At 45.0% G+C, this 57,671-nt stretch carries 48 protein-coding genes (1 of these 48 running past the window's edge); 22 read left to right on the top strand and 26 right to left on the bottom strand.

Annotation, left to right across the window (positions count from 1 at the left end):
* Together ACE1CM_RS03430 and ACE1CM_RS03425 are read left to right on the top strand one after the other, a co-directional pair.
* Positions 1-1,034, top strand: the 3' portion of a protein-coding gene (locus ACE1CM_RS03430) for a protein kinase (RefSeq protein ID WP_374876007.1). Its footprint begins 145 nt before the window's first position; the window shows 1,034 of its 1,179 coding nt (coding positions 146-1,179); the start codon falls outside the window, past its left edge; the stop codon is at positions 1,032-1,034.
* A gap of 150 nt (positions 1,035-1,184) precedes the next feature.
* The gene (locus ACE1CM_RS03425; RefSeq protein ID WP_374876006.1) at positions 1,185-3,779 is read left to right on the top strand and encodes a protein kinase; all 2,595 of its coding nucleotides are present in this window, start codon (positions 1,185-1,187) and stop codon (positions 3,777-3,779) included.
* 101 nt (positions 3,780-3,880) lie between these two features.
* Here ACE1CM_RS03425 and ACE1CM_RS03420 read toward each other — a convergent pair whose 3' ends face one another.
* A complete protein-coding gene (locus tag ACE1CM_RS03420) occupies positions 3,881-4,546 on the bottom strand; it encodes a Coq4 family protein (protein ID WP_374876005.1) in 666 nt (221 codons plus the stop codon).
* Between the two features lie 38 nt (positions 4,547-4,584).
* Between ACE1CM_RS03420 and ACE1CM_RS03415 the strand changes: the two genes are divergently transcribed.
* Entirely contained in the window at positions 4,585-4,746 is a 162-nt protein-coding gene (locus tag ACE1CM_RS03415; RefSeq protein WP_374876004.1) for a hypothetical protein, read from the top strand.
* 168 nt (positions 4,747-4,914) lie between these two features.
* On the opposite strand, the gene ACE1CM_RS03410 is transcribed toward ACE1CM_RS03415, so the two are convergent.
* The 11 genes from ACE1CM_RS03410 to ACE1CM_RS03360 all read right to left on the bottom strand — a co-directional run bounded on the left by ACE1CM_RS03410 (position 4,915) and on the right by ACE1CM_RS03360 (position 18,069).
* Positions 4,915-7,335, bottom strand: coding sequence for a sucrose synthase (locus ACE1CM_RS03410; protein WP_374876003.1), 2,421 nt, complete (start codon positions 7,333-7,335; stop codon positions 4,915-4,917).
* Positions 7,336-8,152: 817 nt separating this feature from the next.
* Positions 8,153-8,728 carry a tetratricopeptide repeat protein gene (locus ACE1CM_RS03405; protein ID WP_374876002.1) on the bottom strand — a complete coding sequence of 192 codons (576 nt, stop codon included), beginning with the start codon at positions 8,726-8,728 and terminating at the stop codon, positions 8,153-8,155.
* Positions 8,635-8,859, bottom strand: coding sequence for a tetratricopeptide repeat protein (locus ACE1CM_RS03400; protein WP_374876012.1), 225 nt, complete (start codon positions 8,857-8,859; stop codon positions 8,635-8,637). Before ACE1CM_RS03400 ends, ACE1CM_RS03405 begins: the two co-directional genes overlap by 94 nt.
* A gap of 4 nt (positions 8,860-8,863) precedes the next feature.
* Positions 8,864-9,295, bottom strand: coding sequence for a tetratricopeptide repeat protein (locus ACE1CM_RS03395; protein ID WP_374876001.1), 432 nt, complete (start codon positions 9,293-9,295; stop codon positions 8,864-8,866).
* Between the two features lie 35 nt (positions 9,296-9,330).
* The gene (locus ACE1CM_RS03390) at positions 9,331-11,076 is read right to left on the bottom strand and encodes a tetratricopeptide repeat protein (RefSeq protein ID WP_374875999.1); all 1,746 of its coding nucleotides are present in this window, start codon (positions 11,074-11,076) and stop codon (positions 9,331-9,333) included.
* Positions 11,077-11,377: 301 nt separating this feature from the next.
* Positions 11,378-12,322, bottom strand: coding sequence for a WD40 repeat domain-containing protein (locus ACE1CM_RS03385; protein ID WP_374875998.1), 945 nt, complete (start codon positions 12,320-12,322; stop codon positions 11,378-11,380).
* Positions 12,323-12,400: 78 nt separating this feature from the next.
* Complete coding sequence (locus ACE1CM_RS03380; protein ID WP_374875997.1) at positions 12,401-13,339, bottom strand: hypothetical protein; 939 nt, start codon at positions 13,337-13,339, stop codon at positions 12,401-12,403.
* A 391-nt stretch (positions 13,340-13,730) separates the two neighbouring features.
* Entirely contained in the window at positions 13,731-14,723 is a 993-nt protein-coding gene (gene msrP, locus ACE1CM_RS03375; RefSeq protein WP_374875996.1) for a protein-methionine-sulfoxide reductase catalytic subunit MsrP, read from the bottom strand.
* A gap of 161 nt (positions 14,724-14,884) precedes the next feature.
* A complete protein-coding gene (locus ACE1CM_RS03370) occupies positions 14,885-15,721 on the bottom strand; it encodes a tetratricopeptide repeat protein (protein WP_374875995.1) in 837 nt (278 codons plus the stop codon).
* A 312-nt stretch (positions 15,722-16,033) separates the two neighbouring features.
* Complete coding sequence (locus tag ACE1CM_RS03365; RefSeq protein WP_374875994.1) at positions 16,034-16,540, bottom strand: peptidoglycan-binding protein; 507 nt, start codon at positions 16,538-16,540, stop codon at positions 16,034-16,036.
* A 485-nt stretch (positions 16,541-17,025) separates the two neighbouring features.
* Positions 17,026-18,069 carry a tetratricopeptide repeat protein gene (locus ACE1CM_RS03360; RefSeq protein ID WP_374875993.1) on the bottom strand — a complete coding sequence of 348 codons (1,044 nt, stop codon included), beginning with the start codon at positions 18,067-18,069 and terminating at the stop codon, positions 17,026-17,028.
* A gap of 330 nt (positions 18,070-18,399) precedes the next feature.
* On the opposite strand from ACE1CM_RS03360, the gene ACE1CM_RS03355 reads away from it, so the two are divergent.
* The 6 genes from ACE1CM_RS03355 (at position 18,400) to panD (ending at position 23,315) form a co-directional block, all read left to right on the top strand.
* Positions 18,400-19,815, top strand: coding sequence for an aspartate ammonia-lyase (locus tag ACE1CM_RS03355; RefSeq protein WP_374875992.1), 1,416 nt, complete (start codon positions 18,400-18,402; stop codon positions 19,813-19,815).
* A 451-nt stretch (positions 19,816-20,266) separates the two neighbouring features.
* Positions 20,267-20,575, top strand: coding sequence for a hypothetical protein (locus ACE1CM_RS03350; protein ID WP_374875991.1), 309 nt, complete (start codon positions 20,267-20,269; stop codon positions 20,573-20,575).
* A 45-nt stretch (positions 20,576-20,620) separates the two neighbouring features.
* Positions 20,621-21,583, top strand: a complete 963-nt coding sequence (locus ACE1CM_RS03345) for a DUF362 domain-containing protein (protein WP_374875990.1) — start codon at positions 20,621-20,623, stop codon at positions 21,581-21,583.
* Between the two features lie 212 nt (positions 21,584-21,795).
* Entirely contained in the window at positions 21,796-21,981 is a 186-nt protein-coding gene (locus tag ACE1CM_RS03340) for a hypothetical protein (protein WP_374875988.1), read from the top strand.
* Between the two features lie 267 nt (positions 21,982-22,248).
* Positions 22,249-22,767, top strand: coding sequence for an inorganic diphosphatase (locus ACE1CM_RS03335; protein ID WP_374875987.1), 519 nt, complete (start codon positions 22,249-22,251; stop codon positions 22,765-22,767).
* A 152-nt stretch (positions 22,768-22,919) separates the two neighbouring features.
* Positions 22,920-23,315 (top strand): aspartate 1-decarboxylase, encoded by a 396-nt coding sequence (gene panD / locus ACE1CM_RS03330; RefSeq protein ID WP_374875986.1) that lies wholly within the window; start codon positions 22,920-22,922, stop codon positions 23,313-23,315.
* 168 nt (positions 23,316-23,483) lie between these two features.
* Here the strand turns inward: panD and ACE1CM_RS03325 are convergent, their stop codons facing one another.
* Together ACE1CM_RS03325 and ACE1CM_RS03320 are read right to left on the bottom strand one after the other, a co-directional pair.
* Positions 23,484-24,986: an HlyD family efflux transporter periplasmic adaptor subunit gene (locus tag ACE1CM_RS03325; RefSeq protein ID WP_374875985.1), complete on the bottom strand. Its 1,503-nt coding sequence runs from the start codon at positions 24,984-24,986 to the stop codon at positions 23,484-23,486.
* 9 nt (positions 24,987-24,995) lie between these two features.
* On the bottom strand, positions 24,996-26,291 hold the full coding sequence (locus ACE1CM_RS03320; protein WP_374875983.1) for an Lpg1974 family pore-forming outer membrane protein: 1,296 nt from the start codon (positions 26,289-26,291) through the stop codon (positions 24,996-24,998).
* A gap of 276 nt (positions 26,292-26,567) precedes the next feature.
* On the opposite strand from ACE1CM_RS03320, the gene ACE1CM_RS03315 reads away from it, so the two are divergent.
* Positions 26,568-26,717 (top strand): hypothetical protein, encoded by a 150-nt coding sequence (locus tag ACE1CM_RS03315; protein ID WP_374875982.1) that lies wholly within the window; start codon positions 26,568-26,570, stop codon positions 26,715-26,717.
* Between the two features lie 103 nt (positions 26,718-26,820).
* Positions 26,821-29,001: a peptidase domain-containing ABC transporter gene (locus tag ACE1CM_RS03310; protein ID WP_374875981.1), complete on the top strand. Its 2,181-nt coding sequence runs from the start codon at positions 26,821-26,823 to the stop codon at positions 28,999-29,001.
* A gap of 435 nt (positions 29,002-29,436) precedes the next feature.
* Here ACE1CM_RS03310 and ACE1CM_RS03305 read toward each other — a convergent pair whose 3' ends face one another.
* Both ACE1CM_RS03305 and ACE1CM_RS03300 read right to left on the bottom strand, forming a co-directional pair.
* Positions 29,437-30,237: a carotenoid oxygenase family protein gene (locus ACE1CM_RS03305; protein ID WP_374876011.1), complete on the bottom strand. Its 801-nt coding sequence runs from the start codon at positions 30,235-30,237 to the stop codon at positions 29,437-29,439.
* Between the two features lie 128 nt (positions 30,238-30,365).
* Complete coding sequence (locus ACE1CM_RS03300) at positions 30,366-31,625, bottom strand: RNA-guided endonuclease InsQ/TnpB family protein (RefSeq protein ID WP_374875980.1); 1,260 nt, start codon at positions 31,623-31,625, stop codon at positions 30,366-30,368.
* Positions 31,626-31,712: 87 nt separating this feature from the next.
* On the opposite strand from ACE1CM_RS03300, the gene ACE1CM_RS03295 reads away from it, so the two are divergent.
* Both ACE1CM_RS03295 and tnpA read left to right on the top strand, forming a co-directional pair.
* Positions 31,713-31,838, top strand: a complete 126-nt coding sequence (locus tag ACE1CM_RS03295; protein ID WP_374875979.1) for a transposase — start codon at positions 31,713-31,715, stop codon at positions 31,836-31,838.
* Positions 31,783-32,151, top strand: a complete 369-nt coding sequence (gene tnpA / locus ACE1CM_RS03290; protein ID WP_374876010.1) for an IS200/IS605 family transposase — start codon at positions 31,783-31,785, stop codon at positions 32,149-32,151. The genes ACE1CM_RS03295 and tnpA overlap by 56 nt, the downstream gene beginning before the upstream one ends.
* 11 nt (positions 32,152-32,162) lie before the next feature.
* On the opposite strand, the gene ACE1CM_RS03285 is transcribed toward tnpA, so the two are convergent.
* Together ACE1CM_RS03285 and ACE1CM_RS03280 are read right to left on the bottom strand one after the other, a co-directional pair.
* Positions 32,163-32,864 carry a TerB family tellurite resistance protein gene (locus ACE1CM_RS03285; protein ID WP_374875978.1) on the bottom strand — a complete coding sequence of 234 codons (702 nt, stop codon included), beginning with the start codon at positions 32,862-32,864 and terminating at the stop codon, positions 32,163-32,165.
* An 89-nt stretch (positions 32,865-32,953) separates the two neighbouring features.
* A complete protein-coding gene (locus ACE1CM_RS03280) occupies positions 32,954-33,103 on the bottom strand; it encodes a hypothetical protein (protein ID WP_374875977.1) in 150 nt (49 codons plus the stop codon).
* A gap of 445 nt (positions 33,104-33,548) precedes the next feature.
* Here ACE1CM_RS03280 and ACE1CM_RS03275 point away from each other — a divergent pair, with 445 nt between their 5' ends.
* Positions 33,549-34,031, top strand: coding sequence for a transposase family protein (locus tag ACE1CM_RS03275; protein ID WP_374876009.1), 483 nt, complete (start codon positions 33,549-33,551; stop codon positions 34,029-34,031).
* A 263-nt stretch (positions 34,032-34,294) separates the two neighbouring features.
* On the opposite strand, the gene ACE1CM_RS03270 is transcribed toward ACE1CM_RS03275, so the two are convergent.
* The 4 genes from ACE1CM_RS03270 to ACE1CM_RS03255 form a co-directional block, all read right to left on the bottom strand.
* Positions 34,295-35,134, bottom strand: coding sequence for a M56 family metallopeptidase (locus tag ACE1CM_RS03270; RefSeq protein WP_374875976.1), 840 nt, complete (start codon positions 35,132-35,134; stop codon positions 34,295-34,297).
* The gene (locus ACE1CM_RS03265) at positions 35,134-35,556 is read right to left on the bottom strand and encodes a BlaI/MecI/CopY family transcriptional regulator (protein WP_374875975.1); all 423 of its coding nucleotides are present in this window, start codon (positions 35,554-35,556) and stop codon (positions 35,134-35,136) included. The genes ACE1CM_RS03270 and ACE1CM_RS03265 overlap by 1 nt, the downstream gene beginning before the upstream one ends.
* 593 nt (positions 35,557-36,149) lie before the next feature.
* Positions 36,150-37,259 carry a T3SS effector HopA1 family protein gene (locus tag ACE1CM_RS03260; RefSeq protein WP_374875974.1) on the bottom strand — a complete coding sequence of 370 codons (1,110 nt, stop codon included), beginning with the start codon at positions 37,257-37,259 and terminating at the stop codon, positions 36,150-36,152.
* A 24-nt stretch (positions 37,260-37,283) separates the two neighbouring features.
* Positions 37,284-38,447, bottom strand: a complete 1,164-nt coding sequence (locus tag ACE1CM_RS03255; protein ID WP_374875973.1) for an aminoglycoside phosphotransferase family protein — start codon at positions 38,445-38,447, stop codon at positions 37,284-37,286.
* A gap of 324 nt (positions 38,448-38,771) precedes the next feature.
* Between ACE1CM_RS03255 and ACE1CM_RS03250 the strand changes: the two genes are divergently transcribed.
* On the top strand, positions 38,772-39,029 hold the full coding sequence (locus tag ACE1CM_RS03250; RefSeq protein ID WP_374875972.1) for a hypothetical protein: 258 nt from the start codon (positions 38,772-38,774) through the stop codon (positions 39,027-39,029).
* Positions 39,030-39,227: 198 nt separating this feature from the next.
* Here the strand turns inward: ACE1CM_RS03250 and ACE1CM_RS03245 are convergent, their stop codons facing one another.
* The 4 genes from ACE1CM_RS03245 to ACE1CM_RS03230 form a co-directional block, all read right to left on the bottom strand.
* The gene (locus ACE1CM_RS03245; RefSeq protein WP_374875971.1) at positions 39,228-39,857 is read right to left on the bottom strand and encodes a molybdenum cofactor guanylyltransferase; all 630 of its coding nucleotides are present in this window, start codon (positions 39,855-39,857) and stop codon (positions 39,228-39,230) included.
* Positions 39,854-41,158, bottom strand: coding sequence for a hypothetical protein (locus ACE1CM_RS03240; protein ID WP_374875970.1), 1,305 nt, complete (start codon positions 41,156-41,158; stop codon positions 39,854-39,856). The genes ACE1CM_RS03245 and ACE1CM_RS03240 overlap by 4 nt, the downstream gene beginning before the upstream one ends.
* 527 nt (positions 41,159-41,685) lie before the next feature.
* Positions 41,686-42,756, bottom strand: a complete 1,071-nt coding sequence (locus tag ACE1CM_RS03235) for an anthranilate phosphoribosyltransferase family protein (RefSeq protein ID WP_374875969.1) — start codon at positions 42,754-42,756, stop codon at positions 41,686-41,688.
* An 86-nt stretch (positions 42,757-42,842) separates the two neighbouring features.
* Positions 42,843-43,778, bottom strand: coding sequence for a LysR family transcriptional regulator (locus ACE1CM_RS03230; RefSeq protein WP_374875968.1), 936 nt, complete (start codon positions 43,776-43,778; stop codon positions 42,843-42,845).
* Positions 43,779-44,087: 309 nt separating this feature from the next.
* Between ACE1CM_RS03230 and ACE1CM_RS03225 the strand changes: the two genes are divergently transcribed.
* The 7 genes from ACE1CM_RS03225 (at position 44,088) to ACE1CM_RS03195 (ending at position 57,534) form a co-directional block, all read left to right on the top strand.
* Positions 44,088-44,261, top strand: a complete 174-nt coding sequence (locus tag ACE1CM_RS03225; protein ID WP_374875967.1) for a hypothetical protein — start codon at positions 44,088-44,090, stop codon at positions 44,259-44,261.
* A gap of 1,485 nt (positions 44,262-45,746) precedes the next feature.
* A complete protein-coding gene (locus ACE1CM_RS03220; protein WP_374876008.1) occupies positions 45,747-45,884 on the top strand; it encodes a pentapeptide repeat-containing protein in 138 nt (45 codons plus the stop codon).
* Between the two features lie 48 nt (positions 45,885-45,932).
* On the top strand, positions 45,933-48,755 hold the full coding sequence (locus tag ACE1CM_RS03215; protein ID WP_374875966.1) for a pentapeptide repeat-containing protein: 2,823 nt from the start codon (positions 45,933-45,935) through the stop codon (positions 48,753-48,755).
* A gap of 281 nt (positions 48,756-49,036) precedes the next feature.
* Positions 49,037-50,569: a pentapeptide repeat-containing protein gene (locus tag ACE1CM_RS03210; RefSeq protein WP_374875965.1), complete on the top strand. Its 1,533-nt coding sequence runs from the start codon at positions 49,037-49,039 to the stop codon at positions 50,567-50,569.
* Positions 50,570-50,661: 92 nt separating this feature from the next.
* Positions 50,662-52,830, top strand: coding sequence for a choice-of-anchor I family protein (locus ACE1CM_RS03205; protein WP_374875964.1), 2,169 nt, complete (start codon positions 50,662-50,664; stop codon positions 52,828-52,830).
* Positions 52,831-53,306: 476 nt separating this feature from the next.
* Entirely contained in the window at positions 53,307-54,938 is a 1,632-nt protein-coding gene (locus tag ACE1CM_RS03200) for a pentapeptide repeat-containing protein (RefSeq protein ID WP_374875963.1), read from the top strand.
* 73 nt (positions 54,939-55,011) lie between these two features.
* The gene (locus tag ACE1CM_RS03195; RefSeq protein WP_374875962.1) at positions 55,012-57,534 is read left to right on the top strand and encodes a pentapeptide repeat-containing protein; all 2,523 of its coding nucleotides are present in this window, start codon (positions 55,012-55,014) and stop codon (positions 57,532-57,534) included.
* Positions 57,535-57,671: the final 137 nt, after the last annotated feature.

Raw genomic sequence — 57,671 nt, 5'->3', positions numbered from 1 at the left:
AAACCTTTGCAGCCGAAGATCGAGGAACGCCGAAAGTTTTAAAAGTTCTGTTGCAAAACGACCCGAAAGCAGTAGAGCTATTTAAACAGGAAGCACAAGTTTTAAGTCAGTTAAAGCATTCCGGTATTCCCAAAGTAGAGCCAGATGGATATTTCACCTTTTGGCCCAAAAGCAGCAAACAGCCGTTGCACTGTTTAGTAATGGAGCAAGTCGAAGGTTTGAATTTACAAGATTGGCTCGAACAATCAGACTATCAACCGATTACCCAAGAGCCAGCAATTTTTTGGTTAAAGCAACTGGCAGAAATTTTAGTTCTTGTCCACCAGCAGAACTATTTTCATCGGGATATCAAGCCGTCTAATATTATGGTGCGATCCCCCCAACCCCCCTTAATAAGGGGGGCTAGCCAACCCCCCTTATTAAGGGGGGCATGGGGGGATCAACTGGTTTTGATTGACTTTGGCACTGTTAGAGAAGTAACGGCGACGTACTTAGCAAAAGTCAGCGGGCAACAGCATATCACGGGAATTTTTTCAGCCGGTTACACGCCGCCGGAACAATTCAATGGTAGAGCTGTACCCCAATCGGATTTCTATGCTCTAGGTCGCACTTTTGTTCACTTGCTAACGGGTAAGCATCCCTCTAATTTGCCTACAGATACTCGGACTGGTAAGTTAATCTGGCGAGATAGATCCTTGCAGATTTCCGAGTCATTCGCAGATTTAATTGATAATTTAATGGCAACGTTTCCTGGCGGTCGGCCTCAAAATGCCAAAATGATTTTGCAACGTTTAGATCAAATTGAAGGCAATCTTTCCTTAACTTTAGCACCAACTGTTTTAAGTCCGGGTGTTGTACCAACTGTTTTAAGTCGATTCGCAGCAATGAATCTTCAGGTATGGCGTTTAATTTCCCAGGTGCTTGCTTCTGGTGATTCGGTAGAGGAAAACCGTTGGAGGCGCTTAGCGCTGTTAGGGGGATTAGGGGGCGCTATGGCTGTTGCGATTAAGTTATATGACTCTTTCAACAGGTAGAGTATTAATTAAGTTCTGTAAATTTTTGACCTGGCAGATAATTGCGCGAAGTTATCTTGGTGAGCAATAGGGTGGCATTGCCTACTCTACTACCAAGGGTTGCATCTGAGCTTTGAATTTACGTAAGTCCTGTAGATGAATTAATCTGCCGTGAGTTACTGTCTAAACCCCAAGTGTCCTAACCCTGCTGAACCGTTAAATGCTAACAGCAAAACTTGCTGTCACTGCGGTTCGGATTTATTGCTGCAAGGTCGCTACCGAATTGTTCGATTTTTAGGTAAAGGTGGTTTTGCTAAAACCTTTGAAGTGGATGATGGCGGTACAGCTAAAGTCTTGAAAGTTTTGAGCAACAACGATCCCAAAGCCGTTTCTCTATTCCAGCAAGAAGCTAAAGTTTTAAGTCAATTGCGCCATCCAGGAATTCCCAGAGTTGATCCGAAGGGATACTTTACTTTTGAACCTAAAGATAGCAGCGAGCCATTACACTGTTTAGTAATGGAGAAAATCGAGGGCGTGAATTTACTAGAATTGCTGAGAAAGCGGAGCTATAAACCCATTAGTCAAGCACAAGCGATCGCTTGGTTAAAACAACTAACAATAATTTTAGATCAAGTTCATCAGCAGCAGTATTTTCACCGGGATATTAAACCAACCAATATCATGCTGCGGACTCCTTCTATTTCGTCTAGCCAATTAGGAAACAAGCGAGATCAATTGGTCTTGATTGATTTTGGTACAGCGAGAGAAGTTACCAGCACCTATCTAGCTAGAATTGGTGGAGGACATCAGGTAACGGGGTTAGTTTCGGCGGGTTACACGCCTCCAGAGCAAGCGGATGGTAGAGCAGTGCCACAATCAGATTTTTATGCTTTGGGACGCAGGTTTGTTCACTTGCTGACAGGTAGACCTCCAAATAGTTTTGCTGAAGATTCCCAAGGAAATTTGCTCTGGCGCAACGGTGCTAAGCATGTCTCAAAACCCTTGGCAGATTTGATTAATTATCTAATGGCTCCCCTGCCTGGAAATCGACCTCAAGATACAAAAGAAATTTTGAATTGTATCGAAAAAGTTGAAAGCCATTTTAAATCGCCTGCTTCACAGAGTATCCGAATCCAAACTACTACGCCAACTGTTCGAGTTAACAGTCAAACTGCTCAGGACATTTCGCCGAAAAACTCTCCGCTGAGAATGAGTTGGCGAAGAATAACCGTGTTAATACTATCGGGATCGATCTTATTGAGTTTATCTGATATTATTTTTTCCTCCAGTGTTTTATTTTGGCAATTAGGAAGATGGCGATCGCAATTATCTGGCTCTATTTTAAGATTCTGGAACTGCCATTCTAAAGCCAAAGCTCCACTACTACACACCTTCTGCGGACATTCATCTTCGGTTGAATTAATTGCCTTAAGCCCGAATAGTCAGACTCTTGTGAGTGCTGACCAAGACCGCACCATCAAGCTCTGGAACTTGCAAACTGGAAAACATCTGCGAACTCTTACTGGGCATTTAAAACCAATTCGTTCCATCGTCATTAGTCGAGATGGCAAAACTATAGCTACTGCCAGCTGGGACGGCACTATCAAGCTATGGAACCTACCCACTGGTGAACTGAGAAGTACCATAGCTGCTGAATATTCAGGGGGGGTTAATTCCATCGCCATTAGCCCGGATAGTCAGACAATCGGCAGTATTAGTTTTGGCATTCCCAACAATTTTCCCGAGCAAGAGGATCTAAAGGATAAAATCAAAAGCTATCGCTCTGTCCACAGTTATTTCTACGATAGCCGTCTTGACTACAGCATCAAGCTATGGAACTTGCAAACTGGGAAACGGAAAGACATCATTTTTCCCCAAGGTCAAAGCTGGTTTAAGTCAATGATCATCAGCCCGGATAGTCAAACTCTTGCCTGTCTCGACGAGAACGGCTCCATTCAGTTGCAGAACCTGCAAACTGGAAAACTTAAAAGCATCATCCCAGAGAGTCAAACCCGTGTCCTGCCTACTTCGAGCAGCATAATCATACCTATCCAACGGAGTGCAAAATTTAGTTCTATCGCCATCAGCTCGGATAGTCAGACTCTCGCCAGTGTTCAAACCTTCGCTGGTTTTGATCCTTTGGGTTTGAATGCAAGTGACCCAGCCGACACCATCAAGCTATGGGACTTGCAAACTGGAGAACTAAAAGGTGCTCTCACCGGACATTCATTTGAGACTAAATCCCCCGTCAGCAGTCAAGAATTCACTCTCCCCCCATATCTACCTGAGACTAGATCTATCGCCATCAGTCCAGATAGCCGGACTCTCATCAGAGTTGGTAAAGACACAATCGACCTATGGAACCTGCGAACTCGGGAACTGAGAAGTAACCTTACCGGACATGGGAAAGGGGTTAGTTCTATCGCCATCAGCTCGGATAGTCAGATCCTAGTCAGTGTCAGTGGGGATGGCACTATCAAGTTGTGGAACCTGGGAACAGGAGAACTGAGAACCAGCATCACCAAATATTCAAGTCGGGTTAACTTTATTGCTATCAGCCCCGATAGTCGCACTCTTGCCAGTGTCGGTGGAGCCAGCTTCCAAGCAGCAAAAACAATTGAGCTATGGAATCTTCAAACTGGGGAATTAAGAAGAACCCTCTCTGGGCATGTAAGTGCAGTTACTTCCATAGCTTTCAGCCCAGATAGCAAAACTCTCGTCAGTTCTAGTTTTGACGGCACTATGAAAGTTTGGCGAGTGCCATAGGTTTGTTGGTTTCTGAACTAAATGGAAAAAGCGCTCAAAACCCCAGTTTCTTCGAGAAACCAGGGTTCTAAAACAACCAGCCCGCCCTACTAAATCTACAATCAACTAACAGCTTCAACGCCCAATTCTGCGCGCCATTCTGCTAAAGGTTTTTCCCAGTTTTCTTCCCACTTTTGCGCCAGGAAAGGTTTAGCTTTTATCCCAATGTTATAACCTTTAACAAAGATATTTATAACGTGAGTCAAATGCTCAGATGATGTCAGCAGCGTATTCAAAAGACCGCCAGCCATAATCGCCACTGATAAAGGGCCATGAGTTTGAGCTAAAGCGAATCCTTGCAAACCTAATTCTCCGAGTGAGTCGGTGCCAAAACCCGTTACTGTATGCCAAATATCGTGAGTTTGCCGCTGACGTAATATCAGGTAAGTCATATCATCGGCAATCTGCACTTTCCGATAAAATTCTGGGTCAAAATTCGCTTTTTTCATGTTGTAAGCATAAATATAACCCAGGGAATCTTTAGGTAATTTCAGCAAATTTTCCAAATCTGGAGTCGGGGCAAGGTAACGTTCCTCGACGAGTTGCCCTACCCCTGGCTGAGATTTTATATACTCAATCGCTAATTTATTAGTTTCGGTATGGCGAAAGGCTTCTGATATATCGAAAATACAGTCGGTTTTAGTGACATCTCTAGCAAAATCAATAAACCCGATCAACCCATTAATATATTCCGGGCGTACTTCTCGTTGTAGTTCTGGAATGTACATATCAAACTCTTGAGGGACATCTGTTCTCTCAGTCTAAAATGAGAGCTTGGGGTTTTGTTGCGATCGCTACCACTTTTTCAAGTGACATCGCATCGGTCATCGGTCACAGCTCATCAGTTATGGTAGAAGCGATCGCCCACTATTCAATCCCAGCGGACGGTTCATCCTCAAACGATGAGGACGCCACCGTCCGCTTATAATCGGTGCCAGTTGCTCAACTGTCACAAGAAGCAGAGAGAAGATACTTAATGAACGAACCACAGAGGCACAGAGAACACAGAGGTAAGAGAAAAGAAGAGGCAGGTAATTTTAGACTAAACCCACCTCGTTTGGTAGGCAATTAGCAATTAGCAATTAGCAATTAGCAATTACCGATGCATGTGCTGTTCTAACAACTGTTGCGCCCTGGGTTTATAAAGTAAATAAAACAGCGATTCAACGTAACGCAACAAATCTTCGCGGTTTTCTTGGGAGGTAAAATTCCAGAAACCGTAAATTTTGGCTAGAGATAGCAGTTTGGTGCTGTGAATTTTCCAGGTATAGGTGCTGTAAACTCGTTCTATGCCTCGCTGGGAAATTTCTTGCCAGTATTTGGGATTGCGATCGCACTCAGTCACAAACGCCAATATTTTGTCTGCGGTTTCCTCCAAAAGCGTCGGATTGATGTAAAATCCATTGAATTTATCTTGAATAATCTCCAGCGGGCCGCCAAACTGAGTTGCGAAGGTAGGTAAACCGGAAATCATCGCTTCTAAAATTGTCAAACCAAACGCTTCAAATAACGCCGGTTGCACGAAAATTCCCTGACGATCTGCTATGACGCGATAAATTTCCCCCGATTCGCCTTTGGGTAAGCGCACGCCCAACCAGCGGATTTTACCGTGGAGGTTGTATTCTTCAATTATCCGGTAAAGTTTGATAATTTCATCGCGTTCTTCGTTATCGCCCGATTCCTCGACGCGCAATTTTCCGGCAACTAAAATTAAGTTGCAGCGCTCTTGCAATTCCTGGCTTTTACCAAAGCATTCTGCTAATCCGGTGAGGTTTTTAATCCGGTCTAAACGTGCCATTGAAAAGATGGGTCGCTTGTTTGGATCTTCGAGTTTTCCGAAAATATGTGCCGGATCTTCTTGGGTGAAAAGCATTGCTTCTAGACGCGCGCGATCGCTTTCATTTCGCTCTTCTATTCGAGTGTAGGGAAAATACACGCTTTCGTTCACTCCAGGCGGCACGACGTTGAATTTAGGACTGAATAATTCAACCCCATTCACGACGTGATATAACTCGGGCATTGTGAAACACTTATAAGACTCGTACTGTCCGACGCTATCCGGGGTGCCGACAATTTCTTGATAAGTACTGCTGATGACGAAATTCGCCGCATTCATTGCCAACAAATCGGCGGTAAATTGCAGGGAAAAATGATATTTATCTTCCAAATCTTGCCAATAGAGGTTGCTAAACAGATATTTAGATTTCTCTAAAGCGTGGGCAATGATGCACTGGGTTACCTTGAGGCGGCGTGCCAGCAGAAACGCTACCAAATTTCCATCGGAATAATTGCCAACAATTAAGTCAGGGCGTCCCTCAAATTCTGCCAGCAATTCTTTTTCTGCATCGATGGCGTAGGTTTCTAAATAAGGCCAAATCTCAAATCGCGAGATCCAGTTATGAGCGATTTTGGGATTAAATTCCCGGAAAGGAACGCGCAAAATCCAGGCATTTGCTGTATCGTAAACTTTTTCTAACCGTTGGTTGCTGCGAGTGCCGTCATTGTTGGGAATTAAACGAGTGAGAATAATCACCTTGGGACCCACGCCCAAAACATCTAAACCAGCCAATTTAATATCTTCTTCCATTTGCTGTTCCAGACTTCTGGCTTGGTCGAGAACGTAGACGACTTGACCGCCTGTATCTGGACGCCCCAACACTTCTTCTTGCCCAAACCAACCGTGGGGAGATACCAAAACGATGCGAAAAATCATCGGAATTCGGGTTAAAAATGCTTCCAGGGTTTGGTGATCCGGGGAGTCGATCAATTCGTCTAAAAGTCCCAGGGTTTCCCGCACTCGTCCGGCAGTGTTTCCCCACCCCGGTTCAAACCCCATTGCTTGCAAATCAAACCGTAATTTTTCGTAATGTTCGTTATCGGGACGCGAATTTAAAAAGGTCAAAGCTTGCTTAACTTGGTCAGAAAGATGCTGACACGATTGAATTTTATCGTTAATCAACAGTTGTTGGTTGTTGTAAGAGTGGAGGCTCAAAAATTTATACAAAGCTTGCAACCACTGCCGCGAGTCTTCAAACAATTTGCTCGATAGGAAACGGTTGAGGAATTGTACCCCTTTGCCGATGTTTTTGGGGTCGCGAATCGTTGGAGAATAGTCGTAAAACGGGCCAAAATCTAGTTCTAGGAGGTCGCCTTCTTCCGGATGAAAACGGTTAACCAGCAAGTCGCGTTCGTCAAGCAATTGCTTCACTGTCATCGGTTCGCATTTCAAGTCATCTGTCAGGCGATAGATTTCTTGCAAGGCAATTTTAGGCCGGACGATCAGGCAGAGACTGCCTTTTTCTAAAATAATTTCCTGGGTATAATAAATTAACCGGCCTAAATGGGAAGCATTGTAAAAATGTTCCGGTTTATTGTGATTTTTGCAGTAGGTAGAAAAAGCCGTCAGAATGTCGTTTCGCAGTAAGTATCGCTTTTCTTGATGGCGCAAATCGGCGATCAACTGTTGCAGGTGTTTCTTTTCATCGCTGTTGAGAACGTTTTGAAGCAATTCGGTCATAACAGTTTTCTAAGTTGGTTTTGGATTTAACTTCAATACAATGCTGGTGAATTGATCGGGGATGGGATACCGAGTCGGCAACAAAAAACAAAAACCCTCTGCCTCAGAGGCTCTAAAAGCCTCTGTCAAAACCAATTTTCACGCAATATCCCCTTTAACCACAGAGCAAGGAGCAGTGCTTCTGCGGCTAATTCTAGACACGATATTTTTCCCTCACCTGTTGGAGCGATCGCCCAAATTTGGGCAACTTTTGGTGAGGGTGAAACCCGTTATGAATTGACCAACAATCGTCCAAAATGCCGTTCAGCGATCGCTCTGCGCCTCTACCTAAAGGCAGAGATTGCTTATTCTTTTGTTACATATAAAAATTTCATCTCTCTTAAGTAATAATGCTCATTTTTTATATGAGATGAAAAACTATCATGCTGATGGCAAGGGATTCCTGTAGAATAAGATGGAAAACCGGCTATTTTTTCAGACACAAAACTTAATAAAACCAGCTTTTTTCTTGAAGTGAAATGAATATTTGAAAACTATTTTAATCGATCGACCCAAGCCTGGAAACGGCCTTTTATAATTAAATCCAAGCTTTTTGAAATTTGTGTGGAGATTCTTATGACAGACAAAACACATGAAACGATGACCCATGACCACAGTATGGCGAACATCCTGATTTCAATCTTCTTGGTGTTGTGCGCCTTTACTTTCCTCATCCTGCTGGGTCTTTTTTAAGGATTTGAGTTGAACTTTAAGGTGAAATTAAAAGCAATTGAAGATTCGTTGCGAGAGCAGCTTGGCTGAATGGCTAAGCTGCTCTTTAGTTTTGCAGCAACGCCTGAAATCGCTCATCTTTGCGAATCCCGCCAAAATATGAGTCGGTTTTTGCAGCTTCAATACATTTTTCTGAATTTAATGCAATAGCTTGTTGCAAACTTTTAATAGCTAATTCTACATTGCCTTGCAACGCATAACAGCAAGCTTTGCTGTACCAAGCTGGGTAATAATTGGGTTGAAGTGCTATGGCTTTGTCGTAACTAGCGCTCGCTTCATCAAATCGCGCTAAATACATCAGCGCAATGCCCCGATTGTTCCAGACAATATGGTAATTTGGATGCACTTGCAAGACTTTATCGTAGCAAGCAATTTCTTCTTTATGCCGTCCCAAACTTCCCAGGACGTATCCGCGACTTTCCCAAGCTTGGTAGTAGTCGAATTTTAATTCAATCGCTTTATCGTAACTCGCAAGGGATGCTTCTAAACGGCCTAAATTTTCCAGCGTTCTTCCCCGGTTATACCAAGCTAGTCTGGTTGAATGCTCAATGCGGTATCTAAGCTGGCGAGTTCTTCTGACTCTCGACCTAAATGTCCTAAAGTCACACCGCGATTGTACCAAGCTTTATGATCTCCAAGATTAAATTCAATCGCTTTATCAAAGCAAGTCAGTGCTTCTTCAAACCGTTTCCATTCGCTGAGAATCAAGCCTCGATTATTCCAAGCTTGGTGATATTTGGAGTTCGATTCAATCGCTTTATCGAAGCTCTTGGAGGCGTCCCAAACTTTTCAGCGCCACTCCTCGATTATTCCAAGCTTGGTAATAGTTTGCTTTCAAGACAATCGCATTATCAAACGAAGCAATCGCATCATTCAACCGTCCCAAATTCTTCAGCGCCACCCCTCGATAGTACCAAGCTTCCCGATTCCCCGGTTGGAATTTCAACGCCATATCGTAAGAAGCAATTGCCTCTTCAAATCGTCCCAAATCGCTGAGTGCGATTCCCCGGTTTTGCCAAGCTTGGTCGTAGTCTGTTTTGGATGCGATCGCTTTATCGAACGCTGCGTTCGATAAAGCGTGTGCGTCAGCACGTATTGCCTCTGCCCACTTTCCCGTATTTTTCAGTGCTATACCTTTATTGTACCAGTTTTTGTAATCCCCTGGTTTAAACTTAATCGGTTTCTTCATAGCGCTTTGTTTTCTGTTTCTTGTGCCTCACTTGACTATTTTTGCATCAATGTTTGAAACCGTACCTCTGAGCGAATGCTGTCAAAATCCGCATCATTTTTTGCCATTTCTCGGTATTGTTGGTGGTTTAAATTGATTGCTTGTTCTAAGTTTTCAATTGCCCGATCGGTGTGACCCAGTACTGCATGACAGCGAGCTTTTAGATAATAAGCTGAATGCAAGTCCGATTTTAATTCCAGCGCTTTATTGTAGGAATCTATCGCCTCTTCAAACCGGCCTAAATTTCCTAGCGTAATGCCCCGATCGTACCAGGCTTCGTGGTATTCTGGCTTGGATTCAACGGCTTTATCGAAAGAAGCAATTGCTTCATCAAACCGCGATAGATTTCCCAGAGCCATGCCTCGGTAGTACCAAGCTTCGTATTTATCTGGCTTAAATTCTAGGGTTTTGTCGAAAGCTGCGAGCGCTTCTTTAAACCGTCCCAAATTTCCCAAGGCAATCCCCAGGTTGTAGAATGCTTCGTCATGGTCTGGTTTGATTTCAACGACTTTATTAAACGAAGCGATCGCTTCGTTAAACCGTCCCAAATTTCCCAGTACCACGCCCCGATAATACCAAACTTCGTATTTTTCTGGTTTTAATTCAACGGCTTTATCGAAAGACGCTACTGCTGAGTCAAACCGCGACAAATTTCCCAGAATCACGCCCCGATTGTACCAGGCTGGATAATAATCTGGTTTGAATTCGATTGCTTTATTGTAAGCCGCTACTGCCTCTTCAAACCGTGACAAATTTCCTAGAATCACGCCTCGATTGTACCAGGCGGCGTAGGATTCCGGTTTGAATTCTATCGCTTTATCAAACGCCGCGATCGCTTCTTCTAGGCGTCCCATATTTCTCAGGATGTTGCCTCGATTATTCCACGCTTGGTAATAGTCTGGTTTATATTCTATTGCTCGATCAAACGCCGCGAGCGCATCACTCATGCGTCCCAAATTCCACAGCGCCATCCCCCGGTTATTCCAAGCTTGGTAATAATCGGGTTTGCTGGCGATCGCTTTATCGTAGGAAGCGACCTCTTCTGTAAATTTTCCCAACTGCCTCTGTGCCACTCCCCGATTATACCAAGCTTCGTAATAGTCTGGTTTTAGTTCTACGGCTTTATGGTAAGACTCAAGTGCCTCGTCGAACTTTCCTAAACTAAACAGAATCAGACCCCGGTTATTCCAAGCTTTATAATAGTCTTCTTTGAATTCTAGGGCTTTATCGTAGGAAGCGAGTGCCTCTCTTAGGCGTCCTAAATTTCGCAGCACTACGCCTCGGTTGTACCAAGCTTGGTGGTAGTCGGGTTTAAATTCTATCGCTTTATTGTAAGAGATAAATTCTTGATCTAATCGTCCCAAATTTCCCATTGCCACGCCCCGATTGTACCAAGCTTCGGCAAAGTCGAATTCCCATTCAATCGCCCGAGCGTAAGCTGCGAGCGCTTCCTCTAATCTGCCTACAAACATCAGCGCCACCCCTAGCTTGTTCCACGCTTTGGGAGCGTCACATTTGTATTTAATTGCTTTTTCGTAACCAGCGATCGCTTCTTCCCACCGTCCCAGGTTAGCTAGTGCTTTCCCCCGGTAGTACCAAGTTTCGGAGTCATCGGGTTTTAATTCCAGCGCTTTGTCGTAGGCAGCGATCGCCTCAGTAAATCGCCCCATATTATACAAACCATTTCCCCGGTTTTTCCAGATTTCCCGCGCATCTGGTTTTAAATCCATTGTCTTCTTCATATAGTTTTCCCAACATATTTTTCTGCGGTGGCGGTCGTTATTTGGCGGTAATCAAATCATATTAAGCTTAGTATAATTTTAGAATTGTATCTAATATCCGGTTTACTCGCACCTTTCTGGAAACCTGCCTTTTGCAACAATTATCGCAACCTTTCTCTCCTTACTTCCCCTGCAATTTTTCAACGAATGAATCTGCCCCATAGAGGATGACAGCGAATTATCCGCTTTCCTCGATCCTAACCCCTGCCTATAAAGGTAGAGGATTGGCGGTCTAAGTCAATAGCACGCTTGAACCTTGGCATCAATTTATACGCCAAATTTTAATAATACCGTCAGTACTCCCACTTACCAAAGTTTTCCCATCCGGACTCATGGTCACAGAAATCACACCTCCTGCATGTCCGCTAATCGTGCGAATTTCTTGTCCGGTTTTCAGATTCCACAGTTTGATCGGGAGATCCATGCCGCCGCTTGCCAGCATTTTTCCATCCGCACTAAAGGTAACAGAATTAACCCAGTGCGAATCTCCCGTAAGCGTGCAAATTTCCTGTCTGGTTTTCCCATCCCACAGTTTGATCGTTTCATCCACGCTGGCAGTTGCTAACATCTTACCATCCCGACTGAAAGCGACGGCGTTAACCCAGCGGCAATGTCCTAATAGCGGGAGAATTTCCTGTCCGGTGTTGAGATTCCACAGTGCGATCGCGTTATCTTCACCTCTCGAAGCGATCGTTTCTCCATCCGGACTCAGTACGGGCGGAAAACCCCGGTTTGAATTGCCGTTGAGCGGACGCATCTGTTGTCCCATTGTCAAATCCCACAGTTTGATCGTTTTATCTTCGTTTTTCCCCTCTTGGCGATCAAGACTGATAATCATCGGAAAAACCAGGCTAATATTTCCGGTAATCGTACAAATTTCCGCTTGAGTTCTCAAGTTCCACAATTTAACAGTATTGTCGCTACTGCTACTGGCAAGCGTCCTTCCATCCAAACTAAAAGTCACCGAATCTACCCGTTCTAAATGACCTTTGAAATTGCCAATTTCCTCTCCCGTTGCTAAATTCCACAGTTTCACAGTATTGTCGCTACTGCCGCTAGCAAGCGTTTGTCCATCCGGACTAATCGCCACGGCACAAACCCAGTTAGAATGTCCGGCAAGCGTATGGACGCATTTCCATTTTTCCGCTTTTTGCTTTAATGCTTCTTCCTCTCTCCGTTCCGCTTCAATCAGCGCTATCTTTTTCAATTCCTGCTGATAAATTTCCCGTTGCTGCTGCTGAATCTGTTTAATAACCTTAATATAAGGTTTGAGCCATTCTCGCTCCTACTCCGATTCTAACTCAAATAACTGCGGTTCATAATTCCGTTCGATATAAAGATAATAGGCATCCGCTAAAAACGCTGCCAATAACTTGTGAATCGCGACAATTACCTCCCGAATTGTGCGGAGGCTTTCTTTTTTTCCGTAACCACATGCTTCGAGTTCTTCTTGAACTTTCTCCCAATTCCACGCCAAAGTCGGAAGTAGGAAAACTTGATTATTTTGCCACCCCCAAAACCCTACCCGCCAATTCACTTCATAATCGCTAATGTCGCTATAAATAATTGCGGTTGGGACGAAAGCTAAAATCTGCTGCAACCGCTTGACATCGATATCATAAATAGCATCCTTAAAATAGTCGCTGTAAAACTCAACCGGACGCAAGTCTTTATAACCAGGATAATTTTGATTGAGAAATTCACCTACCTTACGCAATTCTATTTGCCGATTATTGTGGAAATAATCCGGAGAATATTTACTAATTATTGGGGGAGAAACCAACAACAAAAATCGGTGTTGCTGGCGCTGCAAAATTTGCTCTGTATCTGGTAAACTTATATTATAAAACCAAGCATCTTTATGCCAAAGCATTTGAATTTCATTCAGCTTAATCTGAATCGCCTTAGCTTGCCAATCGCGCAGCAATTCCCGTTGCAGCAAGCTTAATTCCCGTCTATCTTGCAGTTCTTGTTCTTGTAGCGCAATTCGACTATCGACTTTGGCAGTATAAAGACTCAATAATTCCCTTTCTCTAGCTTGTTTGCGCTTTAAATATTCAATCTGTGCTTCCCAGTAACGCGGAGCTGACTTCACCTGCTCAATCAAAAAAGGTGCTTTAGAAGATTTTCCTCCAAAAGCTTGTCCCAATCTTTCCCCAAGGTGCTGTGCAGAAGCATTCAGCAATCGAACTAAGACATTAGTCACAGCAGCAGGTATTGGCATAAGATGTGAGCCAGGAGCTAGGATAGAAATGCACCTTTTCAAAGCATAATTATCACTATAACTCCGAGCAAAACAAAAATTTAATTAAATTTTTGTTACAATTCTTACCCTCGCTGCTCTAATACCGTTTTCCCCTGAATGGGAAACACTTGGGGTTGGGGCGGGTTTAGTTAAATAGTTTGTTTTTGCCAAAGGTTATTGGTAAAACCCGCCCCTACAATCGGTAAATGTTGATGTCTAGCATTATCAAGGGAAATTGGTATAACACCACATCCTCTTCCTCCTCTTCTTGGCGTCCTCGGCGTCTTGGCGGTTCGTTTAAAAAAAGAAACCGGGTTTTTTACGGGAAAGCCTCCCCAACCCGGTTTATCACTACCTGCAAACTATTGGCTCAAACTTTGTAAAGATTCGCTACATATTCCCCATAACCGTTGTAGGGCAGCGTCGGTATTTTTTCCCAAGACAAATCCGGTCCTTTGCTGATAAATTTCTCAGTTGCTTGTGACCAGCGGGGGTGAGGCTTGGTAGGATTAACATTCGCCTCAAAATCATATTCGCTTGGCACTAAAGTATTCCAATAAGTCGCCGGTTGCTTGTCAACAAACTCGACTTTGACAATCGATTTAGCTCCCTTAAATCCGTATTTCCAGGGCAACACCGCTCGCATCGGCGCCCCGTGTTGCTTGGGTAACAAATGACCGTAAATCCCCACAGCAAAAAACGCTAATTCGTTCGCCATTTCTTCAATGCGTAACCCTTCCGTATAAGGCCAAGGTAGTTTTTCCATGAACGACAAAAGCGGGCCATATGTCACTTTTGGATCGTAATAAGAGGTAAAGCGCACGAATTTTGCTTGGGAGGTTGGTTCAACAGCAGCAATTAATTCCCGCATGGGAAATCCAACCCAGGGTAATACCATCGACCAAGCTTCAACGCAGCGGAAACGATAAACCCGCTCTTCTAAAGGAAATTTTTTCCGCAAATCGTCGATATCGTAGGTGCGAGGATTTTTCACCAAACCGCTAACTTCGACTTTCCAGTCTTCTGTTGGTAATGCTTGAGCGCCTTGCCAAATCGATTTTGTGCCGCCAAACTCATAAAAGTTATTGTATTTACCGGCTAGGATTTCGTCGGTAATTGGGCGGTCTACTTTGGCGAAGTTAGGATTGCTTTTAACTGAATCGATTTTGGGTAGTTTTAAAGTTTCCTCCAGCTTCTTGTCTGTTTCCTCCGACTTCTGACAACCCAAAATCGGCATGATGGTTGCTCCTATGCTTGCACCCATCAGCGTTTTGATCAAGCGACGCCGATTGAAAAAAATCTTTGCTGGCGTCACTTCCCGTTCTGGAATTTCCCAAGTTTTTGGCACGCGAATCAGCGTCATTTGCAACCAACTCCTGCTCTGATTTGTTGTTTTGCTAATAATTGTAAGGGAGAAGCAGAGGAAGAAACAGGTCTTACGCAAGCGCGTTCCTAGAAACCCGGTTTCTGGGTAGATCTCTCGCCACCAAACAAACGATTTTTCCTAGAAACAAAGGTGATTTATTACTGGCGAAGGCGTTCAAAATCTGGGTTGGTTTTGGCTAATTCCTGGTAGCGATTGGGAGCGATCGCGATCGCTTGTTGCAAGCAAACCATTCCCCGATTCACCCAACCTAGTCGCGCGTAACAGCAAGCTTTCCCGTACCAGGCGCTGGCGGCGTTGGGGTCGATCTCTAGCGCTTTGTCGTAGCTTTTGATCGCACCTTTATACCAACCCAAGTATCCCATCGCATCGCCCCGCCGATACCATGCCCAATAATCGTCGGGTTTGTACCCAATCGCCGCATCGTAACTACTGAGTGCCGCTCTATACCTAGCTATGCCTTGCAGTGAGTAGCCCCGCCAGTACCAAGACCAATAATCCGTAGGTCTGGATTTGATCGCTCTGTCGTAGGATGCGATCGCCTGCTCATAATCCCCTAATTCTCGTAAGGCATCGCTCCGCCGATACCAAGCCCAAAAGTCGTTGGGGTAGGATTTAATTGCTTGTTCGTAAGATGCGATCGCGTCGCGATACTGACCCAAACTCCGATATGCTTGTCCTTTTTGATACCAAGCCCAGTAATCATTGGGACGCATTTGTAGGGCTTTATTGTAGGATGCGATCGCGCAGCCATAGCGACCGAGATTATCTAAAGCATTTCCCCGCTGATACCAAGCGCGGTAATCATCCGAGAAGCGTTCGATGGCTTGATCGTAGCAAGCGATCGCTTCAGTGTAGCGCCCTAACATCCGCAACGAATTACCCCGCAAATACCAGGAACGGTAGTCATCGGGGCGACACTCTAATGCTTTGTTATGACTACCCCTGATGTTATCAAAAGGAACTAAGCGACTCATACCATTTTAGATTTTAGATTTTCGCTCGTTTCAGCCGAATCAAACTCAGCCTATTGCGCTGTTAAATGGTATCATACATGCTCGTCACCAGACAGGTATTCTGCCGCCTTGATTATCAGCTTTTTTCTTGGCGATTTGCTCTATATAAATCCTTAAAAATCTGCTGAATCGAGTATAAATTAAACCTGATAGGTTATTGGCCTATCAGGTGAAATAATAATAGTAGTATGGGCGGGTTTTACCAACCATCTATGAAATAATCGACAGTTTATCTAAACCCGCCACCCTGTTGTCTGCTAACTGACGAACCGTTTAAAAAGCCGATGCTTCAGATTGCGAGTTGAGCATAGTCCCCCAAGTCCTGGAGCCAATAATGCCATCTGCAACCAAATTTCTCGACCGCTGGTATGATATCACAGCATTTCGCGTCCCAGCGCCGTAAATGCCATCAATTGGGCCATTATAAAATCCCTGTTGGCTCAAGAAAGTCTGCACATCTCTGACTGTTTGTCCCCGACTACCATAGTAGAGATTCGTCGTTTGGTTAGGCGAATAACTACTCAGGGGATTGGGTGAACCAGGCGTGACATTTCCCGAAGGTTGGGCAGGTGTTTGCAATTGCTGAGTTGGCGTCCCATTTAATTCGGTTTGCGGATTGTTCAGTTGAGTTGGATTGTCTGTTTGGTTGGGCGACTGATTCAGCGTGCCAGAATTAGTCTGAGCATTGGCAGGTATACCCCCCAACAGCAATAAACTCGCGGAGATTGCCGAGAATATGCCCAAAGACAGAGGTTTGGAGTTAACAAATTTGGCATCCATTAGTTAATGCTCTCCTTTTGCGAAATAGGCTAAATGCCAGAACCATTAGCAACTTATGCCCTGGGGCGATTCAATCCTCAAAATTAGTTTCAATTAGGTTTTGAACTGCTGAGGATAAAGTTGCTAGGTTCTTTCCTAATCTTGTTGGTGCCGCAGCGGGACAATTGATGTCGCTGTTTGGAATTTTCAATCGCTCCGGCTTTCTTACCTATTTATAAGCTTAGGTTAAGGTTTTAATCAAAATATAGCCCGCTGGTTATAGTTTTTGGTTGATGTTTGTCTAACCAAAGAAAGACATTATTATATTCGTTAATCATAAATCTAAAATTGCCCAATCAACCCGGTTTATCAGATTTGTTGGCAATTATTGGTAGGGAACATCAGAGAGATATCGGTTGGTATGACAATAATAATGATGCCGTGTCCCTACAGAACGGCATCAGAGAGATATCGGTTGGTATGACAATAATAATGATGTTCCCTACTTATGGTTCGCAGATACTGGTCAAGGCATTAAACCGTTCATCTTCCCGAATTTTGGTAAAATCTGGGTCAACTTTAGCCATCAAAAGGTATTTTTCAGGCTGGAGATGGATGGCTTTTTGTAGATTTTCAATAGCAAAATCTACCTGGTCTTGCAAGGCATAACAGCAAGCTTTGTTGTAGTAAGTATTAGCGTGGTCGGGTTGAATGTGTAGGACTTTATCGTAAGATGCGATCGCTTCGTCGTATCTCCCCAGATGCACCAAGGTCAAACCCCGACTGTACCAAGCCCAATAGTCTTGAGTGTCCAGGATAACGGCTTTGTCCAAACTAGCGATCGCTCCAGAGTAGTCACCCGCTCTTCTTTGGGAAACACCTCTGTTATACCAAGCTCTTTGGTAGTCTGGTTTAATTTCCACGGCTTTAGTAAAGCTGGCGATCGCTTTTTCGTTGCGCCCGATGTCAGTTAACAGCAGACCCCGGTTATACCAAGCATTGTAGGCATCCGGGTTAAACTCAATCGCCCGGTCAAAGCTGTTGAGGGATTCTTCGTGATTTCCTAGCCGTTTGTGCGCTAACCCTCTGTTGTACCAAGCCCAGTAGGCGTTAGGTTGCAATCTCAAACTGCGGTCAAAGCTAGCGATCGCTTCTTTATATTTTCCCAAGTCACATAATGTAATACCTCGGTTGTGCCAAGCATTGGAAGCATCCGGGTTAAATTCAATCGCCCGGTCAAAGCTATTGACTGCCTCGCCGTGGTATCCTAACTTTCCAAGTGCAATGCCTCGGTTGTGCCAAACCCAGCTAATGCCCGGTTGAATCGCTAGGGCGTTATTAAAGCTGGTGAGTGCTTCCTCGTGACGACCTAAGTGTCCCAGCGCCAAACCCCGCTGACACCATGCGTCATAATAATCTGGTTGTAACCGCAAGGCTTTGTCGAAAAACGCGATCGCTGCTTCATAGTCTTTTTTATCGATTAATAGCACTCCTTGCTGGCGATAAAATTCCGCTTCGTAACTGATGGGTTGGCTGATGGACTGCGTCATCTTTCTTTGGGCTGATCTTTTGGGTTAGATGCCCAAAACAATAGCACAATTTGATCCCCCCTCTCACTAGGTAAAAACTACACGCTAAGTGAAGCAAGAGGGAAAGGGAGAGTAAGAGGCAAAAGGGAAGAGCCAGAAGGAGAATATTCGTATAAGCTAACTCCAGTGTTTAATAAAATCTTAAAAATTCAAAATAATGTTCAATTTTGCCTTTTAAATAAAAGTTGGAATCAGAACAGCAGGCGCGACTGTGTGCCATCGCTTATAAAATAAGAATCCTCCTCTTAACTGCGGCATCGTTTGATTTTGTGGAACCTAAACAATACTGACATGAGTGAACCAACAGGCGCGGCTTACCGTATAGAAAAAGATTCGATGGGTGAAAGGCAAATACCTGCCTCTGCCTACTATGGAATCCAGACGCTGCGGGCAATCGAAAATTTTACGATCAGCGGAATTAAACCTTTACCTACCTATATCGATGCCTGCGTGTTAATCAAGAAAGCCACCGCCATAGCCAACGGCGAACTCGGCTGTATTGAGCAAGAGATTAGTAGGGCGATCGTCCGCGCGGCGGATGAAGTCCTGGCAGGCAAGTTTCGCGATCAATTCGTGGTAGATATCTACCAAGCCGGGGCGGGTACATCCCACCACATGAACGTCAACGAAGTGCTGGCAAATCGGGCATTGGAAATTTTGGGGGATGAGAAGGGAAATTACCAGCGCATCAGTCCCAACGACGATGTCAATTACGGTCAGTCTACCAATGATGTGATTCCGACCGCGATTCGGATTGGGGCGCTGTTGGCTTTAGAACACACGCTTTACCCAGCATTAGAAGCGGCGATCTGTGCGGTAGAAAATAAAGCCGTTGAATTCAAAGATATCGTCAAATCCGGCAGAACTCACATGCAAGACGCCGTCCCGGTGCGTCTGGGGGAAAGTTTTCGCGCCTTTTGGCAAATTCTGTCCGACCACATGACTAGAATTGAAACCGCATCTTTGGATTTAACCGTCCTGGGGTTGGGTGGTAGTGCGGCGGGAACGGGGTTAAATACCCATCCTCAGTATCGCGATCGCGTCGCCAAAATCTTATCCGAACTGATGAACCAAACTTTGCAACCCGCCCCCCACCTGATGGCGGCAATGCAGAGTATGGCACCTTTTGTCAATGTTTCCGGTGCTTTACGTAACTTAGCGCAAGATTTGATCAAAATTTCCCACGACTTGCGCTTGATGGATTCTGGCCCAAAAACCGGGTTAAAAGAAATTCAACTGCCGCCGGTACAACCAGGATCTTCTATTATGCCGGGTAAATATAATCCGGTAATGGCAGAGATGACCTCGATGGTGTGCTTTCAGGTGATGGGATATGACGCCGCGATCGCAATGGCTGCTTCTGCCGGACAATTAGAACTCAACGTGATGATGCCTCTAATTGCTTATGACCTGATTCACAGCATTGAAATTTTGGGCAATACTATCAACGTGCTGGCTTCCCGCTGCTTGGAAGGGATTGTCGCCAATAGCTTACGCACTCGTGCCTACGCCGAAGGCAGTCTCGCCCTCGTCACCGCGCTCAATACCCACATCGGTTATCTCAACGCCGCCGCCGTGGCGAAAGAATCCCTCGAAACCGGCAAATCCCTGCGAGAAATTGTCCTGGAACGCGGTTTAATGAATCCAGAAGATTTGGCAAAGGTGTTAGACCTGGAAAAAATGAGCGCGATGCCTGGTAATCGGTAATGGGTAATGGGTAATGGGTAACTGTGAATTGCGACGCGGAAGATCCCCCCTCACCCCCCTTGTCAACGAGGGAATGTTGGCGACGCGGAAGATCCCCCCTCACCCCCCTTGTCAAGGAGGGAATGTTGGCGACGCGGAAGATCCCCCCTCACCCCCCTTGTCAAGGAGGGAATGTTGGCGACGCGGAAGATCCCCCCTCACCCCCCTTGTCAAGGAGGGAATGTTGGCGACGGGGAAGATCCCCCCTCACCCCCCTTGTCAAGGAGGGAATGTTGGCGACGCGGAAGATCCCCCCTCACCCCCCTTGTCAAGGGGGGAACAAGAGTACCCCAATTTATCGGGGGAGGCGGGGGAGATCTGCCAGGTGTTGCATTTTTTAGTTGTAATTTTCTTTTGATCGCTGACCACCGATGCGATCGCCAAGGTTCGACTAGGAGGAAGATTCTACCAGATGTACAGTCAAACTAGGGACACACAAATCACCTTTTACTATCTCGACGGTCATACGGAATCGTTTAGTATTTCTAACCCAGAAGAAACCGCCGAAACTCAGCAGGAACTGCGGCAAGAATTGCGCCGCCTGTTCGATCATCCTTGGTGGGTGTTTCACTTGGAAGAGCAAACAATTTGTGTCAATACTGCCAATGTAATTAAAGTGGAAATCAAACCCGCCATTCCTTACCTGCAAGGCGATAATGTCTTCTCTAATGCTCAGCGGGTAACCGCACTGACTCAATCATCGCGGCGTTCTGCAAGCTAAGCAGTTAGTTGTTAAACTACAACCAAAATTAACAACTAATCGCCCATGCAACCAGCTGTTAGCTTAATACGCGCCAACTCTTACGAGATAGAGTTATTGCGGTCATCCCTGGAAACCTTACTGGAACCTTTGGGAGGAATAGGAGCGATCGCTAAAAAGGGCGATAGAGTCCTGCTCAAACCCAATTTACTCACGGGTTCCCGCCCCGGTAAAGAATGTACCACCCGACCGGAAATCGTTTACTGCGTCGCCAAAATGCTGCAAGATGTCGGCGCTAAACCGTTTATGGGGGATGGTCCCGCTTTTGGCAGCGCCAGGGGTGTCGCAGAAGCAAATGGCTATAAACCTATTCTGGAAGCACTGAATTTGCCCGTTGTCGAATTCCACGGGAGTCGCTACCAAACTATCAGCGAGGAATTTAACCACCTGCTACTGAGTAAAGAAGCGATGGAAGCGGATGTGGTAATTAACCTGCCCAAGGTGAAATCCCACGTCCAGCTAACCCTGACAATGGGTACTAAAAATTTGTTTGGTTGCGTCCCCGGTAAGATGAAGGCGTGGTGGCACATGGAAGCTGGGAAGGATAGCGCCCGTTTTGGTCAAATGCTGGTGGAAACCGCCAGGGCGATTAACCCAGATCTAACTATCCTAGATGGCATTATCGGTCACGAAGGTAACGGCCCCAGCGGCGGCGAACCTCGCCCCTTGGGAATTTTGGGCGCATCTACGGATGTTTTTGCCTTGGATCGAGCGATCGTAGAAATTTTGCATGTAGACCCCCTCGTCGTGCCTACCGTCGCCGCGTCCCTGCGATTGGGACTATGTTCTGATGTTAAGGCGATTGACTTTCCCTACCTGGAACCGGAAGATCTGAAAGTGCTGGATTGGAAACTGCCCGAAAAGCTCCTACCGATTGATTTTGGCTTGCCCCGCGTTGTCCAGTCTACCTTTAAGCATCTTTATATCCGGTTGATTAAAGAACCGCTGAGTGCTTACTCCGGTAGGTAGTTGAAAGATATCAAAAGTATCAACAGTCGAAGCGCAGCTTTCTACCCTGCGTTTCCTCTATCTTTAGATAGATTTGGCTGAAACTGTTGCTACGAGTACAGCCGTACCCGAACGAATCGCTAAAATGGATCGATAGTCGAGGGTAGATCGTGCCCTCGCCTTTTCGGTTAAACCGAATCACTCGATCGGTTAGGAAGGCATCTACTATTGGTATGGAATCAACTGAATCGTCTGCTCACTCGTCAGACAAACCTCCCCAGGGACTCGCAGACCTAGTAGGAACTGCGATCGCTCTGCTAACGCTAACAATACCGCTGTATGCGATCGCTCGCTACTCTTCAAACAGCGTCGAGGTTATGCAACAAGTCACTTATCCCCTACCCGAAGCGCGAGAATGATATGAAATTAAGGTAGGTGAGCAGAAGTGCAGGTCGGCAGGTGTGCAGGTGTGCAGAGGGGAATTTGAATGTACATTCTCCTGCATCTCCCCTGCTCCCCTGCTCACCTGGTCACACGCTCACCTGCTCACTCGCTCAAACTGCCGAGGGCTAAAATTATTCTGAGTTTGCACCCATTCCTCTAGAATGCTACACGGGGGTTGTCGAGATTCGCCGTTTGGTTAGACTCGTCAATTCCCGATTTGCCGTTAGCTTAGGAGTTCCGTTGTGGACTTATCGCGCATTCCTCCCCAACCAAAACCCGGTTTGATTAACGTTTTAGTCGAAATTACCGCCGGTAGTAAGAACAAGTACGAATTTGATAAAGACTTGCAAGCCTTTGCGTTAGACCGCGTACTCTATTCCTCGGTACAATATCCCTATGACTATGGGTTCGTACCCAATACCCTCGCCGATGACGGCGATCCCCTCGACGGGATGGTGATGATGGATCAACCCACGTTTCCAGGATGCGTGATTGCAGCGCGGCCTATCGGCATGTTAGAGATGATCGATGGAGGCGATCGCGATGAGAAAATTCTCTGCGTCCCTGATAAAGACCCGCGTTACGCTAAAATAAAATCTCTCTCAGATGTCCCACCCCACCGCTTGGACGAGATTGCAGAATTTTTCAAGACCTATAAAAATCTAGAAAAGAAAGCGGTTGAAATCCTGGGGTGGCAAGATGTCGATAAAGTGATGCCCCTAGTTGAACAGTGCATCAAAGCTGGTAGCGAAAAAGGCTGAAATTCAAATTCAGCAACAACCTAAACTGGTAGGCGCTATTTCAGATTGCAGATTTCAGATGGCAAATCTGCAATCGAACATAAAAATAATTTTAAATCTAAAATATGCAATTCTTCAATCTGAAATCTTCAATCTGAAATCTGAAATTAATTATGCAACGAACGCTCCTTGCAGCTAAAATTCACAGATGCACGCTCACGGCATCAAATCTTAATTACATGGGCAGTATCAGCATCGATGAAACGCTTTTAGATGCTGCCGGAATTTTACCTTACGAGCAGGTACAAGTTGTTAACGTCGCTAACGGTGAGCGTTTTATTACCTACGCGATAGTCGCCCCACCAAACTCAGGCGCGATCGAACTCAACGGCGCCGCCGCTAGACTGGGAATGGCAGGCGATCGCTTGATTATTATGACCTACGCTCAGTTTACAGCGGAAGAACTAAAAAACTATTCTCCCACTGTCGTTATTGTAGATGAGAACAACCGGATTCTAGAAGTGCGGCGCTATAACGATAAGTTGTTTAAACATTCTATCGTAATTTGATTCAATCTGTTTGATAATCTGTAGGGACACGGCATTTTACAATTTGGGGATGCCGTGTCGCTAGCAACGCGTTAATTTGTTTGATAATCTGTAGCGACACGGCATTTTACAATTTGGGGACGCCTTGTCGCTAGCAACGCGTTAAAATGGGTTTGTGATTGAATAAATTTACACATCAGCTAACAACCTAGCTTGGCGGAGAATAAAGGTTAAAACGGTTTCTTCTCTGGAAATAATATCCGCGGTGACAGCCATTCCTGGTTGAATGGGATACTGGATATTGCTGCGAGTCAAATAATTTTTTTCTGGTTGGAGGGTAACTTCGTAGTAGGGGGAGTTATTGTGGGGATTTGCGATCGCATCGGGAGCGATCGCGCTCACCTTTGCAGGTAAAGTGCCATAATCCGGATAGGGATAAGCGGATATTTGCAATTGGGCTGTTTGCCCTAATTTAATTTTACCAATATCTTGAGCTTTTATGCGAGCTTTGACAACAATTGCGGCATTATTAGGAGCAATTTGGGCAATTGAATCTCCCAGTCGCACGGTTTGACCTGAATTTCGCAAGTTTAATTGCAAAATAGTACCATCGACGGGAGAACGCAGGGTAGTTTTTTGCAAGTCTTTTTCAATTTGTTCGATCTCGCGGGTATCGGTTAAGATTTGATTTTGTAGTTGTAAGCGACGCCCAATTAAAGCTTGTTGTTCTTTAGTTAAAGTGGCTAATGTAGCGTCGCCTTTGGCTTTTTCTTGTGCGATGCGATCGCGGGAGATCGTAATTGGTGCAGTACTAGGATTTAATGCGGCTTTTTCTGCTTCTAATTTAGCGAAAGCAGCTGCAACTGTTTGTTTTTGTCGTTCAATGGTTTGCGCTTGTGCGAGGACGGCTTTTTTTTGCGCTTCTACGGCAGCTTTTTGTGCCAAAACTGCTTGTTCTTGTTGCTGGATGGCTAATTCTGCTTCCTGCAATTGTTGCAGGGAAATTGCCCCGGATGCGGCTAAAGGTTTATAGCGATCGCGTTTAGTTTGAGCGGCTTTTAAGTTGGCTTCTGCTGCTTTTAAATTAGCTTTAATTGTTTCTAAATTAGCGGTGGCTTGCCAATATTCTTGTTCGGCTTTTTGGACTTCAGCTTCGGCTATTTTTAGATTAGCTTCTGCTTGTTGAACAGAGGTTTGGGTGGTAATTTGTCGCTGTTGAAAATCCCGTTGGTTTCGGCTTAATTCTGCGGTAGCGGCAGCAATAGCGCGTTCGGTGGCGCGGGTTTCGGCGGCGATTTGAGTGGCGATAGAATTGATTTGAGCAGCTATTTGATTTATTTGCAGTTGATTTTGCTGAATATTGTCTTGAAATTGGCTTTTTTTGGTTTGCAGGGACGAGTCATCGATCAAAGCGATCGCATCGCCTTGTTTAACTGGGGTATTCTCTTTTACGGGGATGCTTTTGACCATACCTTCGGTGATTGCTTGGACAAGGCGAACCTCGCCAGAAGGACGGACGGTCGCTTCGGCTCTCACGGTAACATTGTACCGGGTTTGGTTTGCGATCGCCAAAGCCGCCCCACAAGTTCCGATTAAAAATAATCCTCCCAAACTCGTCCATCGACTCACCGATGGCAGAAATTCATCGCTGCTAACTAAAGGTAGATATTCTGGATTCGACTTGCCAAGCATAAGCGGATATCAAAAAACAACTTTTATCCCCACCGAAGGGCCATAATAAAAACTACTTCCATCGAAATCGATGCTACCAAATTTACCCGTTGAAGCAAAATCATCGAGTTGTCTGGGTGCCAAAGCGACGCCGCTGACATACATTACATTAAACCCAGCGGTTAAGCTAATATTTTGACTGACGCGCCAGTCAGCAGATATAGTTGCTTCTAAGATTGGCGCGACAGTCCATCTGGTTTCCCCATCCTCAATTCTGTCTACTAGATTTCCCGTATCAAAATCAAAGGCGCTGATGGTACTGTTTTGTTCCCCATGATTGCCAAATACCCCTGCTTTGCCGCGCAACCCGATAGTAAAATTGCGACTGAGGTCAACATCGACATTCGCCCCTATTTGAATCCCAAATAAGTTATTTTTTGTCTCAACTTTGTATTCTCCTCTAGGAACAGAAAGCAATCCCTGTGCGGGCAATGCTGCTGCACCTCCCGTATTTAAGCTAAACTCTTCTGGTGCGCCCATGTAGCGCAATCCTACTATTAAAGAAGGTCTAAAGGTTCTAGTTGAACCGAGATCGCGCTGATAGTTTAACTCGAAGTTGTACAATTTTGATTCGTAGCTGATTCTGTGTTCGTAGCCGGAAATAAACGACCTGGTAATGTCAAAATTACCATTTCCTTGTCCCACAGGTGGCGGCTGATCTAAAACGTTTATTCGATCTCCAAACGAATCAAAGGGTGTAAAAATTGGCGTATCGTCTAAATCGGCTTGAACGATAATCGGATTGGGAAATCCCGGTGCAGGTGCGGTGATTCTGGCGGAAGTTTCAAAGTTTTGCAATCCAAAGAATGAAAAGTTTAAACTATTCTTTGGATTGAAACTGTAGCCAAGGGTTACCCTCGTTCCTAGTTCGTAGTTAAAGTCTAAATTGTCCGTCCCTAAAGTTTCCCCAGTTTCAGCTGTATTGACATCATAAAATTCCGAGGTCGTAATTCCACCGGGAATATTGCGAGTCAGAAATAAAGCTTCTGCTGAGATTGACCAAGGGTTAAACCTGGGGGAATTTGATCTTGATTTAGTTTGGGCTATTTCTTCAACTTCGATAATATAATTTCGTTCAATTGATCGATCCAGAATACCTCCGGACAACAAATCATTAGCATTATGGGAATTTTGAGATTCCAGAAACTCTACTTTAGTTTGCGGTTGATTTGAATTGGCTAAAACTGGGTTGATGTTGAGTAAAGCTACCCCAGCAATAACTGTCTGAAGTCCTAGAAGACTTAGTTTCACGGTTAACGCACTCATTCGTTCGCTCTTCACACACAAGGTTTTATTTTAAACGCTATGACTCGATTTTGTCTTTGACAAGCTGTCAAAGACAAAAAGATTTTTTTGTTGTATATTAGCTAAGTTTCCAGCCAAACGACGAGGGATTGTTTTAGCTGCATTCTGCTATGTTTTTGCAGAGTGCGGTATCGCCTATTACATTTTTATTTATTAATAAAACGCTCGGAAAGATACTTGACTATCTGATTCAGAAGAACTAAATTTAAATATTGTAAAAGCAGGAGAGCAAAGACAATGAAGAAACAAGAAAACAAAGCACCTCTGTTCACGGAAATGACAGCTAAAGAAGCTGCGTCGCTAAACGGTGGATGCAAACCAGGCGGGAAGTCTATGTGCCTCAATTCTCGCCAAAAATTAAGTTGGTTGGGACTCGCATCCAAATAGTTCACGACTTACGCAAAGAAACCGGGTTTCTATGAACGCAGAAACCCGGTTTATAAGATCGTCGTAAGTCGAAAGAGTGAGTTAAGTAAAATAGGCATCTGTTATGTTACAGATGCCTTGTTTGGCATATAAAAAAGCGATGATTTATCCATGCGTGCTTCAGCAAAATGAAGAAGATTGCGGTGCAGCTTGCCTCGCTTCTATTGCTAAGAAATATCGACGTAATTTGGGGATAAATCGGATTCGGGAAGCGGTAGGTACGGGACAATTAGGAACAACTTTACTGGGGTTACAACAAGGTGCAGAATCCCTCGGTTTTAATGCTCGTGCGGTGCGAGCATCGCCGGAAATTTTAGATAGAATAAATGAAGCACCAATGCCAGCAATTATCCATTGGAAAGGCAATCATTGGGTTGTATTGTATGGCAAGCGGGGGTGGAAGTATGCAGTTGCCGATCCAGCGGTAGGTATTCGCTATCTTTCCAAAAAAGAATTAGCCCAAGCTTGGACAGATTGGGCGATGCTTTTATTAGAGCCAGATCCGGTAAAATTCGCATCACAAAATGACGATACAGTCAAGGGTTTTGGGCGATTTTTGCGGCGAGTTTTGCCCTATGGGGGGATTTTAGGGGAAGCGGTATTAATTAATCTATTTGTCGGATTACTTTCTTTAACTACACCGTTTCTGATTCAAATTCTCACCGACGAAGTGCTGGTGCGGGGGGATACAAAACTGCTGACGGGGGTAGCAGTAGCGATTGCATTCGCCAATGTCATCAGCAGTAGTTTAGGATTAATTCAATCGAACCTTGTAGCGCATTTTGCCCAGCGGTTAGAATTGGGTTTAGTTTTAGAATTTGGTAGGGCAATTCTGCGCTTACCCCTGACTTATTACGAGTCTCGCCGCAGCGGCGAAGTGCTTAGTCGTTTGCGCGATATCCAAGAAGTTAATCAACTAACTGCCCAAGTTATTATTAGTTTACCCAGCCAGTTTTTTGTGGCGCTGGTTTCTTTCGGATTAATGGTATTTTATAGCAGGAAGCTGGCTATCTTCTCCGGTTGCTTAGCATTTTTGATGATGGTAATTACTTTAATATTTTATCCTACATTACAACAAAAGATAAGGAAAGTATTGGTTTTAGAAGCAGAGAATCAAGGAGTTTTAGTCGAAACATTTAAAGGCGCGATCGCTCTCAAAACCATTGGTGCAGAAAGGCAATTTTGGTCAGAATTTCAGAGCAGATTTGGGCAACTGGCAAATCAGACATTCCGAACGATTCAAATTGCGATTGTGAATAAAACAGCATCAGAACTGATATCGGGAGTGGGCGCGATCGCATTATTATGGATTGGCAGTTACTTGACGATAAATAAAGAAATCACAATCGGACAATTACTGGCATTTAACACAATGAACGGCAACTTTATTGCCTTCATTAATACCGCGATTGGATTCATCGATGAATTCAGTCGCGTCAGTACAGCAACCGAAAGATTAACCGAAGTTATTGAAGCAACACCAGAGAATTTAGGCGAGGCGAAAAGAAGCTTTGTCAAGCTTCCCGATGACGCGGATATTGTATGCGATCGCATCAACTTTCACTATCCAGGAAGAACCGATCTTATAGAAGACTTTTCCGTCAAAATCCCCGGGGGAACAGTTATCGCCGTCATCGGTAAATCTGGGTGCGGTAAAAGCACATTGGCAAAACTTTTAACAGGTTTATATCTACCCCAATCTGGTAATATTCGCATCGGTTCCTACAACCTGCAAGACCTTTCCTTAGAATGCTTGCGCCAACAAGTCGTCTTAGTTCCTCAAGACGCACACTTCTGGAGTCGCACGATTATTGAAAACTTCCGTTTAGCATCTCCTCAAATAGGCTTAGAATCAATAGTTCAAGCTTGCCAAATAGTTGGTGCAGATGAATTTATCAGTCAACTACCCGACAAATACCAAACAGTTTTAGGAGAATTTGGTGCCAATCTTTCCGGCGGACAAAGACAAAGATTAGCCATTGCCAGAGCAATTCTTAACAACCCACCCATACTAATATTAGATGAATCCACCGCCGGACTTGACCCAGTAAGCGAAGCGCACATCTTAACCCAATTGCTAACTTACCGCAGGGGTAAAACCACCATTTTAATTAGCCATCGTCCCAGCGCCATTCATCGAGCCGATTGGATTATATTTTTAGAACAAGGACAACTGCAATTGCAAGGTTATTTAGAAGAAATGCGAAGACTCCCCGGCGAACATCTAAACTTTATTAGCGATTAAAAATTAAATTACTGTAGGGTGCGTTAGGCGCGGCATTTTATGGGGCAATTTTGGCAAAAAATGGCAATCCGCGGCGTAACGCACCAGCAAAAATGGTGCGGACGCGGGATTTAATATCATGTCCAATAATGGATGGCTAATTGCTAATAGCCATTAGCGATTAGCTATTGAGTTAGTTTACTTATATAAGTTCTGACTGGGAAACTCGGAAAAAAATGTATTTTTGAATGCATTTTTCCCAGTATCCCAGTCAAGGCAGACCCGATCTGCGCTCGCGAGGGCAAAAGTTTTTGGTCTACTGAATGTGGGTTTACTCACATCTTGCACCAATAGACTGGGCGGGCGGGACGCCCACCCCACAAGAGGCTGGTTTTTCTTGTGGGATGGGCATCCTGCCCGTCTCGCCCATGCCAGGTGCAAGATGTGGGTTTACCGTCACTTACCCATGGCAACAGACGAGATCCAGGCAGCATGGAAACCGTAAGGAACGCGCTGAGGCATAAGTACCCGTGCTATAGGTTCAGATGTGAAGTTTTGGGCATCAATAACCAGTAACTCAGACTGCTTGACTACCGCATCCCAGACCATCGTCAGCAACCAACCATCGTCCTCAGCAGTAGCACCAGGTCGAGGTGCAAACGCACTATCACCGCCAAAGCGTCCCCGTCCAAATTCATGTACTTGCGAGCTACCAGTTTCCAAATCATACTTAATCAAACCATCCAATAATAGTCTGGGTCTCATGTAGGTAGCTTGCCGTGAAGCGTACATATAACGTGTTTTCCGACCCGTGAAATCATCGTTGATGCGAGGAAATTCTGTGGCAAGATCGTCCAAAGCCTCTTGTTTGACCACACCCGTCCCTAGGTTGATGCGATAGCGATACAGGCGGAATTGTTCAAACTCGGTTTCCCCACCTTCACCTTTGTCTTCTTGAGGAATAAATAGATAGGTATCTGGTGTTCGGGTAGCGAAGAGTACCACCTCGTCTCCTTCTTCCCAAGCATTACCCACATGGTAGAGCATACAGGCAGAAACCTCAAACCAGCGGATTGTCCGATTATCACCATTGCGCGGTAGGATGCCAATACGGCTGGGGTTTTGCGGCTCAAACTTAATCGGTAGCTGACCTTGCATGATTCGCATCGGTTTGAAAGTCAGCGGCATATCTAGGAAAATGGTGTAGCGTTCAGTAATGGCAAAATCATGCATCATCACCGGGGCTGGTATGTCAATGGGTACGGTTCGCTATGAACTACCCCAACCTATAGACGGACGGGGTTTCTAGTCCCTCATCCGAAAAATGGCTAGGCTTTTGACTCTTCACTTGCTTCAGTTGCCGCATCGAACCAGTATGCTTGCGCCTACTCGTCGAATTGGTAGAAGCTCAAACATCCGTAGTCTACGAGGCTAGTTCCTAACCCCGGTTGCGAATTAGTCGCAACGTTATATAAAACCATCACCGAACCTCTATCGCGAGGCGTTTCAAATCCGCAATCGCTACAAACATGATAGCGATTTGATAAATCTGCCCAATCTTTATGGACTATTCCACAATTAGGACAGCGCTGTGATGGTTTTATTTGTTTTGTCGGCAGTATCAACATCAAACCACCTTTTTGTTCGATCTTGTACGCCATCATTTTATTAAGCGTACTAAACCCAACAGAAAGAATTGACTTATTGAGTCCGGCTTTCTGCTTTTTACGTTTGCTGCCTTTTTTTGATTTGCGCGTCATCGAGTTGGTATTCAACTGTTCGGTTACACCGATGTCATAACGACTGGCAATCTCTGATGTAACCTTGTGCTGCCAATCCTGGCGCTGATTAGCTACTTTTCTTTGCAGCCTAGATACCTGTTTTCTCGCTTTCTTCCAACGCCTTGAGGCTTTGACTTTCTTTTTTCTGTTAGGTGCGCGCTTGCGTCTCAAAGCTGAAGACTTTCGCTTGACTAAATGCTCACACCGCTGGGTAAAGCGTGGATTTTCCAGTTCGTTAAAAGTTTTCCCTTCATAAAGAGTTAGTGCCGTTTCTGTACCTAAATCAAACCATACTATTGATTTGTAATTCAAGTCTGAACCCGAACCAAATCTGGTTTCTGGCGTCGTAACTTCAACAGTAAATGATGCAAACCATTGGTTTGTACCTGGCTTGTAAACAATAGTTAAGGTGGGAGGAACGCCCCACTGTTTTGATTGACCGCGCATCCTAATCGTGATCCCCAAATCGTTTAGGGTAACGCTTCCATGCTTGCCGTTGCTATTGACCTTCCAACCAGATGTAGCTGGGTAAGTCCAACCAGAGTAGTCGCGAATTGACTTAAATTTGGTGGATCTCTTGCTTAATCCTTGAAAAAATGCACCATAAGCCAAATCGACACGCTTGACCGTAGCTTGCAGTGCTTGTGAGTGCAAATAAGCAAACTCAATCCATTCTTTTTTGAATGCAGGCAAGCAATTCTGCTGCTCAAAATAAGTAACGGTTTTTTGAGAGGCTCTCCACTCATAGCGACGATCAGCTATGCAGGCATTGTATAGGTAGGCATGATTTCTCCGTGCCTCAAACAGCTTATTCTCTTGCAGTTTGTTGGGGTACAGTCGAAATGTCTGCCTTCTTGTCGCCATGCGCTACTTACCGTTCTGATTCGCTTCAGTTAGTGTTGTGCCATAAAATTACTGTATCAAGTTTTTTAGATATGACAAGAAGGTTGCATGACTAAACTACACAGCGGCTCTCATGTCGTTTTCTCAATCCACCTGCATATTGTCTTTGTGACCAAATATAGGCGGAAAGTGCTTACGCAAGCATTTGCTTCAGGATATGAAGCACGTGTTTGAGCGAGTGTTAAGTGCGAATCAGTCAAAGCTGTCCGACTGCAATGGCGAAGCTGACCACGTTCACCTGCTCATCGATCTGCATCCAGATAATAATATTTCCGATTTGATTGCTTCCCTTAAGTCTGCTAGTAGCAGGGTTCTTAGAGAGAAGTATAAACCGGAAATTGATAAGTATTATTGGGGAAAAGCCAAGCTATGGCATGATTCCAAGTGTATTGTTTCTTGTGGTGGAGCGCCTCTGGAGACAGTCAAAAAATATATTCAAAATCAATCTGGCGGGAGATTGGGAAAATCAGGGGTATCGAACCCCTAATTTTTCCCCTGCTATTCATCCCCACCCCATAGGCGGATGGGGAATTCCGCAGGTTTTGTTAAATATAGCTTCGCCATATCATCCGCGAGAATTTTGGTACTCGCAGTGGTGCTGAAGCGACTGATGACTTGATAGGGGACGCGAGCATAATAGCCCGTCCCGATTGCTGTTTGACTAACCATTGATGAGCGCTCCATCTGTAGTACGTTAGCCAGGAATTTGCTATCGAGCATCATGCTCATGAGTCGGCGCTGTAGAGTAAGTTGGTGACTTTGGGCGTTCGCTACCTCTGTGGCTGCAATCTCTGCTAAAAGTTCCTTTTCCTCGCTATCCAACGTACCATCGCTATACATCAGGGAGTTAAGGGCTTCATACAACTCCTGAAAATCTTTGTCTGAACAATTATTTCCTAAATATGCTTGTAACCAGCTATAACATTCTTCTGGCTGTACTAGCTTATCTACCGATAACAAGGATTTAATCTCCGGATCTTCAGCCAGTCCTTTCTCATTTATTATCCGTTGCCAAAATGCTTGTTCTCCAGGTTCTAGTACCCCATCAATCCAGGCAATACCGCTCAGGAGTTTTACTAACTGCTTATTATCTTTTGAAAACCTTTCTTTATTTGCCATTAAGGTAGCTTTGGGAATTGCCACATCAAAATGTTCATTATTCTTTGCCTCATTACGAATGTTATTCTCGCTGCTGTACAATATTTTACTTATGTCAGGTTTTTCCCCACAATATATAGCTCGTGATTGCCTTCAATTTTCTCAAATTTGCCTTGAAAATCTGCTCGATCCTAATTAATTTCAAAGCTGCCATCGCTGGTCTTCACTTGTCCTAACTTATCGCTTTTAATAATATCCTTGTCAAAGGCTTCGATAATTAGGTTAGGAATACCATTACCACTTTCGACTTCGTACACTCGTCCAGTAACTTTAAACGACATTAGATTCTCCATTTTGATGATTTGTTCCATCTATCTTACCATACTTTTGCCGTCATCTTACGGAGGTTTATTACAATAGCAGTTATGCTCTTAATTTTGATATCAGTGCCCAGCAGGAGCGAGAGCGGATAATACCTGTAAAAGGTAATCAGGCTGCTTGTTATAAGCAAAATTAATATACTAACGCGATGGTTTATTTAGTAACACAAGGAATATCTCGTAATTCAATAATAATTTTTACAAATCAATTTAGCTCAAAAAATAAAATAATGATATAGTAAGAAATTGGGGCTTGGCAAGTCCAAAAAAATGTCGGTGATTGGGATTGATTCTGATTTGATGCTAATTGTATGTGGAGCTAAGTTTAACAATGAACTCTCCAGTTGATGATTTGCTCAAATTACCGGGTATTACTGTAGAGAGCTCTAGCTAACTAGAGGGATGTATCTTTTTCGATATCAAAATCTTAGCCGCACAAGTTAATTGTTATCGTTGCGAGCAATCAAGTCAAGAGTTACATCGTCGGACAACTTTATTAGTGCGAGATTTGCCAGGGTTTGGTCAACCAGTATATTTGCGGGTACCGAGGCGACAGTTTTATTGTCGTCGCTGTCAAAAATATTTCACAGAACAACTAGATTTTATTACCTGGAGGTATAAACAAACAAAAAGATATGAAGCGCAGATTTACCAACGAGTGGTTTATTCTAAAATTGAACAGGTGGGACGTGAGGAGCAGTTGAGCATAGAAATAGTTGAAAGCATCTTTAAGTCGGTCAGCAATCAACTGAAAAAAAAAGACTGGATTAGAGTTGAACGTTTAAGCATAGATGAAATTAGTAAGCGTAAAGGTCTTTTACGTCAAACACTAGACCGCAACTATGGGGTAACCTGTGAAGTTTATCTGACTATTGATTTTGGGGGTTAAATTGATTGGCTAATTTTATCCTTTCTCATAAGCAAACAGCTTTTGTACATTTAGCAAAAAACGGTATTGTCAACTACTATTTTTTGGCGGTCGCAGAACTTTTCGGTCTACTGAATTTTGGCAAAAAATGGCAAGCCGCGCCTAACGCACCAACAAAAATGGTGCGTTACACTGCGTTAACGCACCCTAGGCAATTAAACTACTCTTTCTCTTTTCTCTTCCTCTGCGTCCTCTGCGCCTCTGCGGTTAAAAAATTGACAAAATTAACCATGAAAAGGCACAGCAAACAACGGCACAAACGCCAAAAACAACCAACTCCAATCCCACCAATTTAAACCAGGTGAAGAATCAGGTGTTAACAGCGCTTCTATCCTTTCCTCCAAGCGATTTCGCCTCACATATTGACTAAATGCAGCACAGAAATGTTCCATCAATTGTACCCTGTCGCTGGCAACAAACAATAAAGATTCAGCTAACAGCAACGGATCGACCCGCTCGGCGGCCCAACGATCTGCACGCAGTTCTCGCAAAGCTAATAATTCCTCCCACAACGCCTCTGTATTTGGCAACCAAAAAGTGAAAGAACGCAACCAACCCAGCCAGAAAAACCAAAACGTATCTCGGTAATAATAATGCCCTTGTTCGTGAGCTAATACTGCCTCCAGATGCGCCATATCCAGCTTTTCTAACAACCCTTGACTGACAACTAATTCAGGTTGCCAAAACCCAATTTGAGCCGAAAATAAAGCAGATGTCTCCAAAATACGGGCAGATTTATCGCCGATATTAGTTTGAGTTGAAGCGCGAATTTGTTGCACGCCACCATATCCCCGGAACGCCAGTTGCAGCCATTTTACTAGGACCCATCCGCCAAAACCCAAAGCTAAGAAATAGCTAAACCATCCATTGTCCAAATCTGCCATATATCCATTTGGTCCCATGCAGATGATCGAAGCTGCTGTGATTATCAACAGCAGCGGGGGAAGGGCAAAACATAATAGGGCGCATTGCCAACGTTTTGCCCAATTTTGTGCTGAATTAGACCATTGGAGTCGGAGATACCAGGCTAACAAAAGTGCCGCCAGGATGATGATTAGGTGCATTATTTTTGTTCCTCCCTTGCTTTACGCACAGCCATTATACGCAGTGCGATCGCTTCTAATTGTTCGCAGCTTGCCGAGTCCAGACTATCCGCAAACGCCGCCACAATATCAGGGTTAGCAGATGCCAGAAATCCCTGCAACTGCTCGTATGCCTTTAACGCCTGCGCCTGCTGACGCGAAATTAAAGCTTGCCAAGCGAACGATCGCTTAGTTTTATCGCACTCTAGCCAACCTTTTTCGCTCAAGCGACGTAGTACAGTTGTCACCGACGAATAGGTTAATTCCCGGTCTGGATCGATCATAATGCGTTCGTGTACGTCTTTAGTGGTAGCCGTTCCCAGTTCCCAAACAATTTGCAAAATTTCTGCTTCCAATGGCCCTAATGAAAGCTGTTTGGGACGGTAATTGGGCAGAGGTGTCATACCAGTTACGCCTCTCTTACAAGGTTTTGTCGCTCAGATTATAGTTGAATTTTTCTGCCCAATCTGTTCGCGTTCCGATCATCTTAAAGTTTGACAGCCTGTCAAACTTTAAATTAATAAATTTTTAGACATTACCCATTACCCATTACCCATTTCCCAATCCATCGGCGTAATATCATATTACTAACGCAAGTTGCTATTTAATAGTTGTGACATTGGGAATTGGTAATTGGTAATTGGTAATTGGTAATTGGCAGTCTATTCTTGACAATTACCCTGACACGGCTTACGCCTCTTAACGTCATTACCTATTAACCCAAGTTGCTAGTTATAAACTTGGGCGTTGCTAATAGCTAATTGCTAATTGCGAGAATGATGTGAAGCTCACAACAATAATATCCTCCATGAGCCATGAGCCATTAGCCATGAGCATAACTAGCAACTTGAGTTATTACCAGCGCCAAGGGATGTAACTAGCAACTTGAGTTAACTAGCAACTTGAGTTAAAATTTCCCCTGGGCCATTAGCCATTAGCCATTAGCCATTAGCTATTAGCAGCCATAACGAGATAACTAGCAACTTGAGTTACTTAGTTATGCAGGTAGGTCTAATGGAGTATAGATATCCTCAGAGTTGGCATTTAGATAAGGACGCTGCAATTCAATTCCGAACGTGGAAAAGTGTTGCCGAATAAATGTCATCCTAGCTTCAGGAGATTCATCGCCTTTATCCAAAGCTTCTAGCAAAGCATTGGCAACAATTTGGCAGCAGTTCATCCCAAAGTTGTCTGGGGAAGTAAATTCAAATTTGCGCTCGGGTTCTTCTGCTAGAGCTAGCCCAGGCGCAAGTAACTTAGCGAACAGTGGGACATCGCTCTGAAAGTGCGACCGATTTTCTAAATAAATAGATTGAATAATTTGTCGGATGGCTTGATAATTGCTGCGATCAAAGTCTAAGACTCCCGCATCATAGCGTCCGTAATCAGAAGGGTTGTAGATCACCTTAAATTTGAAGGGAATGCCGATTTTATTCAGCTCCTTTGTTAGACTCTCCATCACAGCGATCGCACCAGAAGAGGTAAAATTAAAGTAGATTTTCACCGTCTGGGGATTCATATCCAAACCCGCATCGCCGACGGCTATATAAAATCCGTTTTGCACCAGATTACGAGGCATTGGGATAGCGACAAGATCGCCTACGGTAGCCGATCGATCTGCTAATTTTAGATGGCGATCCTGGGCAGGAGGAGCTACGCTAACGCGCTCAACGTGCAGCGTCAAACCGTCTTTGGTCACCGCCAGACTCCCATCAGATTCTTCCCTTAACACCTGCCACCCAGGGTCAAAGTAACCTGTGCCGTGATTGCTGGCGTGCAGTCGCTGGTAAAATTCCACATCGATCCCCAGTACGGTGTTGTTTTCTAAATTTTGGTGTGCGGCAAAATTCCCTGCATTGCCATTCAGATTCAAGCTGGTTTGCAGCGAGCCACTGTAATAGATACCGAAGAGGAAATTTCTCAACAGCAGGCTAAGATACTTATGCTGCAAAATTTCAGGCGTTTGCTGAAATCTGGCTGTTACTTTCCCTGGCAGGGAGAAGGGTTGATAATTGGGATGGCGAATGCAAAAGTTGGACTCGATCTGGATATTGCTGACGATGTCTTCAAGTGAAGTCAGCAGTCGATTTGCAGGAGAAGCTAGCATAATTTGGATTTCGACTCACAGGACTTAAGAAAGCGTTAAGCTCAACGGCATAAGTTCCGACTCGGGGATACCGAAAACTGTCGCAATAGATTGCTCGGAGCGGCACAGTAAACTCTTGGCAACCTGGAGCATACAAATGCCCGTATTATCAAAATATTTCTGGTACTGAATCATTGCCTCAATTTTTTCAATTAGGGCAAAACCGGCAAACTGGATCGTTCGTTTGAGAAAGTCAGGACGGTACTCCAGAATCAATGGGAAAGCATTGAGATAAGCTTGGGTGAGGGCAAGCATTGAAGGTTGGAGAACTCCTAGCGGTGTTGCAGCAAGACGCAGAGATTCTTCTAATTCAATGGCAGAGTCTACCACGAGGCTACGTAACCAAATTGCTAAATAGCTTGCCAGTACAGTTCCCAAATCAAAGGCTGGATCTCCCCAACTACAGCGTTCCCAATCAATCAGTCGCACAATGCCACTGTCTGGTTGCTCCCACGCCGCGCGAACCAAAATGTTGTCCAATCTCAGATCGTTGTGGGTTAAGCAACAAGGATGCCAGTGATTTGCCAAGTCTGCGATTGCTGCACCCAGACTCTCGTAGCGCTGATATAGTACAAAGTACTTCAGCGCTTCGGCGGTCACCATGCCAAATATCTCCGATCCAATTCGCCCTAGCGCTTGAACTGGATTCTCCAACTCGTCGCAAAGCTGCCCCGATGGATCTTGTGCCATAAAATCTCGGTATTCCTGGCGATTGAAAGTGGCACGATGCAGCGCCGCCAAAGCAGTACCCACCCCAGTTGCGATCGCTATCGGCAATTCTTGCTCCTGATGGTAAAAACTACCCAGATCGAGATACTCGCTTAGGTAGTTGTACACAAGGATGGAATTGCTTGGATCAAAAGAAAGTACTTCTGAAGCGAATGCAGAAATGCTGCCCACATCTGGAAACTGCTGGAGAAATTTGTGAAACAGCCATTCTCTGAAGAACTCATTCGCCGTTTCACCATTCTGACTGTAACGTTCCTGTTTAACGAGCAGCTTACGCTTTCCTGGCAGACTAACCAGTAGGTTGAAATTCTTACCTGCTGCTTGCGATTCAAACAAGGCGGATGCTGCATCTGCCGCGCTCAATATACCTACATCCAGCAGATACTCGATAACGTTTTCTGAAGACAATGAAAATACCATTTGCTCTCCTCTCCTGAGTAATATTGCTTATCAAATTGGCAATCTAACTCTGTTTTCTCACTCTTGAAAAATAATTTTGGCAATGCCGATCCTGCGCCAGCAACCGCTTCGCTTGGTCTATAGATGTTTCCCTACTATTAATATCCTAAATATCAACCAAACATTTGCCAAACTGGCAACATGCTTCTATTTTCTATTTTTATATTGAGGTTAAAGCAGGGTTAATCGAAGGTTAACACTGGTTTTCAATTCCATCGGGGACGCTGTAGGAAACTACAGCCCGACTTAGTTCATCTTCACTACAATCGTTGAGGAAAAATTCTCATGACTAGCCTAAAAATTTCCGATTTGGATGCTGGCTTTGAATTGTTATCAGACAAAGAAACCTTTCTGAATGACCTGGATAAGAATCCAGCCAATATGATTTGCGGTGGTGGCGGATATAATCCTCCTCCTTGTGGTACCAAGACAAAAAATACCAAATTCAAACCTTCCAAATTCAATCCTTGCAAAACCAAAAAGACCAAGACCAAAGGTTACGGATGTCACCCATACCCCATGCCCTGCGTACCTTGTTGGTAATCTCACCAATTGAGTGAAGCTAGGGAATAAGACCGCGTAAAAGTCGCGGCTTTAGGATCGGACAAAATAGGGTTGAGTCAGCAATTGCTCTAACTTATCTAGTTAACAGTTAACGGTCAGATTTGTTTCCTCTGTCCGTCATGTTTGGCTCATCCCTAAATTCGGATTCAATCTCAGTTAGATATAAGCGATCGCTTTTTACCCATTCTCAGAACTGCTTTTTTTCAAATCTATCGGTGTATTGCAATTAAATAGCATATCACTCGGCAGCGAATTTACGGAAATAGGCTGTACGGGTATTTGCTTTAGCCAAGTTTGAAACGATCGCCCCCCTTGTTGAATAAATTTCTGTAATTCCGGTAAAGCTTCGCGGCGATAAAACCCACAAGTAGGTTGCCAAAAATTTTCCTGCTGCGGCACAGTGGCTAAAATAGAATCAGGTATATTATTTAACCGTTCCGCCCAATCTCGCATAATTTCTACCTGCAATAAAGGCAGATCGCAGGCTAAAAGTAAAACCCACTCACTAGGAACTTCTGCTAAAGCTTGAGCGAGGGCAACCAGCGGCCCTTGTCCTGGATTTGATTCTACCAGAAATTGATAATTAAAATTATGCAAAATCTCTTGATATCGTTCAGGCCAAGGGGTGAGAATGTAAACTTGCTGGCAGCATTGGCAGGCGACTTGACAAACCCTCTGAAGTAAAGGAATGCCATCCCAAGGAATCAGGGCTTTATCTTGCCCCATCCGAGAACTTTTACCGCCAGCAAGGATAACAGCGGAGAGAAATTGTTTTGAGCTTTGAGATTCGAGTTGGTATGGGTTCAAATTTCTTCTCCTACCTCAGATGTGGGTAAATTTTTCTCCATCGCATGACGCCCCAACAAACCTAACACCCCAAATCCAATTCCTATTATCATAATGCTCAACTCGACGCTGCCAAAAAGTACTACATTCGGCAGACTGAGATTTAAAATCAGCACAGCTACGGCGGACACACCGCTCATAATTAAAGACAGCCTCACGCTCGATTCGCCGAACTTATAGAGTCCTTTTTCAGCCAGCAAATAGACGATAAAGGGAAGGAAGACTGATGCGACATAGACTGCATAAAAAGACACAATCAAATTGACGATCGAGCCGCCCTTCAAGGCAATTCCTAGCCCCAAGATCGCGTTTACCGCAGCAACAAGCAGCCGATTATTGTTGGAAGCTGGAAGAATATTAAAGTCCAAGATAGTTTTGGTTTGGATTCGCAATATGTTACTGCCAGCACTCAACGCCGGAACCACTAAAGAAATTATCAGGAAAATACCCAATGGTTGGTGAGGCCCGCCGCCAATCCAGGACAATATAAAAGGGATTGTCTCTTTACCATCGATACCATTAGGCAAAATTCCCGCTGCTTGAGCTGCTACCACCACTGCTGAGGACAACAAAGCGAGCAACACCAGCAAAAATCCCCCCAAAAAACAGCCTTTATAAAGACTCTCTACATCCTTTGCCTGCACCATAAATTGCTGCTGCTTCATATCTATGAGTACCCGCAGAATTGTGGACACGGAGATGCCAATTAAGTTCCAGGGACTGACTTGTTCTAGTGAGGGAATAAATTCCAGGGGCGATCGCAAATAATAAGGTAACCCATGCAACACCCACAGTCCGTAAAGCAGAGCCAAGATATTGAATCCTAGCAATGCCTGAAATACCCAGCTAGCTTTCTCCACCGGCAGCAAGGAAATCGTCATCAACAATATGGTCAAACCTACCATGCTGGGCAGGACTGGTACGCCTAAAACCTTGAGAATGAAAGCTCCAGCAATAATCTGGACAGCTTCGATCCCAATCAAGGATGACCAGGAAATCAACCCGACTAGGATTTTAACTTGGCTGCCGTAGCGGTTTCCCAGCAATGTCCAGATTTGCTCTACCTTATTCCAGTAAAACTTCGCCAGTACCAAAACAGCTATTGTGCCCAAACCAACGGAGACGGCGTAGAGGCTGCCAGCAGCGCCCAAAGTAAATGTTTTCTCAGCAGATCCTAGTAAAAATCCCAAGCCATAATGTCCTGATACCAGTAAGACAGCTAGGGAAAATGTGTTCAGTTTACGGTTGTCAGATATATTCACGTGCAAAGGGGGAAAGGGGGAAAGGGGAAAAGGGGAAAAGGGGAAAAGGGGAAGGATGTCCTATCTTATCTTAGATTGGTAGCCATTTTAGTTATCTGTTGCTAGCAAAGATGATTGGTAAAACACGCCCCTACACGGGAGAAAATATACGATATGGATGCACCCGGACTTGATATCATATGATATCCGTTTGTATCGGAGGAGCATATTTAATAGTGTTGTAGGGGTGGGTTTTACCAAAAACCTTTGATCCCAAGCTAATTGTCTGAATAAACCCCCAGAGGGAGCGATGCCGATGCACCCGGACATGATATCAGTTATTGTAGCGTTATTTTTAAGTTTAATCACCAAAATAGAACCCCGACTTCACAACAGAAGTCGAGGTTCTGGGTTTAACTTAGTAAACAATTTGCTCTTTTTCGGTTTTTCCATCAACGCTAGTAACTAAAACAGGATTTACTTAAATATCCTAAATGTAGGGTGCGTTAACCCAGTGTAACGCACCGCCACCACTATATAGCGTTCGCTCAATAACTCATCACTGCTTGATGTGATGCTACAGCTGCGCGAATTTCCTGGAGTTTTTTAGCCGCATGTCCGCTATTCAGCAGGGTTTTAGCCTCAGCAATACCAGAATTCATATCGGGAGTGACGCCGCAATGCCACAGATAAAATCCCCCATTCCAAAGCGCAGATTGCATCAGTTCTGAAGCTTCGCCTTCCAATACCGATTGGATTTGTTTTACCAAAGTTTCCGTCGGTTCCAAGGGAGGATTTATGTTGCTAAAACCGTAGTCGCCGTGGGCTAAAAGTAACCGTTCAAACTCCGCGTCGGGTTTAACAATACCGATAATAGCAGTGCGATCTCGCGGTAAATCGCAGCTACCTTCCAATCCCTTAATACTGGTTAAATACCTGGGAGTTCCCCGCATGGCGATCGCATCTTGGAACATCTTTTCTGTCGGCGGATGCACGTACCCAGAAATCAAACGCGCCTCCCCAGCACAGGGACACCAAATTAACTCCATCGTCGCAAAAGGCGGACGCTTACCAATTTCGTCGCGATAAGTAAATATACTTTGCGCTTGGGGGAAATGGCGAGGTAAATAAACAAATCCCAATCCCGTTGTTTCAAACACCGACTGGGTTTGCTCTAAGGAATTGTGAGTCCAGTCCACGCCCAAACCTTGCCAAATTTCCACCAAGGGGACGCCGTATTTAGTCGGTAAGCGATCGCCTCCATGCAAGATTACTGGCACCCCCGCAGCGGTTAAAATCAACGCAGTTAGCGGACTGATGGGTGCAGTGCGCGATCGCCCGTCGTAAGGAATGCCCAAAATTGTTACCGGGTACTCGTGGCGCGAACTCGGTTGCAATTTTGGCCCCAATTCATTATAAGCATCCAGCATTCCCGCTAATTCTTCTCCGGTGGGGCGCTTGATGCGATGGGCAATCATAAACGCCCCTATTTGCGCCGGAGTTGCAACTTGTTCCAGCATCATCCTAGTTGCTGCTGCTGCTTCTTCACGAGTCAGATCTTCCCCCGTGTGGGAACCGCTGCCGATTTTTTTGACCAGTTCTCTAAATTCTTTGCTCATTGCTAATTGCTAATTGCTGATTGCTGATTGCTAATTGCCGATCGCTAGCTCTATTCATTGAACCATTAGCCATTAGCTATTAGCCATTAGCTATTAGCCATTAGCAAAACATGCTTTTCTGATTCTGACTGAATACCTAGCATCTGGTGGACTAGCTGGCGGAAGTGTTTAATCGGGGGAATGGAGATCCGATCGCTTGTCGTCACCAACACTACTTGACGCCTCAAGCTGGGTTCCCCCGTCGGGCGCACTGCTAAAGTTGGATCGTAACGCGCATCGAATACCGCTGATTCGGGTAACAAAGCGATCGCATCTCCTTCCCGCACGATACCCCGGAATGCATCGAGGGTATTGAGTTCCAACACCGCGTGCAGCTTTGCCCCTTGTCGGTGAAATTGCTCTTGTACCAAGCGTTGCATCCCGTAGCCATCCTTAAATACAACTTGTGGGTAACGGGTGATTTCCGACCAAGGTACTTGTTCGTACTGACTGAGGGGATGGTTCGCTGCCATCAATACTTGCACGGGTTCGTTGAACAAAATGTCTACCACCATTTCTGGACTGGCGGTTAAAAAACGGTTGTTCATCACAATTGCCAGATCCACCAATCCATCTTTGAGGACTTTCAACGCCCGATCGCTTCCCAAGGAAGTCACTCTTAATTGTACATCCGGGTAATCTTTACAAAACTGGTGCAACACTGGCGGTAAGTGATGGGCGCAAACCGATGCAATTGCTGCAATGCACAGTTCTGGTTGTTTCCCTGCCAATAACTCTGCTAATTCCTGCGTCGCATTCTCCCACTCCTGACATATTTTCCGCGCGCGGGGCAAAAACCTTTCCCCCGCCAGGGTTAGCTTTGCTTGCGCGCTGCGATGAAATAGCGGCAATCCCAGATCTGCTTCTAGCGACTGGATCTGCCTACTAATCGTCGATTGTGTGACGCCGCAAAATCGCGCTGCTTTCTGAAAGCTGCCAGTTTCAGCGATCGCTAGGAATGCCTGCAACTGCTCGACGCGCATGGTTTTGTATCCTGGTTTACATTCTGCTCTGACAAGACCATACCGCATTTCTTGCCCCAGTTCCGTAGAAATTGATACAGCCGCTTGTCATCTGTTTATTTTTCTTTGGCTAATATTGAGTCTTAGTTACTACTATATTTTGTTGCTAACGCCATAAAATCAAATAATTTTATCGCTCGCTCTAGCAAGTTAATTCTAAGATATTGTATATAAGGGACAAAAAGAAAATAGAAAAAAGCGCAGCACACTTCTACTATTCTGAGGCGCAACTTGGTATTAATTAGCTTGCAGCAACACGCAGAAAAATTTGTGACTTTTACAACTAAAACCACGAAATCAACCAATTTTGGTAGAGCGATCGCACAACTTGGGTTAGGTGGAAAAGTACCAAAAGTAGGAAAAGTAGGAAAAGTGGGAAAAGTGGGAAAAGTGGGAAAAGTAGGAAAAGTAGGAAGTTGGCAATTTTGGCAATTTTTTACTTGACAAGTTATGTTTGAAAGCTTAAATTATCAAAAATGATAAAAGCTGGATATTACTCTTATGATGAAAAACTCGTAAGCGTACATAGAAAGCTGAGCGGGCAAAAGTTTCCCTGGGGTTGGAATTTACCATAATAATCCACTAATTTTCATTCACCTTAAAATTATTTTGAGGTGGAAACCCTTCTGGGAAAGTTCAGTCGGCAAAATCTAGATAGGAGTCAAGTTTAGCGAGCAAGAAGCGACCAATACCAAGTTAGATCTAGGGCTTACCCTAATATTCCCGGTTTCTGGTAAAAATCTTCGTTTGGAGAACTAGAACTTGACAAATTACACCTTGAGGTAATTTGTTGTAAAAATTTGCCAAATTGGCAACACAGCTAGGTTGGATTAGTGTGTTATAGATTTACACATCTATGTCACTCTAAGCCTGGCTATGACAACAGTATGCCACGAGTCGCATTTTATGCGCCTCGCGCAAAACTTTGGCGAAACTAATTCCTTGAAGTAACTGGAGCAAGATTCGCCATCCAAGTTATTGCGAAAAAATGCTGCGGATTTTTTCCAGGACTTTGGCAAAGAAACAAAGGGCGAGCCGAAAAATCGTTGGTTTGGCCACCAGAGATATGCATACCCGACGCTTCGCGAACGACGGTCTTCACCTTTGTTTCTGGCAACGCGCTTGCGTCAGTCCTGTTTTCCTTCGGTTTGCCTCTATATTTTTTGAAAAATTAGGGGCTTATATTTCAGCGAGCAATTAAAAAATAACACCTATCATGGGGATTAAGGGCGCGCCAAAAGGTAGTGTCCATCCCCATTTTTGTGCTTTTTAATGTTATTTAACTTAGGATTTATAGCTGGGTTATACAACTATGAGAAAATTCTCATAATCCTTGACATATGCAATTTATTAAAATTTAATATAGATAATTAAAAAAGTTGATGCCTTGATTAATTGATCTAATCAGATGCAGAGCAAACCAGCTTGAGTGCAGCCATCTTGGCTGTCAATAAATTTGAGACTTCCTAGCTCGATGTACCGGGTTAGATTTCACGCAATATCATCCCGGGAAATTTTGGTTTTAGCTGTTTGAAATACCATTAAAGCTGGATAAATAAAGATTAAATAATCACGTCAAAACCATCTTAAATCAATGTGTTTGGCGTTCTATTAATTTTTGGATATCAAAGAAATTTGAAGTGAAATAGTAATCAAAAATTAATGAAAAAAATCTCATAAAAGTCTTGACAATGCAAAGTAAGTGGCAATAGCATAGATGCAGTGAAAAGCGTTGTGGCATCACTGGAATAGTGGGAGGGTAAAACCAGTTTTATAACAGCAAAATAGGGAATTTTATATTTCCTAAACCAAGGCAACGGGTTTTATTTCAGGCGATAGCCTATCGTAAAAGTTAGGCGAAAATATAGCCTTGAAGTAACTTTGGTCAATTTTTTTGCATCTTTTTAAATTTGCATCTAGACAGCAGAAATCAATCTGTCAAACGTCAACTTGAGCGATGCAAGTAGGCAAGAAGCCAATCTTAGTGGCGAACAATCTGAGGGACTCAACCTGACTGGGGCTAACTTGACGCGAGCCGATTTATTTAAAGCTAAGCTGTTTGCTTGATATAAGTTTTTGCATGTTTTTTGTAGACGTGATAGGAGATTATTTGCAGTGGCAGCCCTAAACTTTAGCAACCAATTACTCACAGGAAATAACTTTAACGGTCAAAACCTGAATGGCTCGACCTTTTTCAAAGCTCAGCTCTATGGTGTCCAATTCGTCAATACGCTACTAAGAGGCACCAACTTTGAAGAAGCATTTATGAGCAATGTGAATGCAGCGGAAGCTGTGTTCGCAGCGAATAGCAATTTTGCGCCAGCTAGTTTGTTTAAAGCAACCTTAGAGTTTGTCAATTTCCAGGGGGCAAACCTAACCGGAGCAAATCTATCATTAGTTAACACAAAAGAAATCAATCTATCAAACGCCAACCTGACCAACGCCAATTTGCGAGAAGCGAATCTGAGTGGCGAACAGTCGGAGCGACCCAATCTTGCTGGAGCCAACTTTACCGGAGCTGATTTCTACAAAGCGAAGCTGAAAGCAGCTGATTTTACAGGTAGCATTCTGCGGAATGCCAAGTTTGAAGAAGCTGACATGGAAGCTACGCTTGTAGTCAACGTGGATGCGACGGGCGCTGATTTCCGGTTGGCAAAATTAACCGATATTACGCTGCAAAACTCGATATTTGATTTAGCTAATTTCAGTAATGTCCAGTTGAGCGACGCACCACTCGAACCAGGACAGACGGGAAATCTCAGATTTCGCGGTGCCGATTTAACCAACTTTTTCGCAGATGATGCTGTTTTGACGGGAGCTGATTTTAGTGCCTTTGTCGCTACCAATGGCGCCGTTACCGCAACAAAGCTCGCTGGCGCTAAATTTGCTGATACCGATTTAAGTGGAGCCAACTTCACCCAAGCCAACGCAGAAGGCATATTCTTGAATGGGACTGTCATTGGTGCGAATTTCACCAATGCTCGTCTGGTTAACGGTGACCTATCAAAAGGCGACTTTTCTAGCGCCAACTTCACAGGTGCTGACTTAACGGGAGTGAAATTAGTTGATGGCATTGCCATTGGTGCCAATTTCACCAACGCCAAGTTGAATAATGCTGACCTATCGAAAGTCAACTTCACCAACGCCACGTTAGTAAATGCCGATCTCACAGGTGCGAACCTTGTTGATACCGTTGGTCTAATTCGTGGGGATAGCGGTAATAACACCCTCAACGGCACAAGTGGGAAAGATAACATCTTCGGCTTTGAGGGCAGCGACAACCTCAACGGACTTGGAGGAGATGATTATCTCGACGGCGGCGCTGGTAATGATACTCTCAACGGCGGCGCAGGCAATGACACGATGAAAGGTGGAGCGGGTAACGACACCTACACGGTCAATAGTTCTGACGACGTAATTCTTGAAGTTGCCAGTCAAGGCACCGACACTGTGCAGTCTACTGCGTCTTCCTACACCTTAAGCAGCCATGTAGAAAGACTGACTCTCACAGGTACAGCTATAGAAGGCATTGGCAACGATCTCGCCAATACGATAACAGGTAATGCGAGCAACAACCATCTCAAGGGAGAAGCAGGCAACGATACTCTGAGTGGCGGTGCTGGTGATGATACCCTCGATGGCGGCACCGGCAACGACTCGATGAGCGGTGGAGCAGGCAACGACACCTATATTGTCGATAGCACTGGGGATATCGTTGTCGAAAACGCAAACGAAGGCACCGATACAGTCCGTTCTAGCGCTGCAAGTTATACCCTGGGTGCGAATCTAGAAAACCTCACCTTGATTGGCACTGCCCAAAATGGCACAGGTAATGGAGTTGCCAACGTCATCACAGGCAACGACAGTAACAATAGTCTCTCAGGAGCTGGCGGCAACGATACTCTGATTGGTAATGGGGGGGATGATACCCTCGATGGCGGCGCAGGCAATGATGCTCTGATTGGTGGTTTAGGCAACGACACCTACATCATTGATAGTGGAGATAGCATCACGGAAAATGCCAATGAAGGCATTGATACGGTGCGCTCTAGCCTTTCCACCTACACTTTAGGCAGCAATCTGGAAAACCTGACATTGATTGGCACTGCCCAAAATGGTACGGGTAACGAGCTGGATAACACCATTACAGGTAACGCTTCAGACAATACCCTCGATGGCGGCGCAGGGAATGATGCCCTAATTGGTGGTTTGGGCAACGATACCTACATCATCGATAGCGCCGGGGATATTATTACTGAAAACCTGAACGAAGGCACCGATACAGTCCTTTCCAGCATCGACTACACCTTAGCCAGCAACCTAGATAACCTGGTGCTGATAGGTACTGCTGTCAACGGCACAGGCAACGATATCGCCAATACCATCACAGGCAACGAAGGCAATAATAGCCTGAATGGAGGATTGGGTAACGATATTCTGTTTGGCAATGGTGGTGCCGATACCCTCACAGGTGCAGGGGGTGCAGATACCCTCGATGGCGGTGAGGGCGATGATAACCTCAGCGGTGGAGGTGGCGCTGATTCGCTCTTTGGTGGAGCAGGCAATGATTCTCTCACTGGTGGTGATGCCAATGATATTTTGGTTGGCGGTATAGGCGATGACACCATCACTGGCGGTGCAGGCAGCGATACGATTCGCTATGCCAGCGGCGATGGGCAAGACAGAATTAACGGATTTGCTCTAGGCGTAGGTGGAGATATCCTTTCCTTCAGCGGCATTACTACAGCACTTGATGTGCGGATTGTTACTACTGTTAATGGTAGTAATACACAAATCAGAGTCAGCGATGGCATTGCTGGAAACGCAGGGTTTGGACAAGGGACATTGTTAATGACTCTGGTTGGTGTTGCGTTTACTCAAGCAGATATCAGCACCAACGTCGATCCTGCTAACAGTCCTACTTTCCTGTTCTCGTAATTGAGGGCGCTGCCATCGCCTACTACTAACGCAAGTTGCTAGTTATAAACTGGCTAATTGCTAATAGCTAACTGCTAATTGCTAATACAGCATTTTTCCTGACGCTAGCCATTAGCCATTAGCCATTAGCTCCTCTTCGAGAGATAACTAGCAACTTGAGTTACTAACTGGAGGGCGCTGCCATCGCCTACTACTAACTGGAACGCTCGCCAGCTGTGGAAGTAAAAAATATTGCTTAAATTCTTGAACTGCAAACCAATTAAATTGCGAGGGGCAATACCATGACAGCTTTCGACTTTAGCAATCAAGTACTGGTTGGCAACAACTTTAACGGACAAAATTTGAATGGCTCCACTTTTTTCAAAGCTAGCCTTACAGATGTCCAATTCGTTGGTACGCTGCTCAGAGGCACTAACTTCTCAGAAGCATTTCTGAGCAACGTTAATGCATCAAATGCCATCTTTGCCCCTAATGCCAACTTTCCCACACCAACTAATTTTTCTCTAGCGACATTGCAGAATGTCAATCTCAGTGGGGCAAACTTGAGACAGGCAAACCTGACGCTGGTCAACACATCAGATATTAACCTGTCAAACGCCAATCTAACGGATGCCATTCTCCAACAAGCCAATCTCAGCGGCGAACAATCTGAGCGTCCCAATCTTCGTGGTGCTAACTTCACCCGCGCTGACCTATCTTTGGCGAATCTAAAAGCGGCTGACTTTACAGGTGCAAATCTGACGAATGCCAACTTCCAAGGAGCAACTCTGGAAGCGACTCTTTTAGTCAACATCAATGCCACAGGTGCCGACTTCCGGCAAACAAATTTTACAGATTTAACTCTACAAAACGCTATCTTTGACCTTGCTAATTTGAGTGGTGTTTCTCTGAGTGATGCCCCACTCGAACCTGGTCAAACGGGTAATGTTAGCTTTCGTGGTGCTGATTTAAGTGGGTTGCTTGCAGATGATGCGGTTTTGACTGGGGCTAATTTTAGCCCCTTTGGTAGTACAGTCACAAACCTCACTGCTGCAAGATTTGATGATACTGATTTAAGTGGAGCGAACTTTACCCAAGCCAATGCAGAAGGTGTTTTCATTAACGGAACTGCGGTGGGTGCAAATTTCAGCAATGCCAATTTGACTAGCGCTGACTTTATCACAGCTGATTTGACAAATGCTAACTTCACAGGAGCTAACCTGACTGAGGTGCTGACGACTGATGCGATCGCTACTGGTGCAAATTTCACTAATGCCAATTTAACTAACGCTAACCTGTCGAAAGGTAATTTCTCCAATGCCAATTTTAGAGGTGCAAATCTCACAGGTGCGATCGCAGTTGATGCCGTAGCTCTTGTGGTGGGTACTTCGGGGAACGATACTTTGAATGGCACGGTTGATCTGTTAACTGGTGCTGCGATCAATGACAATATTTTTGGCAATCAGGGGAATGACACTCTCGATGGTGGGGCTGGTAATGATTACCTGGATGGGGGCATTGGTCGTGATAGCTTGCTGGGTGGTAGTGGCAGCGATATTCTAGTCGGCGGTGCTGGCAACGATACCATGAATGGTGGCGCTGGGAACGACACCTTTATCTTTACATCTGGCTTTGGTAGCGATCGCATTAACGCTTTTGGCAATAATGCAGACAAAATTGACCTCACAGCATTTGGAACTAGCTTCGCAGCTTTGACCGTTACTCAAAATGCTGCCAACACAGTAATTTCCAGTTCTGTATTTGGGACTGGCAATACGATTACCCTGGCAAACTTCACCGCCAGCAATGTTGATGCTACCGACTTTATTTTCTAACGAAAGCAGACATTTGCTTAGGAATATGGAATTAATTCCATATTCCGCACCTTGGAATAATTTCACATCTTGTACGACAATTTGACTGCAATATGGCAAATACAATTAAACTCACAGAAATTGGTAAATATACAACTGGAATATTTAACCAAGGTGCTGCGAAAATTTCAGCTTACGACCCTACATCCAAGCGGCTGTTCGTAGTCAATGCACAAGCCGCCACGATTGATATTCTCGATCTGAGCGACCCTACAAGTCCAACAAAAATTAGTCAGATTGCTGTTGGTTCCTTGGGCGCTGTTGCTAATAGTGTTGCGATCAACAATGGCTTGGTTGCAGTTGCTGTGGAAGCGGTCGATAAAACTAATCCTGGCAAGGTAGTTTTCTATGACACCAATGGCACTTACTTAAAAGATGTGCAGGTGGGATCGTTGCCGGACATGTTAACCTTCACTCCTGATGGCAGCAAGGTGCTAGTTGCCAATGAAGGTGAACCCGGTACTGTAGACCCTGACGGTTCGGTTAGTATTATTGACTTGTCGGGTGGGGTAAACAATCTCACTCAAGCTAACGTTGCAACCGCAGATTTCACCAGCTTTAACGGTTTGGAAGCTCAACTGCGGGCAGACGGCGTGCGGATTGTTCCGGGTAAGACTGCGGCACAGGATTTTGAACCAGAATATATTGCGGTTGATCCCGATGGGCAGACGGCTTACGTCACATTGCAGGAAAATAATACCGTTGCCGTCATTGATATTGCTAGCGCTACAGTTACCGCACTGCAACCATTAGGCTTTAAAGACCACAGCCTAGCGGGGAACGGATTTGATGCTAGCGATCGCGATAATGCCATCAATATTAATACCTGGCCTGTGTTCGGGATGTATATGCCCGATGCGATCGCTACTTTCAGCGCCAATGGTCAAACTTACTACGTCACCGCCAACGAGGGCGACGAACGGGCAGAAAACAGAAGTGTTAGAAATTTAACCCTCGATCCCACGGCATTTCCCAATGGTGCGACCTTAAAACTAGACCAAAATCTGGGACGTTTGAGCGTGTCTGGTATTGATGGCGACACGGATGGCGATGGCGACTACGACCAGCTTTATGCTTACGGGACTCGTTCGTTTTCGGTTTGGGATAGCCAAGGTAACTTAGTTTACGATAGCGGCGACGACTTCGAGCAGATTACTGCCCAGCTATTTCCAGCCAACTTTAACGCCAACCACGAAAACAATACTTTCGATAACCGCAGCGACAACAAAGGTCCCGAACCAGAAGCAATAGTAGTTGGTCAAGTTGGCGATCGGACATACGGCTTCATCGGTTTGGAACGCATCGGCGGGGTGATGGTCTACGACATCACCAACCCTGCTAGTCCAGAATTTGTCCAATATCTGAATAACCGCGATTTCAGTCAAAACGTACAACTACCAAGCGCCGGGGACTTAGGACCTGAAGGCTTGACCTTTATTTCCGCCGCCGACAGTCCTACAGGTTTGCCCTTATTAGTCGTCACCAATGAAATTAGCGGCAGTACCACAACTTACGCGATCGCACCTAACGATACGGGCGCTATTGTCGGCACTGAACTGGGAGAAACGTTGAACGGTTCTAATCAAATCGATTTCATTAATGGTTTGGGAGGAAACGATAGCATCTCCGGTGGCAATGAAGATGATGTTATCTACGGTGGCGCTGGCAACGATACCATCAGCGGGAACAATGGCGACGATCTGCTGTTTGGAGAATCTGGCGCTAATAGCATCTTCGGTGGCAATGGGGATGATGTCATCTACGGCGGCGCTGACAGCGATACGATTACCGGCAACAATGGCAGCGACACCTTGTTCGGCGGTGCTGGAAATGACAACCTCAATGGATGTAACGGCGCTGATATTTTATTTGCTGGTTCGGGTCTTGATACCCTGATTGGTGGTGCTGGTAATGACACCGTTAATTTAGGTGTGGATGGTGCTGTAGATACCATTTCCTACAGCAGCGGTCATGGCAGCGATACGATCAACCAATTTCTCACCGGAATCGGGGGAGACATCCTTTCTTTCAGTGGCATTGCTGCGATTGATATTGTGCAATCGGGCAGCAACACCTTGTTCCGAGTGGGAGATGGTATCGCTGGCAATGGCAATTTTGGCACGGGTGCGCTGTTGATAACCTTAGCCAATACTTCCTTTACCTCAGCTGACATCAGCACCAATATTGACCCAACTAACAGTCCTGTCTTCCAGTTCTCCTAGCACGGAGTCGAGAACGGGGAACTTAAGGAGGTGGTGATGAATTGATCTAGACGTTTAATTATTTTTATAAATTTGCCAAATTGGCATCGTGTTGACTCTATTTTTGACAAAAAATAGATTTATACACAATTTTTTTATGGCTATAAATAATAAATAATATGGATTGCTAGCGAGCTAAAACCTTTGCTGGCAAAGACTTTATGTATTTTAAAGCTATGTCAATCTATCTTAATACGGAAATTACTTAAGTACTTAAAAGAAAGATAAGCAATCATGAGAAATCTCTCACAATCGTTGACTTATGCAATTTGTCGAGGGTACATTTACTGAAGTAAAGATTGTTTAAATCCAAAGTGGACTGGCAAAAAATAAATATGCCCAGCTTTATAGCCAGAAGGAAAATGAGGAAATAAGTTAGTCCAGCGAAGTTACATTGATCCGAGCGTAGGTATTATATTTCTGGGAAGGATTGCATTATGCCAGCATTAAACTTTGAAGAACAAAACTTAGTCGGAAATGACTTTAGAGGTCTTGACCTAAACGGCTCCACATTTTTCAAAGCCAGACTGGAAAGCGTCCGGTTCGATCCCAACAATGCCGGGATTCCCACCCAACTAAGAGGCACTAACTTTGCTGAATCTATTTGGATGGGTGTGGATGCCCGTCAAGCTATCTTTGCCCCAAATGCGAGCTTTGGTGCTGCCAATTTATCCTTAGCAACATTAGAGAATGTCGATTTTAGTGGCGCCGATCTGACACAAGCCGATCTATCAGCAATTAACACTCTAAATATCAACCTGTCGAATGCTAATTTAACTGATGCCGTTCTAGTTCAAGCCAATCTCAGTGGCGAACAGTCGAATCGACCCAATCTGACAGGAGCTAATTTTACCCGCGCCGACTTTAATCTGGCTAACTTAAAGGCTGCTGACTTTACAGGTTCGACCTTAATAAATGCCAATTTCCAAGCAGCGAACATTGAAAACATTGTCTTGGTCAATGTGAACGCAACTGGGGCGGATTTTCGGCTAGCCAACTTCACCGATGTCACCCTGGAAAACTCGATCTTTGACCTGGCTAATTTGAGTAACGTTACTCTGACAGATACCAATCCCACCGATCCAACCAATATCAGTGCTACCAGTTTTCGGGGTGCTAATCTGAGTGGATTTATCGCCGAAGATGACAATTTCAGCGGAGCCAACTTCAGTCCCTTTGTAGCTGCTAATGGCACTGTAACCGTTACAAACCTGACTGGATCAAGACTGAATGACAGCAATTTGAATGGAGCAAACTTGACTCAAATTAACGGTCAAGGTATCTTCATCAACGGCTCTGCTGTGAATGCAAATTTCACTAATGCCCGTTTAGTGAATGGCGATTTATCAACTGGTGATTTTACTGGTGCTAACTTTACTGGGGCAACTCTGAGTGGCGCGATCGCAGTTGATGCCGATTTCAACAATGCCAGTTTGGTAAATGCCAATTTATCCAACGTTAATTTCACTAATGCCACTTTCTTCGGTGCAGATCTTACAGGCGCAACTGCAACAGGTGCGATCGGTTTAACAGTTGGCACCGCGGCTAATAATACAATTAACGGCACCAACTCTAACGATAATATCTTTGGCAATCAAGGCAACGATACTCTCAACGGACGCGATGCCAATGATTATCTTGACGGCGGCATCGGCAATGACGTTCTTAACGGTGGTTTCGGTATTGATACCCTGTTTGGCGGTGCTGATAACGATCGACTCAATGGCGATGCTGGTAATGACATCCTCGTTGGCGGTTTGGGTAACGATACACTCAACGGCGGCGCTGATATTGACACATTTCGCTACAGCAGTGGAGATGGCAGCGACATCATCAACGGATTCACCAGAGGCACCGGAGGAGACATCATTTCTTTCAGCGGCATTGCCGCAATTGATGTGCGTGTAGTCAGCGGTACAACAGAATTCCGCCTCGGAGATGGCATTGCTGGTAACGCTGGATTTGGCACAGGTAATTTGTTGATTTCTTTGGTTAATACCTCGTTTACTGCCGCCAACGTTAACACCAACATTGACCCAATCAATCGTCCCATTTTCCAGTTCTCTTAAGAGCAAAAATTGACAGCTAAATAGCTCCTCACAAACCAGGGATTGATACCTTTATTTTGAGAGTAATTGCCTTATGCCAGCCTTAAACTTTGACGGAAAAAACTTAGTAGGAAATAGCTTCAGAGGTCAAAACCTCAACGGTTCTACATTTGTTGGAACCAGACTAGAAAACGTCCGCTTCGATCCCAACAATGCGGGCACTCGCACCCAACTTAGAGGCACAAACTTTTCTGAATCTGTTTGGATTGGTGTCAATGCTCGTCTAGCAATCTTCGCCCCTAATGCTGCTTTTGGCCCCGCTAATTTATTCAAGGCAACATTAGAAAATGTCAATCTCAGCGGTGCAGATCTGAGACAGGCAAATATGACTGAGAGCAACTCAGTTGACCTCAATCTCAGCGGCGCAGATTTGAGACAGGCAGATCTGTCTTTGATCAACTCATTGAACCTGAATCTATCAAATGCCAATCTGACTGATGCCATTCTGCGATCGGCTAATATCAGCGGCGAACAGTCGGAGCGACCTAACTTAACTGGGGCAAACCTTACTCGCGCCGATTTGTCTCTGGCGAATCTCACAGGAGCAGATTTTACAGGTGCAACTTTAGTCGATACGATATTTTTCGACGCGAATATAGAAGATACAGTTCTGGTCAATGTCAACGCCACGGGCGCTGATTTTCAGTTGGCAAATTTCACAGATGCTATCCTGCAAAATGCCATCTTTGATTTAGCTAATTTGAGTGGCGTTAGTTTGACTGATACCAACCCCCTCGATCCAGCAACGGCTACTAATGCCAGCTTTCGAGGTGCGAATCTCAGTAGTTTGTTCGCAGAAGATCTTAATTTCAGCGGCGCTAATTTTAGTCCTTTTGTTGCTGCCAATGGTACGGTAACAGTCACAGACATGACTGGAGCGATATTCGCTGGCGGTGATTTTGATGGCGCAAACTTTACCCAAGTCAATGCCGAAGGTGCCGCTATTCGCGGATCTCTGATTGGTGCAAATTTCACCAATGCCAACCTCACTAACGCTAACCTGTCAAACGGCGACTTTTCCAGCGCCAATTTTACCGGCGCCACTATGACGGGTGCGATCGCAGTCGATTCGGTTGGTTTATACATTGGAGATGCTAGCGATAACGTCCTCAACAGCAGCGGCGATACCAGCCCCAACGATAACCTGTTTGGCAATGAAGGCAACGACACCCTCAGCGGTGGTGGTGGCAATGATTACATTGACGGTGGTGCAGGTACTGACCGCATGAACGGTAGCGGTGGCAACGATACCTACGTCTACACTGCTGGCGATACCATCATCGAAAGCGCTAACGGAGGTATAGATACAGTCCGCGCTAACGCTACCCATACTTTAGGCAACAACGTCGAAAACCTGATCCTGCTAGGCAATGTCGTCAGCGGCACTGGTAACGCCCTGGCTAACAACATCACTGGTAACAATGCCAACAACAACCTCAACGGCGGTGATGGCAACGATACCCTGAGCGGTGGGGGTGGAAATGATACCCTCAATGGCGGAACTGGCAACGATTCGCTGATTGGTGGGATAGGGAACGACACGTATATTGTTGATAGCGTGGGGGATGCGATCGCAGAAAACCCCAACGAAGGCACAGACGCAGTTCAGTCCAGTGCTTCTACTTACACCTTAAGTAGCAATGTCGAAAACCTCACCTTAATCGGTACTGCCCAAGGTGGCACGGGTAACGAACTTGCGAACATCATCACCGGCAACGAAGCCAACAACACACTCAACGGTGGTGATGGCAACGACACCCTCAGCGGCAATGGTGGGGATGATACCCTCGATGGCGGCACAGGTAACGATGCCATGATCGGTGGTATAGGCAACGACACCTACATCGTTGATAGCGCCGGAGATAGCGTCACAGAAAACCTGAACGAAGGCACAGATACAGTCGTTTCGAGCATCGACTACATCTTAGGCATTAACCTAGAAAACCTGGTGCTGTTAGGCACTGCGATCAACGGCACGGGCAACGAACTCGCCAATAGCATTACAGGCAACGAAGGTAATAACAGCCTGAATGGAGCATTGGGTAACGATATCCTGTTTGGCAATGGTGGTGCCGATACCATCCTGGGAGCAGGTGGTGCTGATAGCCTCGATGGCGGTGAAGGCGATGATAACCTCAACGGTGGAATTGCAGCTGATTCCCTCGTGGGTGGCGGTGGCAACGATATCCTGACTGGCGCTGATGGCAATGATATTTTGGTCGGCGGTACAGGCAACGACACCATCACTGGCGGTGTAGGCAGCGATACGATTTACTACGCCAGCGGCGATGGTTCAGACAGAATTAACGGATTCACGACGGGCGTAGGGGGAGATTTCCTTTCCTTCAGCGGTATTGCCAACATCGATGTGCGATCCGTCACCAATGCAACTACGGGAGTTACTAACACGTTTTTCCGAGTTGGCGACGGCATCGCCGGAAACGCAGGCTTTAACACCGGCGATCTTTTACTCACTCTGGCTGGCACCGGCTTTACTCAAGCGGATATCGCTACAAACGTTACCGACTCAGCGGGTACTACCTTCCTGTTCTCGTAAGTTGCGCCACGCAAAGAAACCGGGTTTCTCGGAAAAATCATCGGCAAAGGCAAGAGATCTACCAAGAAACCCGGTTTCTGACCTCATCTCGCGCCAGCCAAAGAAACCGGGTTTCTCGGAAAAATCATCGGCAAAGG

This window comes from Microseira sp. BLCC-F43 (assembly GCF_041929235.1).
GTDB lineage: Bacteria > Cyanobacteriota > Cyanobacteriia > Cyanobacteriales > Aerosakkonemataceae > Microseira.
This window is presented reverse-complemented; position numbering and strand designations above follow the sequence as displayed.

Bases quoted from the DNA above. Each gene is read 5' to 3' on its own strand.
- ACE1CM_RS03200 (WP_374875963.1), top strand. From the start codon at position 53,307: ATGCCAGCATTAAACTTTGAAGAACAAAACTTAGTCGGAAATGACTTT.
- ACE1CM_RS03415 (WP_374876004.1), top strand. From the start codon at position 4,585: ATGAGAGCTTGGGGTTTTGTTGCGATCGCTACCACTTTTTCAAGTGAC.
- ACE1CM_RS03410 (WP_374876003.1), bottom strand. From the start codon at position 7,335: ATGACCGAATTGCTTCAAAACGTTCTCAACAGCGATGAAAAGAAACAC.
- ACE1CM_RS03195 (WP_374875962.1), top strand. From the start codon at position 55,012: ATGCCAGCCTTAAACTTTGACGGAAAAAACTTAGTAGGAAATAGCTTC.
- ACE1CM_RS03280 (WP_374875977.1), bottom strand. From the start codon at position 33,103: ATGTCGTTTAAAGTTACTGGACGAGTGTACGAAGTCGAAAGTGGTAAT.
- ACE1CM_RS03320 (WP_374875983.1), bottom strand. From the start codon at position 26,291: ATGAGTGCGTTAACCGTGAAACTAAGTCTTCTAGGACTTCAGACAGTT.
- ACE1CM_RS03250 (WP_374875972.1), top strand. From the start codon at position 38,772: ATGACTAGCCTAAAAATTTCCGATTTGGATGCTGGCTTTGAATTGTTA.
- ACE1CM_RS03355 (WP_374875992.1), top strand. From the start codon at position 18,400: ATGAGTGAACCAACAGGCGCGGCTTACCGTATAGAAAAAGATTCGATG.
- msrP (WP_374875996.1), bottom strand. From the start codon at position 14,723: ATGACGCTGATTCGCGTGCCAAAAACTTGGGAAATTCCAGAACGGGAA.
- ACE1CM_RS03380 (WP_374875997.1), bottom strand. From the start codon at position 13,339: ATGCCAATACCTGCTGCTGTGACTAATGTCTTAGTTCGATTGCTGAAT.
- ACE1CM_RS03260 (WP_374875974.1), bottom strand. From the start codon at position 37,259: ATGCTAGCTTCTCCTGCAAATCGACTGCTGACTTCACTTGAAGACATC.
- ACE1CM_RS03235 (WP_374875969.1), bottom strand. From the start codon at position 42,756: ATGAGCAAAGAATTTAGAGAACTGGTCAAAAAAATCGGCAGCGGTTCC.
- ACE1CM_RS03350 (WP_374875991.1), top strand. From the start codon at position 20,267: ATGTACAGTCAAACTAGGGACACACAAATCACCTTTTACTATCTCGAC.
- ACE1CM_RS03315 (WP_374875982.1), top strand. From the start codon at position 26,568: ATGAAGAAACAAGAAAACAAAGCACCTCTGTTCACGGAAATGACAGCT.
- ACE1CM_RS03395 (WP_374876001.1), bottom strand. From the start codon at position 9,295: ATGAAGAAACCGATTAAGTTTAAACCAGGGGATTACAAAAACTGGTAC.
- ACE1CM_RS03340 (WP_374875988.1), top strand. From the start codon at position 21,796: ATGGAATCAACTGAATCGTCTGCTCACTCGTCAGACAAACCTCCCCAG.
- ACE1CM_RS03295 (WP_374875979.1), top strand. From the start codon at position 31,713: ATGACTAAACTACACAGCGGCTCTCATGTCGTTTTCTCAATCCACCTG.
- ACE1CM_RS03270 (WP_374875976.1), bottom strand. From the start codon at position 35,134: ATGCACCTAATCATCATCCTGGCGGCACTTTTGTTAGCCTGGTATCTC.
- ACE1CM_RS03210 (WP_374875965.1), top strand. From the start codon at position 49,037: ATGACAGCTTTCGACTTTAGCAATCAAGTACTGGTTGGCAACAACTTT.
- ACE1CM_RS03230 (WP_374875968.1), bottom strand. From the start codon at position 43,778: ATGCGCGTCGAGCAGTTGCAGGCATTCCTAGCGATCGCTGAAACTGGC.
- panD (WP_374875986.1), top strand. From the start codon at position 22,920: ATGCAACGAACGCTCCTTGCAGCTAAAATTCACAGATGCACGCTCACG.
- ACE1CM_RS03345 (WP_374875990.1), top strand. From the start codon at position 20,621: ATGCAACCAGCTGTTAGCTTAATACGCGCCAACTCTTACGAGATAGAG.
- ACE1CM_RS03360 (WP_374875993.1), bottom strand. From the start codon at position 18,069: ATGACGCAGTCCATCAGCCAACCCATCAGTTACGAAGCGGAATTTTAT.
- ACE1CM_RS03325 (WP_374875985.1), bottom strand. From the start codon at position 24,986: ATGCTTGGCAAGTCGAATCCAGAATATCTACCTTTAGTTAGCAGCGAT.
- ACE1CM_RS03365 (WP_374875994.1), bottom strand. From the start codon at position 16,540: ATGGATGCCAAATTTGTTAACTCCAAACCTCTGTCTTTGGGCATATTC.
- ACE1CM_RS03205 (WP_374875964.1), top strand. From the start codon at position 50,662: ATGGCAAATACAATTAAACTCACAGAAATTGGTAAATATACAACTGGA.
- ACE1CM_RS03300 (WP_374875980.1), bottom strand. From the start codon at position 31,625: ATGGCGACAAGAAGGCAGACATTTCGACTGTACCCCAACAAACTGCAA.
- ACE1CM_RS03420 (WP_374876005.1), bottom strand. From the start codon at position 4,546: ATGTACATTCCAGAACTACAACGAGAAGTACGCCCGGAATATATTAAT.
- ACE1CM_RS03310 (WP_374875981.1), top strand. From the start codon at position 26,821: ATGTTACAGATGCCTTGTTTGGCATATAAAAAAGCGATGATTTATCCA.
- ACE1CM_RS03255 (WP_374875973.1), bottom strand. From the start codon at position 38,447: ATGGTATTTTCATTGTCTTCAGAAAACGTTATCGAGTATCTGCTGGAT.
- ACE1CM_RS03390 (WP_374875999.1), bottom strand. From the start codon at position 11,076: ATGAAGAAGACAATGGATTTAAAACCAGATGCGCGGGAAATCTGGAAA.
- ACE1CM_RS03370 (WP_374875995.1), bottom strand. From the start codon at position 15,721: ATGAGTCGCTTAGTTCCTTTTGATAACATCAGGGGTAGTCATAACAAA.
- ACE1CM_RS03265 (WP_374875975.1), bottom strand. From the start codon at position 35,556: ATGACACCTCTGCCCAATTACCGTCCCAAACAGCTTTCATTAGGGCCA.